The organism is Blautia sp. MCC270, from assembly GCF_018785605.1.
Classification (GTDB): domain Bacteria; phylum Bacillota; class Clostridia; order Lachnospirales; family Lachnospiraceae; genus Blautia_A; species Blautia_A fusiformis.
In genome coordinates this window covers 115,343-171,083 of record NZ_WQQD01000004.1, presented here as the reverse complement: position 1 = coordinate 171,083, position 55,741 = coordinate 115,343, and the positions used below count along the sequence as shown (strand labels likewise).

62 protein-coding genes and 2 tRNA genes are annotated in these 55,741 nt (G+C 45.7%); 52 read left to right on the top strand and 12 right to left on the bottom strand.

The window, feature by feature from the left end; translation table 11 throughout:
• The first annotated feature begins 99 nt into the window (after window positions 1-99).
• Window positions 100-172 (top strand) — tRNA-Asn (locus tag GPK58_RS02095).
• Between the two features lie 3 nt (window positions 173-175).
• Window positions 176-246: transfer RNA gene (locus GPK58_RS02090), tRNA-Cys, on the top strand.
• Window positions 247-372: 126 nt separating this feature from the next.
• On the opposite strand, the gene GPK58_RS02085 is transcribed toward GPK58_RS02090, so the two are convergent.
• Window positions 373-906, bottom strand: a complete 534-nt coding sequence (locus GPK58_RS02085; RefSeq protein WP_334300127.1) for a FadR/GntR family transcriptional regulator — start codon at window positions 904-906, stop codon at window positions 373-375.
• Between the two features lie 454 nt (window positions 907-1,360).
• On the opposite strand from GPK58_RS02085, the gene GPK58_RS02080 reads away from it, so the two are divergent.
• From GPK58_RS02080 to GPK58_RS02060, 5 genes are read left to right on the top strand one after another with little or no spacing between them, the layout of a single operon-like run.
• Window positions 1,361-2,716: a GntP family permease gene (locus tag GPK58_RS02080; RefSeq protein WP_059085313.1), complete on the top strand. Its 1,356-nt coding sequence runs from the start codon at window positions 1,361-1,363 to the stop codon at window positions 2,714-2,716.
• Between the two features lie 13 nt (window positions 2,717-2,729).
• A complete protein-coding gene (locus GPK58_RS02075; RefSeq protein WP_021650731.1) occupies window positions 2,730-2,966 on the top strand; it encodes an HPr family phosphocarrier protein in 237 nt (78 codons plus the stop codon).
• A gap of 18 nt (window positions 2,967-2,984) precedes the next feature.
• Complete coding sequence (ilvD, locus tag GPK58_RS02070; protein WP_173740443.1) at window positions 2,985-4,730, top strand: dihydroxy-acid dehydratase; 1,746 nt, start codon at window positions 2,985-2,987, stop codon at window positions 4,728-4,730.
• A gap of 2 nt (window positions 4,731-4,732) precedes the next feature.
• Window positions 4,733-5,785 carry a sugar kinase gene (locus tag GPK58_RS02065; protein ID WP_173745742.1) on the top strand — a complete coding sequence of 351 codons (1,053 nt, stop codon included), beginning with the start codon at window positions 4,733-4,735 and terminating at the stop codon, window positions 5,783-5,785.
• Window positions 5,786-5,803: 18 nt separating this feature from the next.
• Window positions 5,804-6,442, top strand: coding sequence for a bifunctional 4-hydroxy-2-oxoglutarate aldolase/2-dehydro-3-deoxy-phosphogluconate aldolase (locus GPK58_RS02060; protein ID WP_021650734.1), 639 nt, complete (start codon window positions 5,804-5,806; stop codon window positions 6,440-6,442).
• 70 nt (window positions 6,443-6,512) lie between these two features.
• Here GPK58_RS02060 and GPK58_RS02055 read toward each other — a convergent pair whose 3' ends face one another.
• Window positions 6,513-6,851: a hypothetical protein gene (locus GPK58_RS02055; protein WP_215638112.1), complete on the bottom strand. Its 339-nt coding sequence runs from the start codon at window positions 6,849-6,851 to the stop codon at window positions 6,513-6,515.
• Between the two features lie 321 nt (window positions 6,852-7,172).
• Here GPK58_RS02055 and GPK58_RS02050 point away from each other — a divergent pair, with 321 nt between their 5' ends.
• The 10 genes from GPK58_RS02050 to GPK58_RS02005 all read left to right on the top strand — a co-directional run bounded on the left by GPK58_RS02050 (window position 7,173) and on the right by GPK58_RS02005 (window position 21,587).
• The gene (locus GPK58_RS02050; protein WP_021977039.1) at window positions 7,173-7,886 is read left to right on the top strand and encodes an ABC transporter ATP-binding protein; all 714 of its coding nucleotides are present in this window, start codon (window positions 7,173-7,175) and stop codon (window positions 7,884-7,886) included.
• Window positions 7,880-11,752: an FtsX-like permease family protein gene (locus tag GPK58_RS02045; RefSeq protein ID WP_215638111.1), complete on the top strand. Its 3,873-nt coding sequence runs from the start codon at window positions 7,880-7,882 to the stop codon at window positions 11,750-11,752. The genes GPK58_RS02050 and GPK58_RS02045 overlap by 7 nt, the downstream gene beginning before the upstream one ends.
• Window positions 11,753-12,231: 479 nt before the next feature.
• Window positions 12,232-14,886, top strand: coding sequence for a valine--tRNA ligase (locus tag GPK58_RS02040; protein ID WP_173745741.1), 2,655 nt, complete (start codon window positions 12,232-12,234; stop codon window positions 14,884-14,886).
• A 15-nt stretch (window positions 14,887-14,901) separates the two neighbouring features.
• Window positions 14,902-17,013 carry an LTA synthase family protein gene (locus tag GPK58_RS02035; protein WP_215638110.1) on the top strand — a complete coding sequence of 704 codons (2,112 nt, stop codon included), beginning with the start codon at window positions 14,902-14,904 and terminating at the stop codon, window positions 17,011-17,013.
• A gap of 171 nt (window positions 17,014-17,184) precedes the next feature.
• Entirely contained in the window at window positions 17,185-18,483 is a 1,299-nt protein-coding gene (locus GPK58_RS02030; protein WP_044961009.1) for a bifunctional folylpolyglutamate synthase/dihydrofolate synthase, read from the top strand.
• Window positions 18,480-18,632, top strand: coding sequence for a hypothetical protein (locus GPK58_RS02025; RefSeq protein WP_015526890.1), 153 nt, complete (start codon window positions 18,480-18,482; stop codon window positions 18,630-18,632). Before GPK58_RS02030 ends, GPK58_RS02025 begins: the two co-directional genes overlap by 4 nt.
• Window positions 18,633-18,642: 10 nt before the next feature.
• A complete protein-coding gene (locus GPK58_RS02020; protein ID WP_215638109.1) occupies window positions 18,643-19,968 on the top strand; it encodes a hypothetical protein in 1,326 nt (441 codons plus the stop codon).
• 125 nt (window positions 19,969-20,093) lie between these two features.
• Entirely contained in the window at window positions 20,094-20,453 is a 360-nt protein-coding gene (locus GPK58_RS02015; RefSeq protein ID WP_044961012.1) for an anti-sigma factor antagonist, read from the top strand.
• Window positions 20,437-20,862: an anti-sigma F factor gene (spoIIAB, locus tag GPK58_RS02010; protein ID WP_015526893.1), complete on the top strand. Its 426-nt coding sequence runs from the start codon at window positions 20,437-20,439 to the stop codon at window positions 20,860-20,862. The genes GPK58_RS02015 and spoIIAB overlap by 17 nt, the downstream gene beginning before the upstream one ends.
• 2 nt (window positions 20,863-20,864) lie before the next feature.
• Window positions 20,865-21,587, top strand: a complete 723-nt coding sequence (locus GPK58_RS02005) for a SigF/SigG family RNA polymerase sporulation sigma factor (protein ID WP_021650746.1) — start codon at window positions 20,865-20,867, stop codon at window positions 21,585-21,587.
• Between the two features lie 62 nt (window positions 21,588-21,649).
• On the opposite strand, the gene GPK58_RS02000 is transcribed toward GPK58_RS02005, so the two are convergent.
• Window positions 21,650-22,147, bottom strand: a complete 498-nt coding sequence (locus GPK58_RS02000; RefSeq protein WP_015526895.1) for a QueT transporter family protein — start codon at window positions 22,145-22,147, stop codon at window positions 21,650-21,652.
• A 169-nt stretch (window positions 22,148-22,316) separates the two neighbouring features.
• Window positions 22,317-24,845, bottom strand: a complete 2,529-nt coding sequence (locus GPK58_RS01995; RefSeq protein WP_215638108.1) for a leucine-rich repeat domain-containing protein — start codon at window positions 24,843-24,845, stop codon at window positions 22,317-22,319.
• 332 nt (window positions 24,846-25,177) lie between these two features.
• Here GPK58_RS01995 and rfbD point away from each other — a divergent pair, with 332 nt between their 5' ends.
• Both rfbD and GPK58_RS01985 read left to right on the top strand, forming a co-directional pair.
• On the top strand, window positions 25,178-26,029 hold the full coding sequence (rfbD, locus tag GPK58_RS01990) for a dTDP-4-dehydrorhamnose reductase (protein WP_015526899.1): 852 nt from the start codon (window positions 25,178-25,180) through the stop codon (window positions 26,027-26,029).
• Between the two features lies 1 nt (window position 26,030).
• Window positions 26,031-27,329, top strand: coding sequence for a dicarboxylate/amino acid:cation symporter (locus GPK58_RS01985; RefSeq protein ID WP_015526900.1), 1,299 nt, complete (start codon window positions 26,031-26,033; stop codon window positions 27,327-27,329).
• 118 nt (window positions 27,330-27,447) lie between these two features.
• Here the strand turns inward: GPK58_RS01985 and GPK58_RS01980 are convergent, their stop codons facing one another.
• Entirely contained in the window at window positions 27,448-28,365 is a 918-nt protein-coding gene (locus GPK58_RS01980; RefSeq protein ID WP_059085331.1) for a LysR family transcriptional regulator, read from the bottom strand.
• A gap of 191 nt (window positions 28,366-28,556) precedes the next feature.
• On the opposite strand from GPK58_RS01980, the gene GPK58_RS01975 reads away from it, so the two are divergent.
• Together GPK58_RS01975 and GPK58_RS01970 are read left to right on the top strand one after the other, a co-directional pair.
• On the top strand, window positions 28,557-29,480 hold the full coding sequence (locus GPK58_RS01975; RefSeq protein WP_021977051.1) for a 4Fe-4S binding protein: 924 nt from the start codon (window positions 28,557-28,559) through the stop codon (window positions 29,478-29,480).
• 195 nt (window positions 29,481-29,675) lie between these two features.
• A complete protein-coding gene (locus GPK58_RS01970) occupies window positions 29,676-31,658 on the top strand; it encodes a sodium-translocating pyrophosphatase (RefSeq protein ID WP_044961021.1) in 1,983 nt (660 codons plus the stop codon).
• A 122-nt stretch (window positions 31,659-31,780) separates the two neighbouring features.
• Here the strand turns inward: GPK58_RS01970 and GPK58_RS01965 are convergent, their stop codons facing one another.
• Genes GPK58_RS01965 through GPK58_RS01945 form a run of 5 tightly spaced genes read right to left on the bottom strand, consistent with a single transcriptional unit; the run spans window position 31,781 to window position 34,760 of the window.
• Window positions 31,781-32,407, bottom strand: coding sequence for a stage V sporulation protein AA (locus GPK58_RS01965; RefSeq protein ID WP_114002460.1), 627 nt, complete (start codon window positions 32,405-32,407; stop codon window positions 31,781-31,783).
• 25 nt (window positions 32,408-32,432) lie between these two features.
• On the bottom strand, window positions 32,433-32,789 hold the full coding sequence (locus GPK58_RS01960) for a SpoVA/SpoVAEb family sporulation membrane protein (RefSeq protein ID WP_059085334.1): 357 nt from the start codon (window positions 32,787-32,789) through the stop codon (window positions 32,433-32,435).
• A gap of 2 nt (window positions 32,790-32,791) precedes the next feature.
• Window positions 32,792-33,847 carry a stage V sporulation protein AD gene (locus GPK58_RS01955; protein WP_215638107.1) on the bottom strand — a complete coding sequence of 352 codons (1,056 nt, stop codon included), beginning with the start codon at window positions 33,845-33,847 and terminating at the stop codon, window positions 32,792-32,794.
• Window positions 33,844-34,302, bottom strand: a complete 459-nt coding sequence (locus tag GPK58_RS01950) for a SpoVA/SpoVAEb family sporulation membrane protein (protein ID WP_059085336.1) — start codon at window positions 34,300-34,302, stop codon at window positions 33,844-33,846. Before GPK58_RS01950 ends, GPK58_RS01955 begins: the two co-directional genes overlap by 4 nt.
• A 41-nt stretch (window positions 34,303-34,343) precedes the next feature.
• The gene (locus GPK58_RS01945; RefSeq protein WP_015526908.1) at window positions 34,344-34,760 is read right to left on the bottom strand and encodes a stage V sporulation protein AB; all 417 of its coding nucleotides are present in this window, start codon (window positions 34,758-34,760) and stop codon (window positions 34,344-34,346) included.
• A gap of 191 nt (window positions 34,761-34,951) precedes the next feature.
• Between GPK58_RS01945 and GPK58_RS01940 the strand changes: the two genes are divergently transcribed.
• The 31 genes from GPK58_RS01940 (at window position 34,952) to infA (ending at window position 53,043) form a co-directional block, all read left to right on the top strand.
• Window positions 34,952-35,683, top strand: coding sequence for a tRNA threonylcarbamoyladenosine dehydratase (locus tag GPK58_RS01940; RefSeq protein ID WP_215638106.1), 732 nt, complete (start codon window positions 34,952-34,954; stop codon window positions 35,681-35,683).
• A gap of 117 nt (window positions 35,684-35,800) precedes the next feature.
• A complete protein-coding gene (gene murB, locus GPK58_RS01935) occupies window positions 35,801-36,718 on the top strand; it encodes a UDP-N-acetylmuramate dehydrogenase (RefSeq protein ID WP_021650759.1) in 918 nt (305 codons plus the stop codon).
• A gap of 187 nt (window positions 36,719-36,905) precedes the next feature.
• Window positions 36,906-37,784, top strand: coding sequence for an RNase adapter RapZ (gene rapZ / locus GPK58_RS01930; RefSeq protein WP_015526911.1), 879 nt, complete (start codon window positions 36,906-36,908; stop codon window positions 37,782-37,784).
• Between the two features lie 48 nt (window positions 37,785-37,832).
• On the top strand, window positions 37,833-38,789 hold the full coding sequence (whiA, locus tag GPK58_RS01925) for a DNA-binding protein WhiA (protein ID WP_015526912.1): 957 nt from the start codon (window positions 37,833-37,835) through the stop codon (window positions 38,787-38,789).
• Window positions 38,786-39,040 (top strand): HPr family phosphocarrier protein, encoded by a 255-nt coding sequence (locus tag GPK58_RS01920; protein WP_015526913.1) that lies wholly within the window; start codon window positions 38,786-38,788, stop codon window positions 39,038-39,040. The genes whiA and GPK58_RS01920 overlap by 4 nt, the downstream gene beginning before the upstream one ends.
• Window positions 39,041-39,185: 145 nt before the next feature.
• Window positions 39,186-40,265: a hypothetical protein gene (locus tag GPK58_RS01915; protein ID WP_022427085.1), complete on the top strand. Its 1,080-nt coding sequence runs from the start codon at window positions 39,186-39,188 to the stop codon at window positions 40,263-40,265.
• A 349-nt stretch (window positions 40,266-40,614) separates the two neighbouring features.
• Window positions 40,615-40,932 (top strand): 30S ribosomal protein S10, encoded by a 318-nt coding sequence (rpsJ, locus tag GPK58_RS01910; RefSeq protein WP_015526916.1) that lies wholly within the window; start codon window positions 40,615-40,617, stop codon window positions 40,930-40,932.
• Window positions 40,933-40,997: 65 nt separating this feature from the next.
• Window positions 40,998-41,630 carry a 50S ribosomal protein L3 gene (gene rplC / locus GPK58_RS01905; protein ID WP_015526917.1) on the top strand — a complete coding sequence of 211 codons (633 nt, stop codon included), beginning with the start codon at window positions 40,998-41,000 and terminating at the stop codon, window positions 41,628-41,630.
• A 21-nt stretch (window positions 41,631-41,651) separates the two neighbouring features.
• Window positions 41,652-42,272 carry a 50S ribosomal protein L4 gene (gene rplD, locus GPK58_RS01900; RefSeq protein ID WP_015526918.1) on the top strand — a complete coding sequence of 207 codons (621 nt, stop codon included), beginning with the start codon at window positions 41,652-41,654 and terminating at the stop codon, window positions 42,270-42,272.
• A complete protein-coding gene (gene rplW, locus GPK58_RS01895; protein ID WP_015526919.1) occupies window positions 42,272-42,571 on the top strand; it encodes a 50S ribosomal protein L23 in 300 nt (99 codons plus the stop codon). Before rplD ends, rplW begins: the two co-directional genes overlap by 1 nt.
• A gap of 62 nt (window positions 42,572-42,633) precedes the next feature.
• Window positions 42,634-43,479, top strand: coding sequence for a 50S ribosomal protein L2 (gene rplB, locus GPK58_RS01890; protein WP_015526920.1), 846 nt, complete (start codon window positions 42,634-42,636; stop codon window positions 43,477-43,479).
• 15 nt (window positions 43,480-43,494) lie between these two features.
• Complete coding sequence (gene rpsS / locus GPK58_RS01885) at window positions 43,495-43,776, top strand: 30S ribosomal protein S19 (RefSeq protein ID WP_015526921.1); 282 nt, start codon at window positions 43,495-43,497, stop codon at window positions 43,774-43,776.
• An 86-nt stretch (window positions 43,777-43,862) separates the two neighbouring features.
• Window positions 43,863-44,252 (top strand): 50S ribosomal protein L22, encoded by a 390-nt coding sequence (gene rplV / locus GPK58_RS01880; RefSeq protein WP_015526922.1) that lies wholly within the window; start codon window positions 43,863-43,865, stop codon window positions 44,250-44,252.
• Window positions 44,253-44,263: 11 nt separating this feature from the next.
• Complete coding sequence (rpsC, locus tag GPK58_RS01875; RefSeq protein WP_015526923.1) at window positions 44,264-44,920, top strand: 30S ribosomal protein S3; 657 nt, start codon at window positions 44,264-44,266, stop codon at window positions 44,918-44,920.
• A complete protein-coding gene (gene rplP / locus GPK58_RS01870) occupies window positions 44,920-45,357 on the top strand; it encodes a 50S ribosomal protein L16 (protein ID WP_015526924.1) in 438 nt (145 codons plus the stop codon). The genes rpsC and rplP overlap by 1 nt, the downstream gene beginning before the upstream one ends.
• Window positions 45,347-45,556, top strand: a complete 210-nt coding sequence (gene rpmC / locus GPK58_RS01865; protein WP_021650762.1) for a 50S ribosomal protein L29 — start codon at window positions 45,347-45,349, stop codon at window positions 45,554-45,556. The genes rplP and rpmC overlap by 11 nt, the downstream gene beginning before the upstream one ends.
• Window positions 45,557-45,574: 18 nt before the next feature.
• Window positions 45,575-45,829 (top strand): 30S ribosomal protein S17, encoded by a 255-nt coding sequence (gene rpsQ / locus GPK58_RS01860; RefSeq protein ID WP_021650763.1) that lies wholly within the window; start codon window positions 45,575-45,577, stop codon window positions 45,827-45,829.
• 13 nt (window positions 45,830-45,842) lie between these two features.
• Window positions 45,843-46,211 (top strand): 50S ribosomal protein L14, encoded by a 369-nt coding sequence (gene rplN / locus GPK58_RS01855; protein WP_019162495.1) that lies wholly within the window; start codon window positions 45,843-45,845, stop codon window positions 46,209-46,211.
• Between the two features lie 11 nt (window positions 46,212-46,222).
• On the top strand, window positions 46,223-46,534 hold the full coding sequence (rplX, locus tag GPK58_RS01850) for a 50S ribosomal protein L24 (protein ID WP_021650764.1): 312 nt from the start codon (window positions 46,223-46,225) through the stop codon (window positions 46,532-46,534).
• Between the two features lie 22 nt (window positions 46,535-46,556).
• The gene (gene rplE / locus GPK58_RS01845; RefSeq protein WP_021650765.1) at window positions 46,557-47,096 is read left to right on the top strand and encodes a 50S ribosomal protein L5; all 540 of its coding nucleotides are present in this window, start codon (window positions 46,557-46,559) and stop codon (window positions 47,094-47,096) included.
• Window positions 47,097-47,109: 13 nt separating this feature from the next.
• Entirely contained in the window at window positions 47,110-47,295 is a 186-nt protein-coding gene (locus GPK58_RS01840; protein WP_015526927.1) for a type Z 30S ribosomal protein S14, read from the top strand.
• An 81-nt stretch (window positions 47,296-47,376) separates the two neighbouring features.
• Window positions 47,377-47,778: a 30S ribosomal protein S8 gene (rpsH, locus tag GPK58_RS01835; protein WP_015526928.1), complete on the top strand. Its 402-nt coding sequence runs from the start codon at window positions 47,377-47,379 to the stop codon at window positions 47,776-47,778.
• 96 nt (window positions 47,779-47,874) lie between these two features.
• Window positions 47,875-48,414 carry a 50S ribosomal protein L6 gene (gene rplF / locus GPK58_RS01830; protein WP_215638105.1) on the top strand — a complete coding sequence of 180 codons (540 nt, stop codon included), beginning with the start codon at window positions 47,875-47,877 and terminating at the stop codon, window positions 48,412-48,414.
• Between the two features lie 17 nt (window positions 48,415-48,431).
• Window positions 48,432-48,800, top strand: a complete 369-nt coding sequence (gene rplR / locus GPK58_RS01825) for a 50S ribosomal protein L18 (RefSeq protein ID WP_015526930.1) — start codon at window positions 48,432-48,434, stop codon at window positions 48,798-48,800.
• Between the two features lie 17 nt (window positions 48,801-48,817).
• Window positions 48,818-49,327 carry a 30S ribosomal protein S5 gene (gene rpsE / locus GPK58_RS01820; protein WP_015526931.1) on the top strand — a complete coding sequence of 170 codons (510 nt, stop codon included), beginning with the start codon at window positions 48,818-48,820 and terminating at the stop codon, window positions 49,325-49,327.
• A 13-nt stretch (window positions 49,328-49,340) separates the two neighbouring features.
• The gene (gene rpmD, locus GPK58_RS01815) at window positions 49,341-49,520 is read left to right on the top strand and encodes a 50S ribosomal protein L30 (protein ID WP_015526932.1); all 180 of its coding nucleotides are present in this window, start codon (window positions 49,341-49,343) and stop codon (window positions 49,518-49,520) included.
• Window positions 49,521-49,532: 12 nt separating this feature from the next.
• Window positions 49,533-49,973, top strand: a complete 441-nt coding sequence (gene rplO / locus GPK58_RS01810) for a 50S ribosomal protein L15 (protein WP_015526933.1) — start codon at window positions 49,533-49,535, stop codon at window positions 49,971-49,973.
• Window positions 49,973-51,286, top strand: a complete 1,314-nt coding sequence (gene secY / locus GPK58_RS01805) for a preprotein translocase subunit SecY (protein WP_015526934.1) — start codon at window positions 49,973-49,975, stop codon at window positions 51,284-51,286. Before rplO ends, secY begins: the two co-directional genes overlap by 1 nt.
• 98 nt (window positions 51,287-51,384) lie before the next feature.
• The gene (locus tag GPK58_RS01800; protein WP_015526935.1) at window positions 51,385-52,029 is read left to right on the top strand and encodes an adenylate kinase; all 645 of its coding nucleotides are present in this window, start codon (window positions 51,385-51,387) and stop codon (window positions 52,027-52,029) included.
• Between the two features lie 2 nt (window positions 52,030-52,031).
• On the top strand, window positions 52,032-52,790 hold the full coding sequence (map, locus tag GPK58_RS01795; protein ID WP_015526936.1) for a type I methionyl aminopeptidase: 759 nt from the start codon (window positions 52,032-52,034) through the stop codon (window positions 52,788-52,790).
• 34 nt (window positions 52,791-52,824) lie between these two features.
• Window positions 52,825-53,043, top strand: coding sequence for a translation initiation factor IF-1 (gene infA / locus GPK58_RS01790; protein WP_005428560.1), 219 nt, complete (start codon window positions 52,825-52,827; stop codon window positions 53,041-53,043).
• Between the two features lie 387 nt (window positions 53,044-53,430).
• Here infA and GPK58_RS01785 read toward each other — a convergent pair whose 3' ends face one another.
• Both GPK58_RS01785 and GPK58_RS01780 read right to left on the bottom strand, forming a co-directional pair.
• Window positions 53,431-54,753, bottom strand: a complete 1,323-nt coding sequence (locus tag GPK58_RS01785) for a sodium-dependent transporter (RefSeq protein ID WP_215638104.1) — start codon at window positions 54,751-54,753, stop codon at window positions 53,431-53,433.
• A 192-nt stretch (window positions 54,754-54,945) separates the two neighbouring features.
• Complete coding sequence (locus tag GPK58_RS01780; protein ID WP_177290403.1) at window positions 54,946-55,671, bottom strand: UTRA domain-containing protein; 726 nt, start codon at window positions 55,669-55,671, stop codon at window positions 54,946-54,948.
• Window positions 55,672-55,741 lie beyond the last annotated feature (70 nt).

Sequence of the window (55,741 nt, the reverse complement as noted above, 5' to 3'; positions counted from 1 at the left end):
TTGACCAAGAAACGCAGGTTAAGAATTGATTCAAAGAGTTTGATTAACGATCAACAAGCATGTATGTAGTTTTTAAGGTATAATCCTTAAATTAAATATTCCTCCTTAGCTCAGTCGGTAGAGCATGCGGCTGTTAACCGCAGTGTCGTTGGTTCGAGTCCAACAGGGGGAGCATGGTGCCATAGCCAAGTGGTAAGGCAAAGGTCTGCAACACCTCTATCCCCGGTTCAAATCCGGGTGGCACCTCTTAGAAAGTCCTGGAAAGATGAATTTCCAGGGCTTATTTTTTCTATAAAAATGTACTTGCTGAAGACCGTGAAGACAGACTTCTGGAAGATCGGACAGCATCCTTTCCTGATGCTGTCCGACAGATCAGGAATTTTTTTCCGTAAGCAGGATTCGTTTACGATTATAAACCAGATGAAGATACATGGCATCCTGAGCACGCAAAGCGTCATGCTCTGCAATGGCAGCTGCGATTTCGCGATGTGTTTCAATTGTCTCTTCGTGTAGAGCACCACTGGTTGATTCGACAAATAATGGAATAGAGCTGTTAATTACGGGAATCAGCCGCGGAACAACAACATTTTTGCTGCTCAGCGCGATCGCTGTATGAAATTCAATGTCTTTTTGGGTATGATCCACATGTTTTTTTAATAATGCTTCAACATCATCACAAAGTGTGGTGATTTTTTTTATATCTTTTTTATTGGCGCGGGTGGCAGCCATTGCTGCAATAGAGGGTTCAAGCAGAAAACGGACTTCAAGAAGGTCATGGATCAGCTTCTGCTTGTTGCCGATAAAGGTTAATCCCAGCGGATCCTCCACCATTCCCGGAGATGATGCGATATAGGTTCCGGATCCCTGACGGATCGTCACGATATTTCTGGAAGCAAGAAGCTTCATTGCCTCGCGGACAGAGCTTCTTCCGGCATTCAGACGTTCGGACAGAACCGTTTCATTAGGCAGCTTGTCTCAAGGCTGCAGATTTTCCTTTAAAATAAATGCGATGATGTCTTCCGATAATTTTTGCGGAAGACTTTTTTCTTCTGATGACGAAATCATCATATGAGTTTCTCCATTTCTATTCGTTATTTCTTTTTATATTTTCCTTATATCTATAATAATTCCTTTAAACTATAATGTCAAAACGACAAAATGCACAAAAAATAAGACGATAATTTAGATAAAATTACAGTATTGCGTTTTTGCAAGAATGAATATATTATAAATACATCAGATGAATTGAAACGAAAATAAAGAAAATCAGTACAATTCAAAAGAAAAAACAACAGAAAGGTCAGATGTATTTAACGAAAAGTAAAACATCGGATGAATTAAGGAGGCAAAAGCAGAAAAAATGGAAGAAACAACATTTACAGCAGATCCAATGAGATTGATGCTTGCTGCGGCAGTGGGAATTGTGATCCTGCTGGTGCTGATCATCAAATTTAAACTGCATCCGGTTCTGTCAATGATGATTTCAGCGATCATCATCGGTGCAGGTGCCGGAATGCCACTGGAAATGATCTCAGACACAGTAGAAAAAGGTGTTGGAAAGACATTACAGGGAATCGCACTTCTGGTAGGACTGGGTTCCATGTTCGGCGGAATACTGGAAGTGAGCGGAGGCGCTCAGAGAATAGCGGAAACACTGATCGACAAATTCGGTCAGAAAAAAGCCGGTTGGGCACTGGGACTTACCGGACTGGTGATCGGTACAACCGTATTTTTTGAAGCAGGTGTTGTAGTACTGATCCCACTGGTATTCAGTGTTGCAAAGCAGACAAAAAAATCCACACTGTATTATGCAATCCCACTTCTTTCAGGTCTTGCCAGCGGATATGCTTTTGTACCGCCTTCTGCGGGATCTGTACTGGTTGCCAATGCACTTGGCGTAAACCTGGGAACTATGATCATGGTTGGAGTTCCAACTGCACTGATCTGTATGCTGGTTTCAGGAATTATCTGGGGAAATCTGGTTGGAAACAAAATTTTCACTGAACTTCCGGCCAATGTGGAAGAAATCAAAGATGATGGAAAAGAGTTGCCGCCATTTGGTCTGGTGCTGGGCGTGATACTGATCCCGCTTGTTCTGATCCTTCTCAGTACTGTATCTAAATACATGCCAATTCCGGCAGGAATACAGAGTTTTCTCGGATTTATCGGAAAACCGTTTCTGGCACTGACTATCGCAACGCTTGCAGCAATGTATTTTCTTGGAATCCGTCGTGGCTTTACCGGTGCACAGTTAAAGAAAATACTGGATCATTCACTGAGACCGGTTGGAATGATCCTTCTGGTCATCGCCAGCGGCGGAGTGATCCGATGGATGCTTCAGGATTCCGGCCTTGGAAATATTATCGGACCGGCCCTGGAAAAAAGCGGTCTTCCGCTGATCCTGATCGCGTTTCTGATCGCAATCCTGGTAAGGGCATCTGTGGGAAGCTCCATTGTGGCAATGACCATGGCATCAGGAATCATGGCGACTATGCCGGCAGTAATGGATACAAGCATGCTTTACAGAGCTGCTATGTGCTGTGCGATCTGCGGTGGTGCAACTGCACTGAGTCATGTAAATGATGCCGGATTCTGGCTGGTAAGTACTTTCCTTGAGATTGACGAAAAAACGACATTAAAATCCTGGACGATCATGGAAACACTGATCGGTGTTACAGCACTTGTTGTAGGCTTTGTTATTTCAATTTTTGCATAGGAGGAAGAGCGTAATGATAAAGATACCGGTTTATTTAAGAGACATGTATGATGCAAAGCATCTTGTACAGGCTGCATCCGGCTGCCGGAAGGATGTGGAACTGATCTGTGGAAGATATGTCGTAGATGCAAAGTCCATACTGGGAGTATTCAGCCTTCCTACATTTAATAATGTGGAAATCGGAGCAGAAGAAGAGGATGTAAAGGAACTTAGAGAAAAGCTGGAAAATCTGAATCTGATCAGAGAATAGGAAATGGAGGAAAAAATCATGAAGTTAGTAAGTCAGGAAATGAGAAAGCTTGCACCGGAGCTTGATCCGCTGCGCCTTGGAACAGGATGGAAAAAAGAAGATCTGGGAAAGGTTCAGGTCATGGTGGAAAGCACTTATGGTGACAGCCATCCGGGAAGCGGACACCTGAACATCCTTGTGGAAGAAGTTCGTAAAGGAATCGCAGAAGAAGGTGGTTTTGGTGCACGCTATAACTGTACCGATATCTGTGATGGTGAAAGCCAGGGAACAGACGGAATCAACTACAGCCTGGCAAGCCGTGAAATGATCGCAAACATGATCGAGATCCATGCAAATGCAACACCATTTGATGCCGGTGTATATCTTTCAAGCTGTGACAAGGGTGTACCTGGAAATCTGATCGGACTTGCAAGAGTAAATATCCCTTCCGTATTTGTTCCGGGCGGAACCATGAATGCGGGACCTGAGATGTTGACCCTTGAGCAGCTGGGAATGTACAGTGCAAAGTTTGAGCGTGGAGAGATCAACGAAGAGAAGCTTGACTGGGCAAAATGCAATGCTTGCCCAAGCTGTGGAGCCTGCTCCTTTATCGGAACAGCTTCAACAATGCAGATCATGGCAGAGGCACTTGGACTTACACTTCCTGGTACAGCTCTGATGCCGTCAACAAGCCCGGATCTTCTTGCTTTCGCAAGAGAGGCAGGAAGACAGGCAGTAAGGATCGCACAGATGGAAAATATGCGTCCTTCTGATATCGTAACTATGGACAGCTTTGAGAATGCGATCCTTGTACACGCTGCAATCTCCGGAAGTACAAACTGTCTGCTTCACATTCCGGCGATCGCACATGAGTTTGGCATTGAGATCACAGGTGATACCTTTGACAGACTGCACAGAAATGCAAGATATCTTCTGGATGTACGTCCTGCAGGACGCTGGCCTGCTGAGTGCTTCTATTATGCAGGTGGTGTACCGGCGATCATGGAGGAGATCAAGGAACATCTCCATCTGGATGTTATGACAGTTACAGGAAAGACTCTCGGAGAAAACCTTGAGGAGCTGAAGAACAACGGATTTTATGAGAAATGCGACAAATGGCTTCAGGAATTTAACAAACGTTACAATGTAAACCTTACAAAGGAAGATATCATCCGTCCATATGACAAGGCAATCGGAACCGACGGAAGCATCGCTGTTCTCCGTGGAAACCTTGCACCTGAGGGAGCTGTGATCAAACACACCGCATGCCCGAAGGAAATGTTCAAATCCGTTCTCCGCGCAAGACCGTTCGACAGTGAAGAGGAGTGTCTGGATGCAGTTCTGAAGCATAAGGTTCAGAAAGGTGATGCAGTATTCATCCGTTACGAGGGACCAAAGGGAAGTGGAATGCCGGAGATGTTCTACACATCTGAGGCAATCAGCAGTGATAAAGAGCTTGGAAAGAGTATCGCACTGATCACAGACGGACGTTTTTCCGGAGCATCTACAGGCCCTGTTATCGGACACTGCAGCCCTGAGGCTGTTGACGGTGGCCCAATCGCACTTGTTGAGGAAGGCGACCTTATTGAGATCGACGTTATGGAAAGAAAGCTGAACATCATCGGAATCGCAGGCGAAAGAAAGTCAATGGAAGAGATCGACCAGATCCTTGCCGAGAGACGTAAAAACTGGAAGCCAAGAGAACCAAAATACAAAAAAGGTGTGCTGAGACTTTTCAGTGAGCATGCTGCAAGCCCAATGAAGGGAGCCTATCTGGAGTATTGATCATGAAACATAAATTTATTACTCTCGGCGAGATCATGCTGCGTCTGACACCGCCGGATTATGAAAAAATCAGAACAGCAACAACCTTTGAGGCAAGATACGGGGGAAGCGAGGCGAATGTCGCCCTTTCCCTGGCAAATCTTGGAATAGATGCTTCATTTTTTACAGTAGTTCCGGATAACAGTCTTGGAAAAAGTGCTGTACGTATGATGAGAAGCAATGATGTGAACTGTGACAGTGTGGTTTATTCCACAGAGGAAGAAACTCCGACACACCGTCTTGGAACTTATTATCTGGAGACAGGTTACGGGATCCGCCCCAGCAAGGTAGTTTATGACAGAAAGCACAGCGCTTTTTCCGAGTATGACTTCAGCAAAACAGATGTGAAAAAACTGCTGGAAGGATATACATGGCTGCATCTGAGCGGGATCACCCCTGCTCTTGGAACAAAATGCAGGGATCTGATCTTAAACTGCCTGAAGGCAGCAAAAGAAATGAACATGACCGTAAGCTTTGACGGAAATTTCAGAAGTACGCTGTGGACCTGGGAAGAGGCCAGAGATTTCTGTACACTTTGTCTTCCATATGTAAATGTCCTTTTCGGGATCGAGCCGTACCATATCTGGAAAAATGAAGAAGACCACAGTGCAGGGGATGTAAAGGATGGAATCCCGTTTCAGCCGGATTTTGAACAGCAGGAAAAAGTGTTCCGGGCATTTGCGGACAGATATCCGAATATAAAATGCATTGCAAGACATGTCCGTTTTGCACATAGCTGCAGTGAAAACAGTCTTATGGCATATCTCTGGTTAAACGGAAAGACTTACGAAAGCAAGCGCCTGACCTTCCACATTCTTGATCGTGTCGGTGGCGGAGATGCATTTGTAAGTGGGATCATCTATGGCCTTATGAATGAGTATACACCGGAAGATACCGTGAATTTCGGTGTTGCTGCCAGTGCTGTGAAGCATACGATCCATGGTGATGGAAACATTACCGATGATGTATCTATGATCAGACATGTGATGGAAATGAACTTTGATATAAAAAGATAAAAAGGAAGGGAAATTCAGATGAAAGAGATAGCAGAAAAATTTCAGAAATTTGGTGTGGTTCCGGTTGTAGTGCTGGAAGATACAAAAGATGCAGTACCGCTGGCAAAGGCTCTGGTTGAGGGCGGCCTTCCATGTGCAGAGGTGACATTCCGCACAGAAGCAGCAGAAGAGTCTATCCGTCTCATGGCAGAGCAGTTCCCGGAAATGCTTGTGGGAGCAGGTACCGTACTTACAACAGAACAGGTAGACGCGGCTGTTGGCGCCGGAGCAAAATTTATCGTAAGCCCGGGCTTTGATCCTAAGATCGTAGACTATTGTCTGGAAAAAGACATTCCTGTTTTCCCGGGATGTATCACACCATCTGAGGTTGCACAGGCAGTGAAAAGAGGTCTTAAGGTAGTAAAATTCTTCCCGGCAGAACCGGCAGGCGGAATTTCAATGATCAAGGCTATGGCAGCTCCTTATACAGGAATCCGGTTTATGCCTACCGGCGGGATCAATGCGAAAAACCTTGAGGACTATCTTTCCTGTGACAAAATCCTCTGCTGCGGCGGAAGCTGGATGGTAAAAGGAGATCTTGTGAAGGCAGGAGAATTTGACAAAATAAGAGAACTGACAGCAGAAGCAAAAAAGCTTGCGGATTCCATAAGAAAGTAATCAAACTTAATACACATATTCAATAAAAAAAGCAGAACCCTGCACAACCAGGCAGAGTTCTGCTTTTTTGTCAATTATTGTGAAAATAGATCAATGAAGCAGGATCGGCAGAAGCTTTTTCCGCTTCAGCTGCCAGATCAGCTGCAGGATCGGCAGAAGGTTTCCGAAGATCCATTCGGTAAAGATAAAAGATTCCACCGAAGAAACCGGGAATCAGTCCGGCGTATCCACCGGCACATAAGATCACAGTCAGCTTCACCATCAGTTCTGTCTGAAGTTCCAGACAAACAAGTAATCCTGCAAGAATTCCGGCTGCACTCCATCCAGCTGTCAAAAGTGCAAGAAAAACAGCTGGCGCAGGGGCCTTTTTTAAATTTTGATCTAAGTGATTCCACAGTGCTTTATACATAATCCATTCCTCCTGTTTTGCTGGAATTATACTTCTGCTGTTGTCAGCAACAGTCAGCCATAATATTGATTTCCTTTATCTGTCTGTATTATAGAAAAGAAATGTAAAATACAAATGCGCAGGAATGAAAAATCTTTGTAAAATATAAGTAGAAATTGCATTTTGAATTAAGAACCGATATACTTATAAATATAGTTATTGATAATATTCGATCACAGCCGAAAACATTTTTCTACAGCTGTGATACGTGAGTGAGAGAATTAAAAGGGGGCAGATAAAAGCCCCCTGAAATCATATAGAGAGTAAAGAGGAGGGGTGGAAATGGAGCATACGGAAGAATATGTGAAGCTGGAGAATGTATCCAAAATCTATGGATCAAAAGAAGTGAAGATCATAGCTGTGGATGAGATCAGCTTCCGGATAAAAAAAGGAGAATTTGTGGTTGTGGTAGGACCAAGCGGTGCCGGAAAGACAACGGTGCTGAATATCCTGGGCGGAATGGATAAGGCCACATCCGGCAATGTCTGGATCGATGGAAAAAATATCGCAAAATATACAGACCGGCAGCTGACCGGATACCGACGGGAGGATATTGGATTTGTATTCCAGTTTTATAATCTGGTGCCAAATCTGACTGCATTGGAGAATGTGGAGCTTGCTCTTCAGATCTGTAAGGATCCTCTGGATGCTAGGACAGTTCTGGAGGAAGTAGGGCTGAGGGAGAGACTAACCAATTTTCCGGCACAGTTATCCGGCGGTGAGCAGCAGAGAGTTTCCATAGCCAGAGCGCTGGCGAAGAATCCAAAGCTTCTGCTCTGTGATGAACCTACAGGAGCGTTGGATTATCAGACCGGCAAGGCAATCCTGAAGCTCCTTCAGGATACCTGCAGGGAACGGGGCATGACGGTTATTGTCATTACTCACAACTCTGCATTGACACCTATGGCCGACCGTGTGATCAAGATCAAAAACGGCAAGGTTTCCAGGATGACTGAAAATGCACATCCCACACCAGTGGAAGAGATTGAATGGTAGGTGACGGAATGAAGGCATTACACAAAGATTTCTGGATGGAGATCCGGAAAAGTAAAGCACGTTTTATCTCGATCTTTCTGATCGTGGCACTGGGTGTTGCATTTTTTTCCGGGATCCAGGCGTCTTCTCCGGATATGAGATATTCAGGAGATGCTTATTATGAAGCAGCAAAGCTGATGGATCTGAAGATCCAGGGAACCCTGGGACTGACTCAGCGTGATGTAAAAGCGGTATCGGATATTGACGGTGTGGAACTGGCTGAGGGCAGCTACTCTACGGATGTTATGAGTGGAGAGGACGATGCCAGGAAGGTTCTTCATCTGGAATCTATCAGCAGCAATTTTAATCTACTTACAGCAGATGAAGGAAGGATACCGGAAAAAAGCGGCGAGATTTTTCTGGACAAGCCATTTGCAAAGAATCGGGGGTATAAAATCGGGGATACCATATCTGTCAGTGAGGATGGAGACAGTGAGCTTCTGAAAAAAACAACCTATACAGTTGTGGGAATCGGAAGCAGCCCTCTTTATATTTCATTTAACAGAGGAAATACGACTCTTGGATCCGGTGAGGTCAGCGGCTTCGGATACATTCTTCCTGAGGATTTTGAACAGGAAGCTTTTACCCAGATCTATATTATGGTTCATGAATCTGGGGATGTGATCAGCTATACCGATGCTTACGACAATCTTATCAGGAAAATACAGAAGCGTGTGGAAGGCATCGAAAAAGAACAGTGCAGTCTGCGCTACGATGAGATCGTCGCAGAAGCCAATGAAAAACTGAATGATGCCAGAAAAGAGCTTGAGGACGGAAAGAAGGAATCAGAGGAAAAACTTGGCGACGCGAAGAAAAAGCTGGATGATGGGCAGAAGAAGTATGAGGATGGAAAAAAAGAGTACGAAGATGGAAAACAGCAGCTCAGTGATGCAAAAAAGGAGCTGACCGATGGAAAACAGCAGCTTGCTGACGGAAGAAAACAGATTGAAGATGGATGGTCTCAGCTTAACAGCGCAAAACAGCAGGTGGAAGACGGTCTGTCCCAGTTAAATGCTGCCAGATCCCAGCTTGCTGACTCCGAAGCACAGATAAATGAGAAGCAGTCAGAGCTGACTGCCGGATATGAACAGCTGACTGCCGCAAAACAGCAGGTAAGTGACGGTGAGGCCCAGCTCCGGGAAGCGGAGAAAACACTGGAAAGCAAACAGGCTGAGCTTGACAGTGGAAGAGAACAGTTGGAAACGGGAAAGAATACGATCAAAGAAACAAAGGCTGCTCTCACCAGTCAGAAAGAACAGTGTGAGGCAGGACTTGTACAGGTTTCTGAGGGCGAATCCCAGATCAGTTCCAGTGAAGAAGCCCTTTCCGGGCAGCAGGCACAGCTGGATGAATTGACCAGCCAGAAAGAGGCATTAAGCAGTCAGGCGGCGGAGCTGCAGGCGCAGTATGACGCCGGTGCGGAAGCAGGAAAAAACCAGGAAGAGCTGGCGGAGCTTTCCACGCAGATCCAGACATTAAATGGCCAGATCAGTGCAATGGAAGAACAGATAAATGCCGGCCAGGCACAGCTCGACGGGGCACAGTCAGAGCTTACAGCGAAAAAATCAGAGCTGGCCCAGACAAGAGCTACCTTGGAGAGCAGCCTTGGTCAGATCAATGAGGGCTTCAGCCAAATCAAGGAACAGGAAGAGACACTTTCCCAGACAGAAGCACAGCTGAACGCAGGCCAGGAAGAACTGGATAAAGGGAAAAAAGAGCTGGAAACAAAGAAAGCTGAGCTTTCAGCGGCAAAAGAAGAAATTACGGCAAACCAGGCAACTCTGGATGATGGCCAGAGTCAGCTGGATTCGGCCAGAGCCCAGCTCAGCGCAGGGCGGCAGCAGCTGGAGGAAAAGCAGGCACAGTTAAATGCAGGACAGGCAGAGATCCAGACAAATACGGAAAAGCTTACCAGCAGTCAGGCAGAACTGGATGAAAATGAACAGAAGCTCCTGGATGGTGAAAAAGAGATCCGGGAAAATGAACAGAAATTAAAAGACGCCAAAAAAGACCTGGAGGACGTAAAAAAGAAGCTTTCCGATGGAAAGAAAGAATATCAGGACGGCAAAAAAGAAGCCGATGACAAAATTGCGGAAGCCCAGCAGAAGATCGAGGATGCCCAGAAAGAGGTGGATGATATTGAAACACCGGAGTGGATCGTCACGGACCGCAATGACCTTCCAGAATATTCGGATTTTGGTGATAACGCAGAGCGACTGAAAAACATCGGAAAGGTTTTCCCGATGATATTCTTCCTTGTAGCGGCTCTGATCAGTCTTACCACGATGACACGAATGGTGGAGGAACAGCGAACCCAGATCGGAACTATGAAAGCGCTGGGATACGGAAAAGCATCCATTGCATCCAAGTATCTCAGCTACGCATTTCTGGCTACAGTAGGCGGAAGTATCGCAGGAGTACTTTTCGGAGAAAAGGTTCTTCCGTATATCATTATCCAAGCCTATGGGATCATGTACTGGAATATTGGCGATCACATGCAGCTGGATTATGAGTTACAATATGCACTGATCGCTTCCGGAGCAGCAGTGATCTGTACTATGGGTGCCACACTTTTTTCCTGCGCAAAAACCCTGGCAGAAACACCGGCATCTTTGATGCGTCCGCCTGCACCGAAAGAAGGAAAACGGATCCTTATTGAACGGATCAGCTTTATCTGGAAGCATCTGAGCTTTTCCTGGAAATCATCCATGCGAAACCTTTTCCGTTATAAAAAGCGTCTTTTTATGACCATTTTCGGAATTGCAGGAAGCATGGGACTGATGCTTGTAGGATTCGGACTTTATGATTCCATTATGGATATTGCAATTCTCCAATATGACCAGATCCAGCACTATGATGCCATGGTGATCAATGATGAGGATGCCACAGACAGTCAGGAAAAGGATCTTCTGAAATTTCTGGACGGAAACAGCGAGATCGATCACTATACCCGTGTGCAGCTCACCAAGATGACGGCTCCAAAAGAAAAGGGAAGTGTCAGTATCTATGTGTATGTTCCGGAAAATACGGAAAATTTTAAAGAGGATGTAACATTGCGTGACAGAAAGTCCCACGAGCAGTATGAGCTTACCGATGATGGAGCGGTGATCTGTGAAAAAACGGCTTCTCTTATCGGTGTGAAAGCAGGAGACAAGATCATCCTGGAGAAAGACAACAGAAAGTATAAAGTAAAGATCACTGCTGTCACAGAGAACTATATGGGACATTACGTTTACATGACCCCACCCTGCTATGAAAAAACATTCGGAGAGAAACCGGAATATTCAAGTACAGTATATACTATGAAAGAGGATGCAGAGAGTGATCTGGAAACTCTTGGAAATGCGATCCTGAAATATCCGGCAGCTTTAAGTATCAGCTATACAAGCAGCACAGCAGGTCAGGTAGAGCGAATGCTGGGATCCCTCGGAGCGGTGATCTGGGTCCTGATCATTTCTGCCGGAATGCTGGCATTTGTGGTACTGTATAATCTGAACAACATCAATATCACAGAGCGGCAGAGAGAGCTTGCAACATTGAAGGTCCTGGGATTTTATGATGGCGAGGTTTCCCAGTATGTATTCCGGGAAAATATCCTGCTGTCTTTCATAGGGATCCTGGCAGGCGCAGTGTTCGGAATCCTCCTTCACCGGTATGTGATCACAACCGTTGAGGTAGATGCGGTAATGTTCGGAAGAAATATCAAGCCAATAAGCTTTGTTTACAGTGGAATCATTACCTTTGGGTTCTCCATGTTTGTAAATATGGTGATGCATTTTAAGCTGAAAAAGATCAATATGGTAGAGTCACTGAAAAGCGTGGAATAAAATAATGAAATGCCAGAAAGATCTTCGTATCCGGAAATATGTGAAATCCCAGGAAAAGCAGGCCTCTGTCTTGACAAAAAAAGAAAATTTCATTATAGTAGGAACATGGCAAAGGCGTTGAATAAGAGGAGTATGCAGATCTACGCTGACAGAGAGAAATGCACAGACGCAAGAGAAGCGCAGGCTGAAAGGCATTTTCAGATGGAGGACTGCAGAAGGTAGCTTAGGAGCCGGGAAACTGAAAGCAGAAATGCAGAACGGATGCAGATGCTGCTGTGTAGGTTTTCACGTACCCCGCGTTAAGGGACAAGAGATAGACGGGAATAACAGATGTTTTTTCCGGATAATGAAGGTGGTACCGCGAGAATGATCGCCCTTCGCACATTAGTTATTGGCTTTTGTGTGGAGGGCGTGTTTTTTCTTGCAGAAAACAGGAGCATTTTAGGGTTCCTATAATCAGAAAGATTCAGGAGGAAAACATGAGCAAAGAACTTGCAAAGACTTATGATCCCAAGGGTATTGAGGATCGTCTGTACAAAAAATGGATGGATAACGGATACTTCCATGCAAAAGTTAATCCAGACAAAAAACCTTTTACAATTGTAATGCCGCCGCCCAATGTAACCGGACAGCTGCATATGGGACATGCACTGGATGAGACCATGCAGGATATCCTGATCCGTTTCAAAAGAATGCAGGGCTATGAGGCTCTCTGGCAGCCGGGAACTGACCATGCAGCCATCGCTACAGAGGTTAAGGTAACAGAGAAACTTCGTAAGGAAGGGATTGATAAGAACGAGATCGGCCGTGACGAATTTATGAAACATGCCTGGGCATGGAAAGAGGAGTACGGCGGAAAGATCATCAACCAGCTGAAAAAGCTGGGAGCATCTGCAGACTGGGAGCGTGAGCGCTTTACCATGGATGAGGGCTGCTCCAAGGCTGTTCAGGAAGTATTTATCCGCCTTTATGAGAAAGGCTATATCTACAAAGGCTCCAGGATCATCAACTGGTGTCCGGTATGCCAGACCTCTATTTCTGATGCAGAGGTTGTACATGAGGACCAGGACGGATTTTTCTGGCACATCAATTATCCCATCGTAGGTGAGGAAGGACGTTTTGTTGAGATCGCGACCACTCGTCCGGAGACACTTCTCGGCGATACAGCAGTTGCTGTAAACCCGGAGGATGAAAGATATAAAGACCTTGTAGGAAAGATGCTGAAGCTTCCTCTTACAGACAGAGAGATCCCGGTTATTGCCGATGAGTATGTTGACAAGGAATTCGGAACAGGCTGCGTTAAGATCACACCGGCACACGACCCCAACGACTTTGAGGTTGGACGCCGTCATAACCTTGAGGAGATCAACATCTTAAATGATGATGCCACCATCAACAGTCTTGGCGGAAAATATGCAGGTATGGACCGTTACGAGGCACGTAAGGCCATGGTAGAGGACCTGAAGGAGCAGGGACTTCTTGTAAAGGTTGTTCCGCACAGCCACAGTGTTGGTACCCATGACCGCTGCGGTACAACGGTAGAGCCGATGATCAAACCACAGTGGTTTGTAAAAATGGACGAAATGGCAAAAGCTGCTATCAAAACTCTGGACGACGGAAACCTTCAGTTTGTTCCGGCACGTTTTGACAAGACTTACCTGCACTGGCTGGAGAATATCCGTGACTGGTGTATTTCCCGTCAGCTTTGGTGGGGACACAGGATCCCGGCTTATTACTGCGATGAGTGCGGTGAGATGGTGGTTGGAAGAGAGATGCCGGAGAAATGCCCGAAATGCGGATGCACACATATGCATCAGGATGAGGACACTCTGGATACCTGGTTCAGTTCCGCACTGTGGCCGTTCTCCACACTTGGATGGCCGGATAAGACACCGGAGCTTGAGTATTTCTATCCTACAGATGTTCTGGTAACCGGATATGATATCATCTTCTTCTGGGTTATCCGTATGGTATTCTCCGCACTGGAGCAGACCGGTGAGACACCGTTCCACCATGTACTGATCCACGGTCTGGTACGTGACTCACAGGGACGTAAGATGAGTAAGTCTCTTGGAAACGGTATCGATCCGCTGGAGGTTATCGACAAATACGGCGCAGATGCCCTTCGTCTGACACTGATGACAGGTAATGCACCTGGAAATGATATGCGTTTCTACTGGGAGCGTGTAGAATCCAGCCGTAACTTTGCAAATAAGATCTGGAATGCTTCCCGTTTCATTATGATGAACCTGGAGGGCAAGACAGTAACAGCGCCGGAAGACCTGAACGCACTGTGCAACGAGGATAAATGGATCCTTTCCAGACTGAACACAGTGATCCGTGATGTTACTGAGAATATGGATAAATATGAGCTTGGAATTGCCGTACAGAAGGTCTATGATTTCCTGTGGGATGAGCTCTGTGACTGGTATATCGAGATGGCAAAGGTAAGACTGTGGAAGGCAGAGGAAAACCCGGCAGCAGCAAACGATGCACTGTGGACACTCCGCACTGCGCTGACACAGGGACTGAAGCTTCTTCATCCGTTCATGCCGTTTATCACAGAAGAGATCTACTGCACACTGCTTCCGGAGGAAGAGTCCATCATGATCTCCGACTGGCCGGTATACAAAGACGAGATGGATTTTGCAGATGCTGAGAAAGCAGTTTCAAGCTTCCAGGAGGTTGTACGTGGAATCCGTAACACCAGAAACGAGATGAACGTACCGCAGAATAGAAAGACCAATATCTACATCGTAGGCAAGGATGCAGAGTGCTGTGCACGTTTTGAGTCCTGCAAGAAATCCTTTACAAACCTTGCGTTTGCAAAAGAGATCCACGTACAGCAGGATAAGAACGGAATCGGTGAGGATGCGGTATCCATCGTTGTGGCAGACGGTGTGGTTTATCTGCCGCTGGAGGATCTGATCGACCGTGAAAAAGAAATCGAACGTCTCACAAAAGAGCAGGAGCGACTTACAAAAGAAATCGCACGCTGCGAGGGAATGCTGAACAATCCGAATTTTGTGAACAAGGCACCTGCAGCCAAGGTAGAGGCAGAGAAGGAGAAACTTGAGAAATACAAAGAGATGAAAGAGAAAGTGAACCTGCAGTTAACACAGATGGTGAAATAACGAAGGAGTGTTTTAATGAAGTGGTGTAACTTTTTCAATAAGATTTCGCTGATACTTCAGGCTCTGGGCTGTGCAGTCCTGTACTTTGTGATCGAGGCCATATGCAGGCACTCGTTCACAGAGGCGTGGACCTACATGACCACAAGGCCGCTTGTATTTGCTTATAATGCAGCGTTTATCTTTACGACGATGCTGATTGTTTATCTCTTCCGAAAGAGAATTTTCTGGCGTATCTTTGTGGGCAGCTTATGGCTGTTTCTGGGAATCGTAAACGGTGTGCTTCTTCTCAACCGTGTCACACCGTTTACAGGACCGGATGTGAAGAATCTGACAGATGGTCTCAGTATTGCAAAAAAATATCTGACCCATACCCAGATGACCATAGGTGCAGTTCTTCTGGGAATTGCGGTTCTAATCCTTCTGATCATCCTGATAAGGTCGCCGAAGTACAGAGGCAAGCTGAAATATAAGGTGAATATTCCACTGGTCCTGGTTGGGGTTCTTGCATTTGGAGGAATCACACAGCTTGCTCTGGAAAAAAGAGTTCTTTCCAATTATTTTGGAAATATTGCCATAGCTTATGAGGATTACGGATATCCTTACTGTCTGGCAACGACGATCTTTAATACCGGAATCAGTGCCCCGAGAGATTATTCCAAAAGCGAGATCAAAAGGATCGAGAAGTCGGAAGAAAATCTTCCGGAAACGAAAGAAGGCAGTCATCCGAATATTCTGTTTTTGCAGCTGGAGTCCTTTTTTGATCCTACGCTGGTAAATTATCTGGAGCTGTCAGAAGATCCTATTCCGAATTTCAGAAAGCTGATGAAGGAGTATTCCTCCGGATATTATAAGGTACCTTCCGTAGGAGCTGGAACCGCAAATACTGAGTTTGAATCCATTACCGGAATGAGCCTTCATTATTTTGGACCGGGTGAATATCCGTACAAGAGTATCCTTAAGGAAACTACCTGTGAGAGCGCACCGTATGTTCTGAAGAATCTGGGCTATACTGCTCATGCAGTACATAACAATGAGGCGAATTTCTACGGAAGAAGAAGCATTTTTCCGAATCTGGGATTTGATACCTTCACTTCGGCAGAGTACATGAAGGATGAAAATCAGAAGAACCCGTTGGGCTGGACCAAGGACAGTGTCCTCACCGATGAGATCGTCAAGTGTCTGGATTCCACAGAAGGACCTGATTATGTATATACTATTTCCGTGCAGGGACATGGAGATTATCCTTCAGAACCGGTACTGGAAAATCCGGAGATCACAGTTTCCGGGGCACCTACTGACGAGCTGAATAATAAGTGGGAGTATTATGTAAATCAGATCCATGAGATGGATAATTTTGTCAAAGAGCTGACTGACAGGCTAGCAGATTATCCGGAGGATGTGGTACTGGTCATGTATGGTGATCATCTGCCGACCATGGGACTGACCGTGGAGGATGTGGAGAATAAATATCTGTTCCAGACAGAGTATGTGATGTGGGATAATTTCGGACTTAAGAAAAAGAAAGAAAATCTTGCGGCATACCAGATGGCAGCAGAGGTTATGGACCGTGCAGGTATCCATGAGGGAAATGTTTTCAAGTATCATCAGGCAAGAAGAAATACCAAAAATTATCAGGTGGATCTGGAGACCCTGCAGTACGATCTTCTCTACGGAAAGCAGTATACATATGACGGAGCGAATCCTTTTGAGCGGACAAAGATGCGTATGGGAATCTATGATACCACGCTGGATTCCATTCAGGTTGTGTCTGAGACGGATCACACCTATTATATCCAGGGAACAAACTTTACGCCGTCCAGCCAGGTGAAGATCAACGGAGAATGGTATGATACGGTTTACGTGAATCCTACCAAGCTGATCATTACCGGAAAGGAACTGGATGATTTTGACCGGCTCTCGGTAGTGCAGCGAAGCAACAGTTCCACAAGAAAGGCCATGACAAAGAGCCATGACCGGGCGGTTTATGCGCTGCTCGCTGACAGCAAGTGGAAGCTTGACAGTGAAAAGAGCAGTTCTGATACAGGGTCAATGGAGGAAACGGATACAGCGTTAGAAACGGAATCCACAGAAGATTCCGGTGAAGAAAACAGTACAGACAACCAGTAAATGGCATAGAAAAGATACTCCGATACAAAAAATGTCGGATAAAATATTACGATTAGGACTGGACATCTTCCACCACTATTATATAATGGTATCGTAACGAACAGGAGGGGAGAAGCTTTTCTCCCCAAAAGTTCTTTACGAATACATTATAGATAAGTGATGGTTTTTTTTATGAATTACGAAGAAGCAGTTGCGTATATTGAAGATATACCGAGATTTACTACTAAGAACAGCCTGGACCATACCAGAGAATGCTTAAGAAGACTTGGAGATCCGCAGAGGAAATTCCGTGTGATCCATGTGGCAGGAACCAACGGAAAGGGAAGTACCTGTGCTTTTATCACATCGGTCCTTCGGGAAGCAGGATATTCCTGCGGACTTTTTACATCTCCTCATCTGGTGGAGATCAACGAGCGTTTTCAGATCAACGAGGAAGTGATCGATGACGATACTTTCCTTCGTGCTTTTGAAAAAGTTAAAAAGCTTTCCGATGAGCTGGTTGCGGAGGGAAGCTATCATCCCACCTATTTTGAGACACTCCTTCTGATGGGAATGGTGATCTTTGCAGAAGCCGGCGTGGATTATGTAACACTGGAGACCGGTCTTGGCGGACGTCTGGATGCAACCACTGCTGTGGAGGATCCGGCAGCCTGTGTGATCACATCCATCAGCCTCGATCATATGCAGTATCTTGGAAATACAGTTTCCGAGATCGCAGGAGAGAAGGCAGGGATCATGGTGCCGGGTGTTCCGGTGATCTACGATGGAAATGATCCGGATGCGGCCGGAGTGATGCGTGAGCATGCAGAGAAGCTGGGATGTCCATATTATGAGCTGAAACGGGAAGACACAGAGATCCATAAGATCACAAAGGACGGAATCCGATTTTCTCTTAAGGACGAGACATATGGCGATACCGTATTTGATATACCGTTTATCGCCCGTTATCAGGTTATGAATGCAGCTCTTGCGGTGAAAACCATTCAGGTACTGGAAGATCAGATTCCGGTATCTCTGGAGGCTCTGAAGGCTGGTATGGCAAAAACACGCTGGCAGGGAAGGATGGAAACGGTTCTTCCGGGTGTGATCGTAGATGGCGCACATAACGAAGACGGTGTTGAGAAGTTTGTAGAGACAGCAGAACATTTCCAGAAGGAATTTCCTCTGACTCTGCTGTTTTCCGCAGTGGATGACAAGGACTATACGGATATGATCCGCACGATCTGTAGCAGGATCCGTTTTCGACATGTGATCGTCACACAGGTAGGCGGATACCGCAAAGTTCCAGTAGAAGAGCTTGCGGAGATCTTCCGTGAAGACGGAGTACCGGAAGTGGAAGCAATAGAGGATGTTCCAGCAGCTTTTGAACGGGCAGTAAAGGAAAAAGGTGAGGATGGAATGCTGTTCTGTGTAGGATCCCTTTATCTGGTCGGTGAGATCAAGGCTGTGATCAGGAGGAAAAAATTATGATCGATTACGAAGAGGAACTGAAGAAATTTGAACCATGTCTGGATGTGGCAGATGTAGAAGGTGTCATTTATGACCGGGAGATCACAGATATCATGGATGTACTCCAGGAGATGCTGCGTGAGGTCAAGAGCAACAGACGTGTAAGATAAGGAGAAGTGGATGAACTGCATAAACTGTGGAGCGTTCCTGACGGATACAGATCTGGATTATTGTCCGCACTGTGGAGCCAATGTACTGATCCAGAAGAAGGTGGATTATCTTTCCAAGCTTTATTATAATCAGGGGCTGGAAAAAGCCAGCATCCGGGATCTGTCCGGGGCGATCAGCTGTCTGAAGCAAAGTCTTGCTTATGACAAACGGAATATCCGTGCAAGAAATCTTCTTGGTCTTGTATATTTTGAGACCGGTGAGGTGGTTGCCGCACTGAGTGAGTGGGTCATCAGCAAGAATATCCAGAAGAACCGAAATCTGGCTTCAGAATATATTGCCAGGCTTCAGGCAAACCAGAACAAACTGGAAACAATCAACGAAAGCATCAAGAAATATAACAATGCCCTCGCCATGTGTAGGGAAGGCCATGAGGATATGGCGGCCATCCGCCTGAAAAAGATCCTGTCCCAGAATCCCAAGCTGATCAAGGGGTATCATCTTCTTGCTCTGATCCAGATGAAGAATCAGGAGTGGAATAAGGCGAGAAGAACCCTGAAAAAAGCAGCCAGGATCGACAAGACCAATACCACCACACTTCGTTTCCTGCGTGAAGTTGACGAGCAGACGGGTGTTACCACAAAGATGGAAAAACGGCGTAAGGGCTTGTTTGGAAATGAAAAAAATGAGAATGATAATATTTCAGGAGAAATCGTTGTAAGGCCGTCGTCTTATAAAGAAAGATCAAAGATATCACTTTTCTTTACCACGGTACTTGGATTTGCGGCAGGGGCGGCAGCATTCTGGCTCCTTGTACTGCCGGCTGTGAAACAGGATATTTACAGGCAGGCCAATCAGCAGATCATACAGTACAGTGATTCTCTTTCCAGCCAGAGCGTGGAGCTTACCAAAGCTCAGGGAGAAGCTGCCCAGTCCAGTGATACGGCAGATGCAGTTGCCAAGCAGGCAGAGGAAGAGCAGAAACGCAGTCAGAGCTATGAGGCTTTGTTTAATGCATATACTGCCATGCAGCAGGAGGATTTGGATACAGCGGCGCTGGAACTACAGAAGGTATATGTGGATACACTGTCAGATTCTGCAAAGGGGATTTACAGTACTATCAGCGGAAAGACCGGTGTAAGCGGGATCGAGAGCGGAGCTTCTGGCGGAACGTCCAGTGCTGACAGCAGCACAGATGGAACAGCTGAAGCTGGAGTGGATGCCGCAGCTTCGGCGGGAGAAGATGCACAGAGCCCTGACGGAGATTCCGGAGAAGACAGCAGCTACAGTGACGGAGGAGATGAGGATTCCTCTTACGATGGAGGTTATACAGAATAAAAAAGATCATAACTCATACAGAGGAGAAACCTCGGATAAGGGGAATGTGCGTTGGCGCATTCCTCTTTTTTTACCCTTTGGTCATGAGAAATGGAATAAAAAATCAAAAATGGGGGAATGATAGAATGACATCAGGTTTTGAAAAATCCGGAACCGTGCTGACTGTACATCTTCCGGCGGAACTGGATCATCCGGCTTCTGATGAGATTCGGAGAGATTCAGACCGAATTATTGGACATAACTATATAAAAAATATGATTTTTGATTTCTCAGAGACCGTTTTTATGGACAGTTCCGGGATCGGTCTGCTGATGGGTAGGTACCGGGCACTTGGCATGAGGGGGAAATGTGTGCAGGTTGTCAATGTGAACAGTCATATTGCAAAGCTTCTGCGGCTATCCGGAGTGGGAAAATATATTGAAATCTGTGGAATTAAAAAATCGGCAGGTGAACAGGAGGGTGTTTATGATGGAAAACACAAATGAAATGACGATCATTTTTGACAGCAGACCGGTAAATGAAGCACTGGCAAGAGTTGCTGTGGCTTCATTCTGCACACAGCTGAATCCTACGCTGGAGGAAATTTCGGATCTGAAGACCGCAGTATCGGAGGCAGTGACCAACTGCATCATACACGGGTATGAAGGGGAGATACATAAGATCCGGGTAGAATGTCGTCTCCGGGGGCAGGAGCTTCAGGTAGATGTGACAGATCACGGAGCCGGGATCCCGGATATCAAAAAAGCCATGGAGCCTCTGTTTACCACAAAGGCTGATAAAGACCGCTCCGGTATGGGGTTTACATTCATGGAGGCGTTTATGGATGAGCTTCAGGTGGAATCGGAGGTTGGCCGTGGAACTACAGTGCACATGAAAAAGATCATCAGGAGGTAACTATGGATCGTACTCTTGTCCTCATCGGGCGTGCACACCAGGGGGATAAAGCGGCAAGAGATCTTTTGTTTGAGGAAAATACAGGACTGATATACAGTGTGGCAAAGCGTTTTCTGGGACGAGGGGTGGAGATGGAGGATCTGTTCCAGATCGGCAGCATCGGACTTCTGAAAGCTGTAGATAAGTTTGACATGTCCTATGATGTGAAATTTTCCACCTATGCCGTTCCCATGATCATCGGAGAGATCAAACGTTATCTCAGGGACGACGGGATACTGAAGGTAAGCCGTTCTCTGAAGGAAAACCACTACAGGATCTATCAGGTGAGAGAAGCACTGACACGCCGGCTGGAGCGGGAACCTACGACGGGAGAAATGGCAGAGGAAATGGGAATTTCCATAGAAGAACTGGTAATGACCATGGAATCCGGTGCAGAGGTGGAATCTCTTCACAAAACGATCTATCAGGGTGAGGGAACGGAGATTTCTCTGATGGACAAGCTTCCGGAAAAAGAAAATCGGCAGGAAAAAGTACTGGACAGGATTTTTCTGGAAGAGATACTGGGGACTCTGGAGGCAAAGGAGCGGAGGTTGATCTATATGCGGTATTTTCAGAACATGACCCAGATGGAGATCGCCCATGAGCTTGGCGTATCCCAGGTACAGGTATCCAGAATGGAAAAGAGGATCCTGCGCAGTCTGCAGGAATCCGCAGAGAAAAAATAAAAGAGAGCCATGAGAAATGCTGCTGTTTTCTCATGGCTCCTTTTTGTGGGCAGCAGATTTAGTCAGACTGCTGCTTTTTTATGAAAAAGTACATTTTTGTATTTGGAAAGTGCTCCAAGAAGGATCATACCGATCACACCGGCTGAGATAAATTCGCCGGCTCCTACTGTGAGCATCATAAACGGGATAGGAAGGTTAATGCCATATCCGTAACGAAGCACAAGAGGAACGATCACAATGTTGGAAACGATCGGCGGGATCGGGGCTGTCCATTTGCCTGTATTGCGAAGCTTGTAGGTAAAGAATGCACCGATAAGTGTGGCAATGCTTCCGAAAATGATGTCAACTGGAATCGCACCGCCAAGAAGATTGGCAATGATACATCCCACGAACAGTCCCGGGATGGCAGCCGGTGTGAAGAACGGAAGCACGGTCAGCGCCTCGGAAAACCGGATCTGAACTTCACCGAAGCTAAGTGGCGCGAATACCAGTGTCAGGACAACATATACAGCTGCAATGGCAGCTCCCTGTACCAGAAAATGAGTACCTTTGTTTTTCATGTTTTTTATTCTCCTTTAGTTTTGTTTTACGAGTGGAAGGTCACGAACACTCGGCACATTTATAGGCGGTGACCGCCTTGTAAGCCCTGTACGACCTTGGTTTTTGCGGGCTTTTGCAGCGAAACTGAGTATAGCATAAGGGGCGTGGAAATGCAAGGTACGATCCTGACTATTTGATAACCCTGGCCTGTGTGGACAGACCCTGGCTCTGAAACAGCTTTTTGTAAGAGGAAAGTCTGCTTGCCGGAACCTTTACAGTCAGTTTTTTGTAATTATTCTGACCTGCTCTTGTGAAGATATATTTACCTGAGCTTTTGGAAGTAAGACGTCCTGTCTGTATGGTGACAGAGGTAAGGGCCTTACAGTCACAGAAAGCTTTTGTGCCGATCGCAGAAACTCGGGAACCGATTTTTACAGTACGAAGACTTATGCATCCCTGGAAGGCTCCGGCACCTATGCTTGTGATATTTCCTGAAATCGTTACCTGTTTCAGGTTTTTACAGTTTTTGAAGGCATTGGCTGCAATGGCTGTGACTTTGTAGGTTTTTCCGTTAGCTTTGACAGTGGCCGGAATCTTTGCAGTGACAGTATTGCGTGAACGTGGTCCCTTCAGTGCTACGGAAGTCCCGGTGGTATTGACTGTGTAGACATTATAAGCATCCCGGAATGTTTTTGCAGTCTGTGGCTTTGGTGTGGCTGCAGGAGTGATCTGGAAATTTAAGGTGATGGTTCCGTAGAAATGGTAATCACCGATGATCTTCAGGGTAGCAGTTCCTGCTTTTTTATTGTTCTGGTATGTCACATGATAATCATTGATGCCAGAAAGCTTTGCTTTTCCAAGAGTTACGGTTGGAACGGGCTTTATGTCAGAGCCTGTATAGGTATATGTTTTTTTGATCCCTGTTACAGCTGCATCGGAAATATTGCATGCATAGCTGATATTGTTTTTCTTGGCATATGTAACTGCGTAAGAGCCGTACGGAGCATGGATCTTGCAAAAATATGCATGAGAGTTGACATACCCGTAGCCGCCCCACACAGCATCCGTTCCAATGCTTTTAACAGTATCAGGTATGTTGATCCTGGATAGCTTGTCACAGTAGGCGAAAGCTTCTTTTCCGATCTTTGTGACCCCTTTCTGGATGTCCACTTCTTTCAGCTCAGGAAGACAAACAAAGGCCCTTTCGGAAATACTTGTGATCCCAGGCTTTATTATTACCTTTCTGATCTGGTTTTTGATAGCTTTCCAGGAGGAATCGTTGGAGAAGATAAACCAGCCTTTTGTTGAAGAGACCGGGTATCGGTGGTTTTCCTCTGTGGAAATAGAAAGTGGTCCGTAGCCGGAGATCGTAAGGATACCGTTTTTGAAATTCCAGGTTGCGTTGTCACCTGCGATATGGTAAGTTTTTTTGTCAGCTTTTCCGTTGTCGGAATTAATGGAATAAAAGTTCAAGGTGTTGGAGTTTGAAGCATAATAAACGACCCTGGAATCCTTTACCACAGGCTGACAGTCAGAAATCGGAGCAGCTGTTGTAAACTCTTTGCTGAGACTCTTTCCCTTTCCGTCCACAAAAAGATAATGAAGGGTGCTGGAAGAGAGCGGATCGTTAGCGGAAGAGTTTTTCTTGTTATCGTCGGAGACGTATTCTTCCCAGGAAATCATAAAACGGTTGTCATTTATTTTGGTGATCTTTACGCCCGCAAAGCTTTTTCCTCCGCCTGTAAAGTTGGTAAGCTTCCTGGTAGTGGTTGCTTTTTCGGAAAAGTCAGACATTGGTGTGACGGACAGATAAAGGTTATGAGGCGTGTTTTCAGATACCTTATCATATTTGGACTGATCGATGGAAGTGCCAACGCATAATACACTGTCAGAGGAAACAGCCATGCCATCAACGCTTGCGTAGCAGGCCAGTGCCCACACAGAAGTATGTGAGCCTCCGTATGGCAAAAGCTCTATGGTGGTGCAGGCAAGTGTAGTGCTGTCGTATCTGGAAAGAATTGTACATCGTGAACCCTCACTCTGCTCCAGTACGTAGAGATAAGAACCTTGTGATTTGATATACTGTGCAAAGGAATGCCACAGATCGCAGGAAACGATCTTTCCTTTCATGGTTGCCTGGTCGATCTCGACCATAAGGAAGCCCTGATGTCCCTGACCGACAGAGGAATCCACATATCCTTCGTGACCGGTAACAACATAGAGCTTGCCGTTGCTTTCTGTCATTTCCACACAGCCATAGTCAAAGGGCGTGCGAACCTCACCGCCAAAAAGCTCCGGGTTACTGGTAATTGCTGCTGCACCGTTCCGGTTCCAGTTTGTATCGTAGCGGATAACGCGGATGACCTCAGCGGAATCGTTTTCTTGGTTGTTTGTCTGGCCTTCTACCAGATAATATCCGTCAGATCCGGCATAAAAGCCACCCCACAGTGGAAGCTCCATGTTGATCTTGCGCTTGCTTCTGATCTTCAGATCATTATCGTAATATTCAACGCCGACAGAATTTTTCTGGTGGAAGACCCTCATGTATCCGCCGGAAACAGGAATAAGATCAGAGGTACGGCGTAACCTGACATTGAGATTGTCCTGTGCGGTTGGCGTAAGAGAGCCTGCTCGGGCTGTCTGTGGAAACAGGATCAGACAGAAGCAAAGACAGCAGAACAGAAATAGCAGAGATGTTAATTTTTTTAGCTTTTTCATAAGTTTCTCCTTTGTATGTGTTTTTAGATGATCTCCTGTTTAGATTATAATTCATGGGACAGAATTTACAATACAAAATCGGGAGTTATGGAACTCCCGATCCTCAGGATTTCTGTAAATTCTGTTCACAAAAACATCTTGAGGAAATACTGCTGGTGGGCAGTAACATCAGCAGCAGGAACCTTATGGAAACAGGGGCTTTTTTCTTGACAGTTTTTTGTGATATTGATAAAATATATTACAGTATATAGGTTAAAGGGGCATTGGTTTTGATCTAAATCAATGTCTCTTTATTTTATATATCACACATATTACACCAGGGAGGTAGAAAGATGTTAAAAGTATGGATCGCAGGTGCCAACGGACAGATCGGACGGGCACTGAATGATGTTCTGGATCCAATGCAGATCGAGACTCTGAACACAGATCTTGATGAGCTGGATATCACAGACACAGATGAAGTGATCAACTTCGGTTCCATTAACCGTCCGGATGTGATCATCAACTGCACCGGTATCACAGATACCGATGAGTGTGAGAAGAATCCGGAACATGCATACCGTGTCAACGCACTGGGAGCAAGAAACTTAAGCATCGTGGCAAGAAAATGCGGGGCAAAGATCGTCCAGCTTTCCACAGATGATGTTTTCGACGGAAAGAGCAAAAAACCGTATACAGAGTTTGACGATACCAATCCGCTGACTGTTTACGGCCGTTCCAAGAGAGCCGGAGAGAACTATGTAAAAGAGTTTACACACAAACATTTCATTATCCGAAGCAACTGGGTATACGGAAAAGGCGGAAACAATTTTGTAAACCGTGTGCTGGAGACAGCAGAAAAAGGCCAGGCGCTTTCCGTTGCTTCGGATCAGTTCGGATCACCGACCAGCGCCAAGGATCTGGCAAGAATGATCCTGTATCTTATCGATACCAACGAATATGGAACTTATCACGTAACCTGCAGCGGTGTATGCAACCGTTATGAGTTTGCAACCGAGATTCTTCGCCTTGCAGGAAAGGAGATCGAACTGAGATCCGTGCCGACAGAGCAGTCAGATCTTTCTTCTGTCAGACCGCCATATGCCGTCCTTGATAATTTTATCCTCCGTATTATTGAAGTGTATGACATGCCGGACTGGAAAGCATCGCTGAAAGAATATATGGATGAAAGAGCGGAGGACTAGAATGAAAGAGAAAAATATAAAAGAGAAAACACAGCAGAAAAAGAAAATGGGCCTTACCACGAAGATCTTTGTGGCGCTGATCGCAGGTGCGATACTGGGAATCATTCTCTGTTACCTGGTTCCTGACAGCAGCTTCAAGAAAGATGTGATCGTGGAGGGAATCCTTTATGTGATCGGACAGGGATTTATCCGTCTGATGAAAATGCTGGTTGTACCGTTGGTATTCTGTTCCCTTGTCTGCGGAAGTATGTCCATCGGTGATACCAAGAAGCTTGGAACCGTAGGTGTGAGAACACTGGTATTTTATCTGGCGACTACAGCTCTGGCTGTTTCGGTTGCTCTGACGGTAGGTAATCTGATCAATCCGGGTGTGGGACTTGATATGAGCTCTATTCAGTCCTCCGCTTCCTCTGTGGAGACTATGGAGGCGACCTCTCTTACGGATACCATCCTGAATATCATTCCGGACAATCCGATCAATTCCCTGGCAAGCGGAACCATGCTTCAGGTTATCGTATTTGCCCTGATCGTGGGTGTGATCCTTGCGAAAATGGGAGAGCGCGCAGAGACAGTAGCGAACTTTTTCAGCCAGTTCAATGACATCATGATGGAGATGACCATGATGATCATGGCACTTGCACCGATCGGTGTATTCTGCCTTATCAGCAGAACCTTTGCAAACATCGGTTTCAGCGCGTTTATCCCGCTGGCAAAATATATGATCGGTGTTCTCCTTGCACTGGCAATCCAGTGCTTCGGCGTATACCAGATCCTGCTGAAGATCTTCACAGGACTGAATCCGATAAAATTCATCAAGAAATTTTTCCCGGTTATGGCATTTGCATTCTCAACAGCTACATCCAATGCCACGATCCCGATGTCCATTGATACCCTGTCCAAAAAAGTGGGTGTTTCCAAGAAGATTTCTTCATTCACCATTCCTCTTGGAGCTACCATCAACATGGACGGTACCTCTATCATGCAGGGTGTTGCCGTAGTATTTGCGGCACAGGCTTTTGGTATCCACTTAAGTCCGATGGATTATGTGACGGTTATCGGAACTGCAACCCTTGCTTCCGTAGGAACTGCCGGTGTACCAAGTGTTGGTCTTGTTACCCTGACCATGGTATTTAACTCTGTAGGACTTCCGGTTGAGGCAATTGGTCTGATCATGGGTATTGACCGTATCCTGGATATGACCAGAACAGCGGTTAACATTACCGGTGATGCAGTCTGCACAACCATCGTTGCACACCAGAACGGTGCACTGGATAAAAACGTGTTCAACGAATCAAACTAAATATCCGGTTCAAAAAAAGATCCGACCCTGTCGGGTGAGAAAAAACGAAAAACGGCTGTACATATCGTAAGAGCGATATGTGCGGCCGTTTTTTTACTGGATCAGGTAAGTCCCCTGCTTATTCCTGTTCCAGAACACCCATGACAGAGGGTAGTTCCAGCTGCTGATAGGTGTGAAGGATCTTTTCCAGCTCAAAGATAGCAGGGGTAAGAAACTTATTCTTGTGATAGACCAGCTTGAATTTCCGGTTCCATTCCCCTGCTTCGTTGCAGAAGACCCGGACTGAACGGTGACGGATCTCATGATGCATAAGACGGATGGACATAACAGAGAGCATCTGGTTATACAGCACTGCGTTCAGCAGTGCCCGCGGACTGTTGGCTTCCCAGGCAGTTCGGATCTTCAGATCATGGCGAAGGGTGTAATCCTCAAAAAGCTGTCTGGTACCGCTTCCATATTCCCGGACTGCAAATTTCTGGTTGTTCAGCTCCTGGACATGGATGCGTCCTCTGCGGTAAAACGGATGCTTTTTTCCGGCGGCAAGGACCAGACAGTCGTCGATGATGGGAAGAACGACAAGGTCCGGGGAATGAATCTCACCTTCTACCACAGCAGCGTCCAGCTCAGAACGCAGAAGCTTCTGTTCGATATTTTGCGTGTTGGTGACAAAGGAGTAAACGTCAAGGTCTGGGATTTTTTTCTGCAGATCCAGGATAATGGATGGGGTCAGGCAGGTTCCCACAGTGAGGGTGGAGCCAAGCTTCAGGGTGGAAGACTGTCCCTGATTCTGCATCAGCTCTTCCAGCTGCTGAAACTGGCGGATCATTTCACGGGCATGGGGAAGAAGAAGCTTTCCTCGTTCTGTGAGATAAAGCTTTTTTCCAAGACGTTCGAAGAGAAGGCCGTTATAATGAGCTTCCAGCTCACGGATGGCCTGACTGACTGTTGGCTGGGAAAGATAAAGATGTTTGGCAGCAGCACTCATGGAGCCCTGTTCCGCAACGGCCGCAAAAACAGTGAGATGGCGGATGGTCATATGGAATCTCCTTTTATTGTAAATTGGTATATAGGTAAAACCTATCATTTTTATAAAATAATATCATTTCTCAAATACATCTTCAAGTGGTATAGTAGGAAGTACGTGAAAACGATTTCAACATTGCAAAATACAGGGCAACGATACCATGGGAAAGTATCGGAATGCCGGTGAGACCAGGAGGAGGAAATATGTCAGCATTAACTGTAAGCAAAGAGGAAGAGAAAAGACTGAAGGGGCAGGGTTTTTTAAATAACCGGGGAACCGATGAATTTTCTGCACGGGTGATCACTGTAAACGGAAAGGTGACAGCGGCACAGCACAGATGTATGGCGGAAGCAGCAGAGAAATTCGGCAACGGAAATCTTACCTACACGACCAGGCTTTCCGTGGAGATCCAGGGAATCCCCTACGAAAAGATCGAAGAGTTTCAGGAATTTATTGCGAAGGAAGGTCTGGAGACAGGAGGAACAGGAGCAAAGGTCCGACCGGTAGTATCCTGCAAGGGAACCACCTGTCAGTATGGACTTCTGGATTCCTATGCAATTTCAGAAGAGATTTTCCGGAGATTCTATAAAGGCTACCGTCAGGTTGCACTGCCGCATAAATTTAAGATCGCAGTAGGCGGATGCCCGAATAACTGTGTGAAACCAAATCTGAATGATGTGGGGATCATCGGACAGAGGATCCCGCACTTTGACAGCGAGGCATGCAAGGGCTGCAAAAAATGTGCCATTGAAGCTGCATGTCCAAACAAAGTGGCGAAAGTCGTTGACGGGAAACTGCACATTGATGAGGAGCTTTGCAGACACTGCGGAAGATGTGTGGGAAAATGTCCATTCCATTCCATCCCGGACGGTACCTACGGATTCAAGATCTATATCGGTGGACGCTGGGGAAAGAAAATTTCTCATGGAAAGGCCCTGAACCGGATCTTTACGTCAGAGGAAGAGGCACTGGATGTTATTGAGAAGGCAATCCTGCTTTTTAAGGACCAGGGATTAAAGGGAGAACGTTTTGCCGAGACTATAGAACGAATTGGATTCGAAAATGCAGAAAAACAATTATTGGAAAAAAATCTTCTGGAAAGAAAAATGGAAATTTTGTCCAAATAGAGATATAAAAAACTTCCTATTATATAATCTGTCTGAAACTGAAAAAATGCGAGCAATAATATAAAAAATTTTTATCCCATTTATATAAATTTTTATTATATCACAATATTAACAAAAAACTAAGTGAAAATTCTATTTGAAATATGCAAAATAATGTGATAAAGTATTAACAATACATGAACGGAGGTAAAAAGAGTGGAAAACTACATGTATTTGGTGCCGGTGGCAGCAGTACTGGCACTTCTGTTCGCAGCATACCTTGCAGCGAAGGTCAGCAAGCAGGATGCAGGAACAGACAGAATGAAGGAGATCGCAGGTGCGATCGCAGAAGGTGCCCGCGCCTTCTTAACAGCAGAGTACAAGATCCTGGTTATTTTTGTAGCCGTACTTTTTGTACTGATCGGAATCGGAGTTGGAAGCTGGGTAACAGCAATCTGCTTCGTAGTAGGTGCTCTGTTTTCAACAATCGCAGGATACTGCGGTATGACCGTTGCAACAAAGGCTAATGTAAGAACAGCAAATGCAGCAAAAGAGGGAGGAATGAACAAGGCTCTTTCCATTGCATTCTCCGGCGGTGCTGTTATGGGTATGTGTGTTGCAGGTCTTGGTGCACTGGGTGTCAGCGTTGTGTATATCATCACAAAGAACGTTGACGTACTTTCTGGATTCAGCCTTGGTGCTTCTTCCATCGCACTGTTTGCACGTGTTGGTGGTGGAATCTATACAAAGGCAGCTGACGTAGGAGCTGACCTTGTAGGTAAGGTTGAGGCAGGAATCCCGGAGGATGACCCTCGTAACCCGGCTGTTATCGCGGATAACGTAGGTGATAACGTAGGTGATGTTGCCGGTATGGGTGCAGACCTTTTTGAGTCCTATGTAGGATCTCTGGTATCTGCCCTTACACTTGGTGCGGTAGCTGGAGCAGTTTCCGGTGTTCTCTATCCGCTGGCTATTGCAGGCTGTGGACTGATCGCATCCATCATTGCAACATTCTTTGTAAAAGGTGATGATAATTCCAATCCGCAGAAAGCCCTCACAAGAGGAAGCTATGTATCTGCAGCACTTGTTATCATCGTGTCCCTGATCCTCAGCAAGACTCTCTTCGGAGACATGAAGGCAGCCATTGCTGTGATCGCAGGTCTTGTTGTCGGTGTCATTATCGGAAACATTACAGAGTATTACACATCTGCAGATTATAAACCGGTTCAGGGAATCGGCGAGCAGTCTGAGACAGGTGCAGCTACAACTATCATCAGTGGTATCGCAGTAGGTATGAAATCTACAGCATTCCCGATCCTGCTGATCTGTGTTGGTATTTTTGTAGCATACGGTGTGGATGGATTATACGGAATCGCTCTTGCAGCAGTTGGTATGCTTTCCACAACAGGAATCACAGTTGCCGTTGATGCGTATGGACCCATCGCTGACAATGCCGGTGGTATTGCAGAGATGTCAGGTCTGGATGAGTCAGTTCGTGAGATCACAGATAAGCTTGATTCTGTAGGTAACACAACAGCAGCTATGGGTAAAGGCTTCGCAATCGGTTCCGCAGCTCTTACAGCGCTTGCTCTGTTTGTATCTTATGCGAATGCAGTAAATCTGGATGCGATCAATATCCTTGCTCCTCGTGTTACGATCGGTATCTTTATCGGTGGTATGCTTACATTCCTCTTCTCGGCCTTCACAATGGAATCCGTTTCCAAGGCTGCTTACAAGATGATCGAGGAAGTAAGACGCCAGTTCCGTGAGAAACCGGGTATCATGAAGGGGACTGAGAAACCGGATTACAAATCATGCGTTGCGATCTCCACAACAGCAGCTCTTCACGAGATGATGCTTCCTGGAATCATGGCGGTCGTTGTTCCGGTTATCGTAGGTGTTGTTCTTGGCGTTGAGGCTCTTGGAGGACTTCTTTCCGGTGCTCTTGTAACAGGTGTACTGATGGCGATCTTCATGTCCAACGCAGGTGGTGCATGGGATAATGCAAAAAAATACATCGAGACAGGTCATCATGGCGGAAAAGGCAGTGAGGCGCACAAAGCAGCCGTTGTCGGCGATACAGTCGGCGATCCGTTCAAAGATACATCAGGGCCTTCCATTAACATCCTGATCAAGCTTATGACTATTGTATCACTGGTATTTGCTCCTCTGTTCTTATCCATCGGAGGACTTCTGTAAATATCATTTCAAAAAAAAGTAAACCCATATTATATAAAAAAAGCTCTTTGCAGAGAAATCTGCAGGGAGCTTTTTTTGTGCGACAGGCGGCGGAATTGTACGGATATGAGAGTGGACTCTGGTTATGAGTCAGTTTCTGGATTTTCTGTTCGTGCAGCCTGTTCAATCAGTGTCCGGTTTACATCATCCTCATAGGTCCGCATCTGCACCTGCATAGGTGTGGGATCATCGCTTAGCTTCAGATGCCCGAAATGATTAAAGAAGATCAGTACGCCGAGGCCGATCCCGATGGAGTAGGAAATCTCCAGGATGGTAAAGCCGGAGGAACTTTTTCCCGTAACAAGAGTGTAAAACTGGCTAAAAAGGCTGCCCATATCTACGTCATTATTAAAGGTCATAATGGAAAAAGCGGCGCCGAAAAAGGAAACCAGGCATACAAAAAGGATTTTTACATACCGGAAAATTTTCCCTGTGGCAGAGCTGATGCGGTAGGTGATGATAAAATCCGTTTCCCCGATGGGAGAAATATCAATGGAGGGTTCCCGCTTCTGGATCTTTTTCAGAAGATCCGAGACAGACATCACATAGCGTCCGGGCTTTTTCGCATCCAGAACGATCACAGGCATGACCCGCAGACGATTGAGAATTTTGGGGTCACTCATGGAAAGTGCAGCGATATCCTGAAGATATACATGTGGGTTGGTGACTTCAATGTTCTGATCCAGCTGCAGATAAAGAGTATCACTCATGAGAAAAAACTCCTTTCCCGGAATATTATTTTTTCATTTTTGGACGGAAGAAGAGACTGGCCAGATAAGAGAAGATCAGGGCGGAGGAAACTCCGGCAGCACAGGCAGTGAAGCCTCCTGTAAAAAGCCCAAGGATGCCGTCTTCTTCAATGGCTTTTTTCATACCCTCCCATAATACATGTCCGAAACCGATCAGCGGGACGGAGGCCCCGGCACCTGCAAAATCCACCAGCGGCCGGTAGACGCCAACGGCACTTAACAGGGCGCCGCTACATACCAGAAGTACCATCACACGGCCAGGCATCAGCTTTGTCTTGTCCAGAAGAATCTGGATCAGGGCACAGACAAGGCCGCCGAACCAGAATGCGTTAAAGTAATCCATGCTCATACCTCCATATGCTCGATGACAATTCCGTGGGCAATACCCGGAATACTGTCACCTTCATTAAAACTTACTTTGGAAAGAAGCGCTCCTGTTGGTACAAAAAGGATCCGCTTCCATTCTCCGGATACAATCTTCGGAAGGATGTAGGAGGCAAGGACTACAGCAGAACAGCCGCAGCCGCTTCCTCCTGCGTGGGTGTCCTGAGAAGGATCGTCATAGATCAGGATACCGCAGTCTTTATGAATGGGAGAAAGCCGGATATTTTGTTCCTCTAGAAGATCCAGGAGAATTTTCTGCCCGATGATCCCCAGATCCCCGGTAAAGACGGCATCATAATCCGAAGGCGTCCGCCCGAAATCCGAAAAGCTTCGTGCAATGGTATCGCAGGCTGCAGGAGCCATACAGCCTCCCATGTTCATGGAATCCCTGAGACCGTAATCCATCACACGGCCGGCAGTAAGGCCGGTGATAGCAGCACAGCCTTTGCCGGAGCGCAGAGGAGCTTTTTCTCCGGGAGGAGATGTACTTAGGATACAGGCACCGCTTCCGGTTACTGTCCAGGTAGCAGAAAACGGCCGCTGGTTTCCGTATCCCAGAGGAAAACGAAATTCTTTTTCCGCACTTGCGAAATGGCTGGAAGTGGCACATAAGACCCGTGTGCCGAATCCGGCGGTCAGAGCAAGGGAACCGAGAGAAAGTGCTTCCCCTATGGTGGAGCAGGCGCCGTAAAGACCGTAAAAGGGAATTCCAAGTCCAGCGGAGCCGAAACAGGTGGCTGATGTCTGAGCAAGAAGATCTCCGGCGAACATCAGATGGATATCTTCGGAGCTCAGCCCAGCTTTGCTTATGGCCTGAGTGGCAGTTTCTTTCTGCAGTGTGCTTTCCGCAGATTCCCAGGTGTCACAGCCAAACATGGGATCTTCACAGATCAGGTCAAAAAGATCTCCAAGAGGACCGTCCGCCTCTTTCTGACTGACGATGGATGCGGCGCTTTCGATATACAAAGGCTGTGAAAATGCAATGCTGGCTGCGCCAAGTCTGAGATTTTTGCTCATGATATCACCTCCAGGATCTTCAGGATATAATAGATCACACCCAGTCCCCAGGCGCTTAAGATGCCGTAGAGGATCACAGGACCTGCAATAGTAAAGATCTTGCACCCTATGCCGAAAACCTGTCCTTCTGCCCGGAACTCAATGGCGGATGCAGCCACTGAGTTGGCGAATCCGGTAATGGGAACAAGACTTCCTGCACCGCCGAATTTGCCGATTTTGGGATAAATACCAAAGCCCGTGAGAAGGACGCTTAAGAGAATGAGAAGGACAGAACACCAGGTTCTGGAATCGGAAGCATCTGCACCGAGAGCCTGTGCTGTGTTTAAGATAACCTGTCCAAGAAGACAGATCAGTCCGCCTGTGAGAAAAGCTTTTGCCATATTCAGTGGCAGACTGTGGGTGGGAGTAAGCTGCTTGACATATTGTTCATATTTTTTTTCGTTGATATTTTGCATATGGAAAATCCTTTCGTGAGATGGTAGAGTGACAGTAAGAATTACATCCAGCTCATGGCATAATAAAACAGGGAGCCCAGGGCTTTTCCGGCAGCAATGGAAATTATTACCGGAGAAAGCCCCTGAGAGAGCTTCAGCCGTCTGGCAAAGACGGGAAAGACTTTTGCGATCTCTGCCAGTGCAAGGATCCAGCCGCCCAGGAAAATTCCGAAAAATACTCCGCAGACAGCCAGGAAAAAAGGTCCCAGCGGAATTCTGATCGGAAACAGGGTGACGACGGTTCCGGCAACTGTTCCCAGAAGTGTCAGATCTTCATAAAGAAAAATCTGGTCAGCTGTATGCGTGATACCTGCATAGCGGGGAACAATGGAAAGGCCGATCAGCAGTCCGGAGACACCTCCTGCAACGATGATCCCGGCACAGAAACCGATAAAGCACAGAATCAGCTGTTGAAGCATGGACAGAACCTCCTTGTGGGATTGTATGGGAATAGTATGAGAAAATATAAATTTTTTATGCGAAAATCTTAAAAAACAAGAATATCTGTACATTTACGGACAGAGATAGTATAATAAAAAGGAATATAGACAGCGGCGGACAGGCGCTGTCTTTCTCAATCAAAAGAAAAAACAGTGTCAGGAGGACGGATATGCAGGATGCTTTTTCACGTATGGAATTGCTCGTTGGAAATACAGGTGTAAAAAAACTCAGCAGGGCGAAAATTGCAGTATTCGGTCTTGGCGGAGCCGGATCACAGGTGGCAGAGTCACTTGCGCGCTGCGGTGTGGGGAGTCTGACACTGATCGATCATGAAAAGATCACATTGACGAATATCGGAAGTCAGGTGCTGGCACTTCATTCTACTCTGGGAATGAGCAAGGTAGAGGCGGCCAAGAAGAGAATCCGGGATATTGATGAGAATATTTTGGTGCATACCTACGAAACCTTTTATAATGAGGAGACTGCGGGAATGTTTGAATTGAGTTCCTTTGATTATATTGTGGATACAATGGGAACACTGTCGTCAAAACTGCTTCTGATCAGCAGAGCAAGGGAGGGACGTGTGCCTGTGATCTCCTGCCTGGACATCGGGGACAAGATAGACCCGTCTAGACTTGAGGTTGCAGATATCAGCAGGACCACAGTATGCCCGGCGGCCAGAATCATAAAAAAAGAACTGCGTAAACAGGGAATACGTAAACTCAAAGTACTGTATTCCAGAGAACAACCGGCAAAAGAAAAGCTTTTCAGACGGAGAAGAACTATGGTGAAGAAGCCTGCCGAAGGAAATATTTCCTTTGTGACAGGGACTGCGGGATATCTGCTGGCGGGAGAAGTTGTGCGGGATATACTGTCAGCCGGAAACGTTTCACACAGCTGACAGCAAATGAGAAATTGAGCGCAGATCACGGACAGATCCAGTTCATGAGCATGAGTCAAGGCGGAACAGTAATGTCTGCTTTACAGAAATAAAACAGAAAGACTGAGGAAATAAAAAGTGAATTCAGAAATCATAAAAAAGTTCTGCGATCTTCTTGGAGAAGAACGTGTTTTTACAGGCGAAGCAATGAGCCGTCATACAACTTTTAAGATCGGAGGTCCGGCGGATTATTTTCTGATGCCGGATAAAGACACAGATGTGGGGCGTATCGTAAAAATCTGTAAAGAAAGTGCGATCCCTTATTTTATCCTCGGAAATGGAAGTAATCTTCTGGTAGGAGACGGCGGTTACCGTGGCGCGGTTATCCAGATCTACAAAAATATGTCTGCCGTTACCGTAGAAGGAACAGAGATCACCGTACAGGCAGGTGCGCTGCTTTCATCGGTGGCAGCAGCAGCAAAAAATGCAGCTCTTACAGGCTTTGAGTTTGCAGGCGGGATCCCGGGAACTATGGGCGGTGCGGTTGTGATGAATGCAGGTGCCTATGGCGGCGAGATGAAGGATGTTCTCACAGAGGTAACTGTGATGGATGAGGAGGGAGAGATCGTTACCCTTCCGGCAGATAAACTGGAACTGGGATATCGTACCAGCATCATCAAAACCGCAGGTTATATCGTGCTGGAAGCAAAGCTACAGCTGAAGGAGGGAAATCCGGAAGTGATCCGTGAGACCATGAAAGATCTGACGATCCGTCGTACCACCAAACAGCCGTTGGAGTATCCCAGTGCTGGAAGTACCTTTAAGAGACCGGAGGGATATTTTGCAGGTAAGCTGATCATGGACAGCGGTCTTGCTGGATATCAGGTAGGTGGTGCACAGGTTTCTGAGAAACACTGTGGCTTTGTGATCAATGCAGGCGGTGCAACTGCCAGGGATGTCCGCACGCTGATGGATAATGTCAGGGATATCGTTTATAAGAAATATGGAGTTACGCTGGAACCGGAGGTGAAGTTCCTGGGTGATTTTGAAGCCTGATGACCATTTCTGGTACATCGTTTTCAAAATAATTATACCACTTACTTGTCTGTGGATCCGATCGCACAGACCTAAAAGGCTCAGCGTAGTCCGGCTTTCAGGTACCCAGGATACGAAACAGAGGGAACAGGAATGCGTATGTACGCTTTGCAGATAACGGAAGAAGAAATGGAAAGGAAGAGAGACTATGCGTTTTGTGATCGTTACAGGAGTGTCAGGAGCAGGAAAAACAGCTGCACTTAAAATGTTGGAGGATATGGGATATTTCTGCGTGGATAATCTTCCAATCCAGCTTCTGGAAAAATTTGCTTCCCTTCTTCCTGAGATGCAGAGCGAAAATGTTAGAAATGTGGCTCTGGGGATCGATGCCAGAAGCGGAAGTGCCCTTGATGAACTGGAAGTAGTTCTGGACCGTATGAAACAGACCGGGTATGATTACGAGATCCTGTTTATGGATGCAGAGGATTCTGTCCTTGTAAAACGCTATAAAGAATCCAGAAGAAGCCACCCGCTGGCAAGAGCAGGGAGAGTGGATGAGGGAATCCGCCTGGAACGTGAGAAAACAAAATTTCTCCGGAAACGTGCGGATTATATCATTGATACCAGCCATCTGCTTACCAGGGAGCTTCGCCAGGAAATCGAAAAGATCTTTGTGGATGACAGAGAGTTCAGCAATATCATGATCTCTGTGCTTTCCTTCGGCTTTAAGTATGGAATCCCGGCAGATGCAGATCTTGTGTTTGATGTGCGATTTCTTCCCAATCCCTATTATGTGGATGAACTGCGTCCTCTGACAGGCCTTGACGATGAAGTGTTCAATTATGTGATGGCCAGTGATACGGCGAAAGCCTTCGCGGACAAACTGGAGGATATGATCCGTTTTCTGATCCCTAACTACATTAAAGAAGGGAAAACAAGCCTTGTGATCGGTATCGGATGTACAGGGGGAAAACATCGTTCTGTTACTATTGCCAGAGAACTTTTTTCCAGGCTTTCCAAATCGGATGAATACGGCATCCGCCTGGAGCACAGGGATGCGGAGAAGGACAGACTTCTGAAAAAATAACTGCCGCGATGAAAAGGGTGGCAGGGAAACAGTAAAAGAGGGTTCGGGATGTCATTTTCAGGAAAAGTCAAAGAAGAACTTGCAGGACAGCTTAGTCTGGCCAGGCATTGTCAGGTGGCAGAACTGGCGGCACTGCTCTGCGGCTGCGGCCGTGTGGAAAAAATGTCGGATGGAAACAGAAAACTATGGATCCAGACAGAAAATGAAGCAGTTGCAAGAAAAAGCTTTACATTATTGCGAAAAACCTTTAATATAGAGACAGCGATTGTTATCCGGGAAGGGTCTCATCTCAAACGGGGTAAGGTATATCTTGTTGAGGTTACGGATCCTGCCAGAACAGAGGAAGTACTGCAGGGGACAAAGCTTTCTGTGGATAACGAAACCGGTTTACTTGAAATGGATAATTCGCTTGTGGTTCAGATGAACTGTTGCAAGCGGGCATTTATTCGCGGTACTTTTTTGTCGTCCGGTTCGATCAGTGATCCAGAGAAAGGGTATCATTTTGAGATCGTGTGTCCGGACAGCAGGAAAGCGGAACAATTACAGGGGATTATCCGCAGTTTTCACGTAGAAGCTAAAATCGTGGTGCGCAAGAAATCATATGTGGTCTATGTGAAGGAAGGCGCACAGATCGTTGACATGCTGGCAGTCATGGAAGCGAACGTAGCCCTTATGGATCTGGAGAACATCCGGATACTTAAGGAAATGCGTAACACGGTAAACCGTAAGGTGAACTGTGAGGCTGCGAATATCAATAAAACGGTAAATGCGGCAGTGAGACAGGTGGAAGATATACAGCTGATCAGCAGAACTATCGGCTTTGAGAGCTTAAGTGATGGATTGGCACAGATAGCCAGGCTGAGACTGCAGTATCCGGATGCCACACTGAAAGAATTAGGTATGATGTTGAATCCGCAGGTGGGCAAATCAGGTGTGAATCACCGGCTTCGCAAGCTGAGTGAGATCGCAGATGAGCTGCGGGAGAACAAGGAGGAGCTATTATGATTAAAAAACCAATCACTATCAACTTATCCACTGGACTGGAGGCAAGACCTGTAGCACAGCTTGTTCAGGTGGCAAGCCAGTTTAACAGTGAAATTTATGTTGAGATTGGCAAAAAAAGAGTCAATGCAAAGAGCATTATGGGAATGATGACCCTGGGACTTGACGCTGGAGAAGAGATTACACTGTCTGCCAACGGTGATGATGAGAATGCAGCGATGGAGAGCATTGAACAGTATTTAAGCAACCAGTAATCAGTTGGAACAGAGCAGTCCGCGGAAAATGGTAGATTCCTGCGGATGTGGAATATAAAGGGATACAGACGGAAAGGAAGACCGATTCCCGCTGTATCCCTTTCCGCTTCAAAGTACCTACAAATATGAAAGAGGAAGATTACCTATGTCAAAAGTATTGAAATTTATCGTACATTTTGTTGTGATATGCACACTGATCTGTGTACTGGGACTTGTTCTTCCGCCGTTCTTCGGGGTGAGAACAGTGATCGTGGATAAATCCGATAAGGCAACGAACCTCCCAGTCGGATCTGTTACATATGCGATCCCGGAGAAGAGTTCTGCGATCAGCGCAGGTACTCCGATCCTTGTACAGAAAGATTCCGAGACATATAAATATACGATCACCAATCTCGATGCCTCCAAGGGAACCGGAACAGTAACAGATCAGTCCGTTTCCGGAGGAAAGACTTTTACCATTAAGGTTGGAGATTATGTTCCGAAAGTTGTAGTTACCATTGGCTATGTGGGATATCTTATGGTGGCTACAGAAAGTATTGAAGGCCTGATCATTCTTGGTCTGGTCGTATTGTTCCTGATCATCCTGTATGTGATCGCAGAGCTCTGGAAGAAAGAGCCGGATGATATTGAGGAAGATGTGAACGATCCGGAACCGGGTTATGTGAAGTCTAGGAAAGAACTGAAGCAGGAAGAAAAAGCACGTGCCAGAAGAATGAAGGAAGAAGAAAAAGAGATCATTCAGGAAGAAAAGGCACGAAAACACAAAAATAAAAAAGCAGATAAGCGTAAGGTCCGTACGGGCGGTTTCGTAGATGAGATTGACGAAGAGGATGTTACAGGCTATTCGGAGAATAAAAAGAAGGCTGCCATACAGCAGACTGCACAGACTGCCGCAAGTGAAGCTCATGCGGAACTTAAGAAAGAGATTGCAGCAGCCACTTCAGAAGAAGCAGATATGCTTTCCAGACTGGAAATGGCAGAACGTACGGTTGAAGAAAACAGAAAGCCGCATCCGGCCGGAAAGGTCGAAGAGGTTCCGGAAGAGGAAGAGGAGCCGGTTACCATTGGAAGCCTTGCGATGCCGTCTTATTCCGCAGCGCAGCTTGCAAGCCGCGTAAAGAAGGCCGGTGATGCACCGGATATCGTTAAGGATGACATCACGAAGGTTACACTGTTTGATTACTCGGATATCATCAGTGGTGATGTAGACGATATGGAAGAATAAAATAAGTACCTATTATATAAGAAGAAAATGGTTCAGAAATGAGCCATTTTCTTCTTTTTTAAAAAAAATCAAAAAAATTAAAAAAAAGGCTTGCATTCTGAAGAATCATCGTATATACTAATCCTTGCTGTGACATTGATAGCTGTGAAGCGCGAGGTTGCTGCCACACTGGCGGGTTTTCCGTGGAGCGAATGTCAAGTTAGGAAACTGACGACAAGTCACTGTACAAAGTTCAATAACCATCTTGGGATGGGACGTGTGTGCAAATATACCATGACACACACGGAGATGTGTACAGTCGCCGCTTGTCGTACTGCTATATAAGTACGAATAGGAGGAGACTTTTTTTATGGCAAATCAGGTAATGAGAATCACATTAAAGGCATATGATCATCAGCTCGTTGATGCATCTGCAGCAAAGATCATCGAGACAGTAAAGAAGAACGGAGCAATGGTAAGTGGACCGGTTCCGCTTCCTACTAAGAAAGAGGTTGTTACAATCTTAAGAGCTGTTCATAAATACAAAGATTCCAGAGAGCAGTTTGAGCAGAGAACACATAAGAGACTTATCGATATCCTGACACCAACTCAGAAAACAGTAGATGCACTTTCCAGACTGGAAATGCCGGCTGGTGTTCACATCGATATCAAGATGAAAAACCGCTAATAATGTCATTTGACATTAACTATATGATTACCGAATGGTAATCCGCTATAAGGAGGAAGAAAGAAATGAAGAAAGCTATTTTAGCTACTAAAGTCGGAATGACTCAGATCTTCAATGAAGATGGAATGTTAATTCCGGTAACTGTTTTACAGGCAGGTCCTTGCGTTGTAACTCAGGTTAAAACTGAGGAGAACGATGGATACACATCAGTTCAGGTTGGCTTCGGCGAGATCAGAGAGAAACTGGTCAACAAACCGGAGAAAGGCCACTTTGACAAAGCTGGTGTAGCTGTAAAGAGATTTGTAAAAGAGTTCAGATTTGACAATGCCGGCGAGTATGAGGTTGGACAGGAGATCAAGGCTGATATCTTTGCAGCAGGAGATCATATCGATGCTACTGCAGTTTCCAAAGGTAAAGGCTTCCAGGGCGCCATCAAGAGACATGGCCAGTCCAGAGGACCTATGGCTCACGGTTCTAAATATCATCGTCATGCAGGTTCCAACGGCGCTTGCTCCGATCCGAGCAAGGTTTTCAAAGGAAAACATATGCCAGGTCACATGGGACATGTTCAGGTAACTGTTCAGAATCTTGAGATCGTACGTGTAGATACAGAAAATAACTTACTGTTAGTTAAGGGTGCTGTTCCAGGACCTAAGAAATCTTTGGTTACAATCAAAGAGACAGTAAAGTCCTTATAATAGGAAAGGAGGAGCATCAGAATGGCTAATGTAACTGTTTATAATATGGAAGGCAATGAAGTTGGCACAATGGAGCTGAATGACGCAGTATTCGGCGTTGAGATCAACGAGCATCTCGTTCATCTTGCAGTTGTTCGTCAGCTTGCAAATAACCGTCAGGGAACTCAGAAAGCGAAAACTCGTTCTGAGGTAAGAGGCGGCGGAAGAAAACCGTGGAGACAGAAAGGAACAGGTCATGCAAGACAGGGTTCCATCCGTGCACCACAGTGGACAGGCGGCGGTGTTGTATTCGCTCCGGTTCCGAGAGATTATGAAGTGAAAATGAACAAGAAGGAAAGAAGAGCAGCTCTTAAATCCGCTCTGACATCCAAGGTTCAGGATAATAAACTTGTTGTTGTTGACAGCCTTGCACTTGCTGAGGTTAAGACAAAAGAGATGCAGAAGGTTCTTACAAACCTGAAAGCAGAGAAAGCTCTTGTAATCACAGCTGACAACGATCAGAACGTAGTTCTTTCCGCAAGAAACATCGCTGACGTGGAAACTGCAACACCGGCTACAATCAACACATACGATGTTATGAAACACAACACCGTAGTTGTTACAAAGGATGCCGTTGCATCTATCGAGGAGGTATACGCATAATGGCAAGTATTCAGTACTATGACGTAATCATCCGTCCGGTTATCACAGAGAAATCCATGGCAGACATGGGTGAGAAGAAATATACATTCCTTGTACATCCGGAAGCTAACAAGACTCAGATCAAAGAGGCTGTTGAGAAGATGTTCGAGGGAACAAAAGTTAAGAGCGTAAACACCATCAACAGTGATGGAAAGAAAAAACGCCGTGGAATGGTAGTTGGAAAAACTGCTAAGACTAAAAAAGCTATCGTAGCTCTTACAGAAGAGAGCAAAGATATCGAGATTTTTGAGGGACTTTAATTAACAGATAAGTCCGAATATGTGCACGAAAGCACGAGAACAAATTCGAAAGGAGAAACATCATGGGAATCAAAAGCTATAACCCATATACACCGTCAAGAAGACATATGACTGGTTCCGACTTCTCTGAGATTACAGCTGCAAAACCAGAGAAATCCCTCGTTACTTCCCTTAAGAAGAACGCTGGACGTAACAATCAGGGTAAGATCACTGTAAGACATCAGGGTGGCGGAAGCAGAAGAAAATACAGAATCATCGACTTCAAGAGAAGAAAAGATGGAATCCCTGCAACAGTTAAAACAATCGAGTACGATCCGAACAGAACAGCTAACATCGCTCTGATCTGCTACGCAGATGGCGAGAAAGCTTACATCCTCGCTCCAGAGGGACTTAAAGTAGGCCAGAAGGTTTACAATGGTCCGGAAGCTGAGGTTCGTGTTGGAAACTGCCTCCCACTGGAGCTTATCCCGGTTGGTACTATGGTTCACAACATTGAGCTTCATCCTGGAAAAGGCGGACAGATGGTTCGTTCTGCAGGAAACGGCGCACAGCTCATGGCTAAAGAAGGAAAGTACGCAACACTTCGTCTTCCTTCCGGTGAGATGAGAATGGTTCCGATCGTATGCCGCGCAACTGTTGGTGTAATCGGAAACGGAGATCACAACCTTATTAACATCGGTAAAGCCGGACGTAAACGTAACATGGGTATCAGACCTACAGTTCGTGGTTCCGTAATGAACCCGAATGACCATCCACATGGTGGTGGTGAAGGTAAGACCGGTATCGGACGCCCAGGTCCTTGCACACCGTGGGGCAAACCTGCTCTCGGCCTGAAGACCAGAAAGAAAAACAAACAGTCCAACAAGTACATCGTAAGAAGACGCGATGGAAAAGCATTATCGAAATAATAAGGAGGAGAAAGCATGTCTCGTTCACTGAAAAAAGGACCTTTTGCAGACCAGAGCTTACTTAAAAAAGTAGACGCTCTTAACGCTGCAAATGATAAATCCGTAATCAAAACTTGGTCTCGCCGTTCCACAATCTTCCCGTCTTTCGTAGGACACACAATCGCTGTTCATGACGGAAGAAAACATGTGCCGGTATATATCACAGAGGATATGGTAGGACACAAACTTGGTGAGTTCGTTGCAACAAGAACTTACAGAGGACACGGAAAAGACGAGAAGAAGTCCGGAGTACGCTAGTCATCAGATTTATAACTGCCCGCTGTCAATTTAAGACAGCTGGCAGATAACTTAGATATCGAATTTAAGAAAGGAGGCACTTTAAGATGGCAAAAGGACATAGAAGCCAGATAAAGAGAGCCAGAAATGAGAATAATAGAGAGACAAGGCCGTCTGCAAAGTTATCTTATGCAAGAATTTCTGTTCAGAAAGCCTGCTACGTATTAGATGCGATCCGTGGCAAAGATGTACAGACAGCACTTGGTATCCTGACATACAATCCGAGATACGCTTCCAGCGTGATCAAAAAACTGCTTGAGTCAGCAGTAGCAAACGCTGAAAACAACAACGGAATGAACGCAGACAACCTTTATGTTGCAGCATGCTATGCAGATAAGGGACCTACAATGAAGAGAATTCAGCCGAGAGCACAGGGTAGAGCTTACAGAATCGAGAAGAGAACTAGCCATATCACAGTTGTGCTTGATGAAAGGTAAGGAGGAAAAGCATGGGACAGAAAGTTAATCCGCATGGCCTTAGAGTCGGAGTTATCAAGGATTGGGATTCCAGATGGTATGCAGAAGACAAGTTTGCTGACTACCTGGTAGAAGACTACAACATCAGAACATTCCTTAAAAAGAAATTATACAGCGCAGGTGTTTCCAAAATCGAGATCGAGAGAGCATCTGACAGAGTTAAGATCATCATCTACACAGCAAAACCTGGTATCGTAATCGGTAAGGGCGGCGCAGAGATCGAGAAAGTTAAAGCTGAGCTTCAGAAATACACAGACAAGAAGCTTATCGTTGACATCAAAGAAGTTAAGAGACCGGACAAAGATGCACAGCTGGTTGCTGAGAACATTGCTCTTCAGCTTGAGAATCGTATTTCCTTCAGACGTGCTATGAAGTCCACAATGCAGAGAACAATGAAGGCTGGCGCTAAGGGAATCAAGACTTCCGTATCCGGACGTCTCGGCGGAGCTGATATGGCTCGTACAGAGTTCTACAGCGAGGGAACAATCCCGCTTCAGACACTTCGTGCAGATATCGACTATGGCTTTGCGGAAGCAGACACCACATATGGTAAAGTTGGTGTTAAGGCATGGATCTACAATGGTGAGATTCTTCCGACAAAAGGAACTAAGGAAGGGAGCGATAAATAATGTTAATGCCAAAAAGAGTAAAACGTCGTAAACAATTCCGTGGCTCCATGAGAGGAAAAGCCCTTAGAGGCAATGTTATCAACTATGGTGATTTCGGTCTTGTTGCTACTGAGCCATGTTGGATCAGATCTAATCAGATCGAGGCAGCCCGTGTTGCTATGACCCGTTACATCAAACGTGGCGGTAAAGTTTGGATTAAGATTTTCCCGGATAAACCGGTAACAGCTAAACCAGCTGAGACTCGAATGGGTTCCGGAAAAGGCGCTCTGGAGTACTGGGTAGCAGTAGTAAAACCAGGTCGTGTTATGTTTGAGATTGCAGGCGTGTCCGAAGAGGTTGCCCGTGAAGCATTACGTCTTGCAATGCACAAGTTACCATGTAAATGTAAAATCGTTTCTCGTGCAGACTTAGAAGGCGGTGATAACAGTGAAAATTAATAAGTTCGTGGAAGATTTAAAAGCAAAGTCAGTTGCAGAACTGAATGAAGAATTAGTAGCTGCTAAAAAAGAGCTTTTCAATCTGAGATTTCAGAATGCAACAAACCAGTTAGACAATACAGGACGAATCAAAGAGGTTCGTAAAAATATTGCCAGAATCCAGACAGTAATCACTGAGCAGGCAAACGCTTCCAAATAGGACAGGAGGACATAAATCGTGGAAAGAAATCTGAGAAAAACCCGCGTGGGTAAGGTTATCAGCGACAAAATGGATAAGACCATCGTAGTTGCAATTGAAGACCATGTAAAACATCCTCTTTACAAAAAAATCGTGAAGAGAACATATAAATTAAAAGCTCATGACGAGAACAATGAGTGCAACATCGGAGATACCGTTAAGGTAATGGAGACCAGACCGCTGTCCAAGGACAAGAGATGGAGACTGGTTGAGATCGTAGAGAAAGCTAAATAAGGAGGAAACCAGTATGATTCAGCAGGAAACTAGACTGAAAGTTGCCGACAACACTGGTGCAAAAGAAATCCTTTGTATTCGTGTTATGGGCGGCTCTACAAGAAGATATGCAAACATCGGTGACACAATCGTTGCTACGGTTAAAGATGCAACACCAGGCGGCGTTGTTAAAAAAGGTGACGTTGTTAAAGCTGTAGTTGTTAGAACTAAAAAAGGCGCTCGTCGTAAAGACGGATCTTACATCCGTTTCGATGAAAATGCTGCCGTAATTATCAAGGATGACTTAACTCCGAGAGGAACACGTATCTTTGGACCAGTTGCCAGAGAGCTTCGTGAGAAGAAATTCATGAAGATCGTTTCCTTAGCTCCGGAAGTATTATAGGAGGGTGCCGAATGTCAGCTATGAAAATTAAAAAAGGTGATACTGTAAAGGTAATCGCTGGAAAAGATAAAGGTAAGGACGGAAAGGTCCTTGCAGTTAACGTAAAAGACAACACAGTAGTTGTTGAGAACGTAAACATGGTTACAAAGCACGCTAAACCGTCCGCAGCTAATCAGAACGGTGGAATCGTGACAAAAGAAGCTCCGCTTCATATCTCCAACGTAATGCTCGTTGTAGACGGAAAAGCTACAAGAGTTGGATTCAAGATGGATGGAGACAAAAAAGTTCGTGTTGCCAAAGCAACAGGAAAGACAATCGATTAATTAAGAGAGGAGGCATATAAAGGTGAGTAGATTAAAAGATCTTTACAAGAACGAGATCATGGATGCCATGACCAAGAAATTCGGATACAAAAACGTAATGGAAGTGCCAAAACTCGAGAAAATCGTTGTTAACATGGGTGTTGGCGAGGCAAAAGAGAACGCTAAACTTCTTGACGCTGCAATCGCAGATATGGAACTTGTTACAGGACAGAAAGCAATCGCTACAAAAGCTAAAAAATCTGTCGCTAACTTCAAAATCAGAGAGGGTATGCCGATCGGATGTAAAGTTACTCTGAGAGGCGAGAAGATGTATGAGTTCGCTGATCGTCTTATCAACCTTGCTCTTCCACGTGTACGTGACTTCCGTGGTGTTAACCCGAACGCATTCGACGGTAGAGGAAACTATGCTCTTGGTATCAAAGAGCAGCTGATCTTCCCAGAGGTTGAGTACGATAAGGTTGATAAAGTAAGAGGAATGGACGTTATCTTCGTTACAACTGCTAAAACAGATGAAGAGGCACGCGAATTACTGACATTATTCAACATGCCATTTGCTAAATAGGAGGAAAAGATTCATGGCTAAGACAGCAATGAAAATTAAACAGCAGCGTAAAGCTAAATTCTCCACAAGAGAGTATACTCGCTGCAGAATCTGTGGCCGTCCACATGCATACCTGAGAAAATACGGAATTTGCAGAATCTGCTTCCGTGAGCTGGCATACAAAGGTCAGATCCCGGGTGTTAAGAAAGCTTCCTGGTAGGCCGAGGCGAAAGCAACTTTTTAATCATTTAAATAATATTCACACGACATGTAAAGTCTGAAGAAAGAGGAGGAAACTTACATGACAATGAGCGATCCGATCGCAGATATGCTTACAAGAATCCGTAACGCAAATACTGCAAAACATGACACTGTAGACGTACCGGCATCCAAGATGAAAATTGCTATCGCAAACATCCTTGTAGATGAGGGATACATCGCAAAATATGATCTGGTTGAGGATGGAGTTGTTAAAACTCTTCACATCACACTGAAATATGGTGAGGACAAAAACCAGAAGATCATCACAGGACTTAAGAGAATCTCCAAACCAGGTCTTCGTGTATACGCAGGCAAGGATGAGCTTCCGAAGGTTCTTGGTGGACTTGGTATCGCAATCCTTTCCACAAACAAAGGCGTTATCACTGACAAAGAGGCTCGTAAGCTTCAGGTTGGTGGCGAGGTACTTGCATTCGTTTGGTAGGCCAAAGCCGCTTAACGAAGCAGTCATATAGCTTTTAAACTGAAAACAGAGAGGGCATGGGCCCTCTCCGACAATCTAAGTAAGGAGGACAAATTTATGTCACGAATCGGAAGACTTCCGGTTGCAATTCCAGCTGGCGTTGAGGTTACAGTCGCAGATGGAAACGTTGTAACAGTAAAAGGACCTAAGGGAACACTTGAGAGAGCACTCCCGACAGAGTTAGAGATCAAAGTTGAAAACGGTCATGTAGTTGTAACAAGACCGAACGACTTAAAGAGAATCAAAGCCCTTCACGGCTTAACAAGAAGCCTTATCCACAACATGGTTGTTGGTGTAAGCGAAGGATACAAAAAAGAGCTTGAGGTTAACGGTGTTGGTTACAGAGCTGCTAAGCAGGGCAAGAAACTTGTACTTAACCTCGGATATTCTCACCCGGTAGAGATGGAAGATCCAGAAGGTCTTGAGTCCACAGTTGACGGAAACAAGATCATCGTATCTGGTATCAGCAAAGAAAAAGTTGGCCAGTACGCAGCTGAGATCAGAGACAAGAGAAGACCTGAGCCATACAAGGGCAAGGGAATCAAGTACGTTGACGAAGTTATCAGACGTAAAGTCGGTAAGACCGGTAAGAAATAATTAAGGAGAGTGAGAATATGATTAACAAAGCATCCAGAAGCGAAATTCGCGAAAAGAAGCATAGAAGATTACGTCATCATTTAAACGGAACTGCAACTACTCCTCGTCTGGCAGTATTTCGTTCCAACAAGCACATCTATGCACAGATTATTGATGACACAGTTGGTAAAACTTTAGTATCCGCTTCTACTCTCCAGAAGGACGTAAAAGCAGAGCTTGAGAACACTGATGATGTACAGGCTGCAGCAAAAGTTGGAACAGTGATCGGTAAAAAAGCTGTTGAGGCTGGTATCGAGAGCGTTGTTTTCGACAGAGGTGGATATATCTACCACGGAAAAGTTAAAGCACTGGCAGATGCAGCAAGAGAAGCTGGACTGAAATTCTAAGAGGAGGAAAAGAACACATGAAACGTAATCTTATTGATGCTAGTCAGTTAGAGTTAGAAGATAAAGTAGTATCAATCAAGCGTGTTACCAAGGTTGTTAAAGGTGGTCGTAACTTCCGTTTCACAGCTTTAGTTGTTGTAGGTGACGGCAATGGACACGTTGGTGCAGGTTTAGGAAAAGCAGCAGAAATTCCGGAGGCGATCCGCAAAGGTAAAGAGGACGCTATGAAGAAGCTTGTTACTGTTGCAAGAGACGAGAACAATTCCATTACACATGACTTCATCGGAAAATTCGGAAGCGCTGAGATGCTTCTGAAGAGAGCTCCGGAAGGTACTGGAGTTATCGCCGGTGGCCCGGCACGTGCCGTAATCGAGCTTGCAGGTATCAAAAACATCCGTACAAAATGTATGGGTTCCAGAAATAAACAGAACGTAGTTCTGGCAACAATCGCAGGCCTGAGCCAGTTAAAGACTCCGGAAGAGGTTGCAAAGCTCCGCGGAAAATCTGTAGATGAGATTCTGGGTTAAGGAGGATATGGAAATGGCAGATACAATCAAGGTTACACTGGTAAAATCTCCAATCGGTGCAGTACCGAAACACAAAAAAACTGTAAAAGCTATGGGTCTTACAAAGATGCATAAAACAGTTGAGATGCCAGACAACGCTGCAACCAGAGGAATGATTCAGCAGGTGCAGCACCTGGTAAAAGTAGAAGATTAAGGAGGTGCCAGAATGGAATTATCAAACTTAAGACCCGCAGAGGGTTCCAAGCATAGCGATAACTTCAGAAGAGGCCGTGGACATGGTTCAGGAAACGGCAAAACTGCTGGTAAAGGACATAAAGGACAGCTTGCTCGTTCCGGACACAAGAAACCGGGATTCGAGGGAGGTCAGATGCCTTTATACAGACGTCTTCCTAAGAGAGGTTTCACTAACAGAAACTCTAAAGAAATTATCGCAATCAATGTAGACGTTCTCAATCGTTTTGAGGATGGCGCAGAGGTTACAGTTGACAGCTTACTTGCAAGCGGTGCAATCTCCAAGATCGGTGATGGTGTTAAGATCCTTGGAAACGGCGAGCTTACAAAAAAACTTAATGTTAAAGTAAACGCTGTCAGCGAGACTGCAAAAACAAAAATTGAAGCTGCTGGTGGTACAGTAGAGGTGATCTAATGTTTGAGACTCTTAAGAGTGTTTTCAAAGTAAAGGAAATGAGAAGAAAGCTTCTCTATCTGATCTGGATGATATTCGTGATCAGAATCGGATCCCAGCTTCCTGTACCGGGAGTCGACAGTGACTTCTTTAAGCAGTGGTTTGAATCTAATACCGGTGACGCATTCAATTTCTTTGATGCGTTCACCGGCGGTTCCTTTACTCAGATGTCAATTTTCGCATTGAACATCACACCTTACATTACTTCTTCCATTATCATTCAGCTTCTTACCATTGCCATTCCGGCACTGGAAGAGATGCAACGTGACGGAGAAGAAGGAAGAAAAAAGCTTACAGCAATCACACGTTATGTAACGGTTGGTCTTGCTCTGTTTGAGTCTGTTGCCATGGCAATCGGATTTGGACGTCAGGGTATGATCCCGAACATGAGCTTCCTTAAAGGAATCGTAGTTGTTGCAAGTTTAACAGCGGGTTCCGCAATGCTTATGTGGCTGGGCGAGCGTATTACAGAGAAGGGCATTGGAAATGGTATTTCCATCGTCCTGACTATCAATATCGTGTCCAGGATCCCGAGTGATATGTCCCTTCTTTATGAGAACTTCGTCAAGGGCAAAACAATTGCAAAAGGAATGCTTGCAGCCTGCATCATTGCTGTGATTATTCTGTTTGTTGTAGTGCTCGTACTTATCCTCAACGGAGCAGAGAGAAGAATTCCGGTTCAGTATTCCAGAAAGATGGTTGGACGTAAAATGATGGGCGGTCAGTCCACAAACATCCCGCTCAAGGTAAATACTGCCGGCGTTATCCCGGTTATTTTTGCTTCCTCTATCATGTCTTTCCCGTCGATCATTGCTCAGTTCGCTGGCAAAGGAAACGGAACGGGCATCGGAAGTGAGATCTTAAGAGGACTTTCCTCCAATAACTGGTGTAATCCAAGTCAGATCCAGTACAGCTGGGGTCTGATCGTGTATGTGGTACTTTGCGTATTCTTCGCATACTTCTATACATCAATTACCTTTAATCCGTTGGAAGTAGCCGATAATATCAAAAAGCAGGGCGGTTTTATCCCAGGCATCCGTCCGGGAAAACCGACTTCAGATTATTTGACTAAAATCCTGAATTATATTATATTTATAGGTGCAGTAGGTCTTGTTATCGTGGCCGTTATACCGTTCTTCTTCAACGGTGTGTTCGGTGCGGATGTTTCCTTCGGCGGTACATCTATCATCATCATCGTAGGTGTTATCCTGGAGACCGTTAAGCAGGTGGAATCTCAGCTGCTTGTACGTAATTACAAAGGCTTCCTGAACTAATTGAAAATGAAGGTTGCGGTGCGAAAGTGTCGCAGCCTTGATTTGTAAACAGGACTGTCTGAAAATCAGGCAGAAAACAGGAAAATGGAGGGTATGCTATGAGAATTATTATGTTGGGTGCACCGGGGGCAGGTAAAGGTACTCAGGCTAAGAAAATTGCGGCGAAATATGGGATTCCGCACATCTCCACAGGAGATATTTTCCGTGCTAACATCAAAAACGGTACCGAGCTTGGAAACAAAGCAAAAACTTACATGGATCAGGGACTTCTTGTTCCGGATGAACTGACCTGCGACCTTGTTGTTGACAGAATCCAGCAGGATGACGCAAGGGAAGGGTATGTTCTGGATGGTTTCCCGAGAACAATTCCGCAGGCAGAATGTCTGACAGAGGCTCTGAACAAACTTGGAAGCAAAATTGACTATGCGATCGATGTGGATGTGCCGGATGATAACATCGTGAAACGTATGGGCGGACGCCGTGCATGTGTGAAATGCGGTGCAACTTATCACGTTGTATTTGCAGCACCGAAGACAGAGGGGGTCTGCGATACCTGTGGTGACAAGCTTGTACTCCGTGATGATGACAAGCCGGAAACAGTTCAGAAGCGTCTGAATGTTTATCATGAGCAGACACAGCCATTGATTGACTATTACACCACACAGGGTGTTTTGAAGACGGTAGACGGAACCAGGGATCTGAATGAGGTATTCCAGGAGATCGTTGACATCTTAGGAGAATAAGAATGTCCGTAACAATTAAGACACAGCATGAAATCGAACTTATGAGAGAAGCAGGCCATCTTCTTGAGAAGGTGCATGACGGTTTGATCCCTTACATCAAACCGGGTGTCAGCACCAAAGAGATTGATAAGATCGGAGAAGAAATGATCCGGTCTATGGGCTGTATTCCGAACTTTCTGAACTACGGAGGTTTTCCGGCTTCTTTCTGCATCAGCCTGAATGATGAGGTTGTGCATGGAATTCCATCCGAGGAGAAGATCATCCAGGACGGGGATCTGGTTAAGATCGACGCCGGCCTGATTTATAAGGGCTACCATTCTGACGCAGCACGTACCTATGCGGTAGGTGAAGTATCCAAAGAAGCACAGCAGCTCATTAAGGTTACAAGAGAGTGCTTTTTTGAAGGACTGAAAATGGCAAAAGCCGGAAATCATTTAAATGATATTTCCAAAGCCATCGGAGCCCACGCAGCGAAATACCGTTATGGTATTGTACGTGACCTTGTAGGACATGGAATCGGAACTCATCTTCATGAGGATCCGCAGATTCCAAACTTCCCGCAGAAGCGCAGGGGCATCAAGCTCCTTCCGGGAATGACCCTGGCCGTCGAGCCCATGATCAACCTTGGTCGTGCGGACGTGGCATGGCTGGACGATGAGTGGACAGTGGTAACCATGGATGGTTCACTTTCCGCCCATTATGAAAATACGATCCTCATCACCGATGGGGAACCAGAGATTCTGACGCTTACGAATCTGTAAGTAGCAATTGTTGTCATGACATAGGAGGTAAAAAATGTCAAAAGCAGATGTGATCGAAGTAGAAGGCACTGTTCTGGAGAAACTGCCTAATGCGATGTTTAAAGTGGAACTGGAAAACAAACATGTGGTACTTGCACATATCAGTGGCAAGCTCCGTATGAATTTTATCCGTATTCTCCCGGGAGATAAAGTAACGATCGAACTTTCTCCGTATGATCTTTCCAAAGGAAGAATCATCTGGAGAGATAAATAAGAAATATTGTAAAAGACGACCTGGTGGCGTTAAGCTGCCGGGTCTTTTTTTGCCTTTTCTGCAGAAAAAGAATTTGAAGTGGAGTTTATCACTCACATTTTTTTACGTTTCTCAGGCAGCGATACAATTGCTTCCTGGTCTGATTACGAAGTGGAGAAACCGGATACACTCTAAGAATGTAGAATAATTGGAAATCAGTGTAAAACTTAAACTTGTTGACAAACTGTGAAGTGAGTGTATTCAGGATATGCAGCAAATCGAAAATCCTGGCTTTACGAATATTATAAGATAAAACATAAAAATCCCTCGGAAATGATTAAAAAATCATTTTTCGGGGGATTTGTTTATGCAGATAATTTTTTATTTTACTTATGTTATATCACCTTATCATCCAATCCCGCCCAGCACAACACCAAGGATTAGCACCAGAAAGCATACCGGAATATAAAGATATTTACACACCGGATAAAAATATTTCGTGAATGGTTTCTCGCGGCCTTTGTTGACCTGGCTTTCCACATAGCTCCGGCCGAAGATCCAGAAGAACATGATCCCTGCAAGTCCTGCGCCGAGAGGACAGATATAGATGGAAAGTACATCCATCCAGTCAGAAACAATGCCCTGGATCAGCAGAGAAGCTACAACGCCGATCACTGAGATCACCATGCAGGAAGGAATCCGGCCAAGACCTGTTTTTTCCTGAACTGTGGCAATAGGAGCTTCATAAAGGTTCATAAGCGAGGTCATGCCTGCAAGGAACACAGCTACGAAAAAGATGATGGCAATGATCTGTCCGCCAGGCATGGTTTTGATCAGGTGCGGCAGGTAGATGAACAGAAGTCCGGGACCGCCCTGGTCAAGCTTGGCACCTGTGGTAGCCATGGCCGGAATGATAACAAGTGCTGCCAGCATAGCAGCCAGAGTATCAAAAAGTGCTACCCTTGCAGCAGATGCAGGGATATCTTCGCTGTCCGGAAGATAAGATCCGTAGATCAGTGTACCGTTGCCTGCAACAGATAGGGAGAAAAATGCCTGTCCAAGTGCGAAGATCCAGGTGGAAGGCTTTGCCAGAATTTCCGGCTCCACGCGGAAGATATAGCGGTATCCGGCAGCAGCTCCCGGCTGAAAGGCAACATAGATGCCAAGGATCACAAACAGTATAAAGAAGATAGGCATCATCACTTTATTGGCCTTTTCGATGCCGCTTCCAACGCCGTACATCAGGATAAACATGCAGATCACAAGAGCAGCCAGCTGCCAGAGATTATTTCCCCAGGCAGAGGCCATGCCTCCGAATTTGGCGCCAAAGGACTCAATATCTGCCGGTGCCAGGGTAGATCCTGTAAAGGTTCCGAGCATATATCGGAAGATCCATCCCATAACAACCGTATAACCGATAGCCATGGCCAGTGCACCGATCACCGGTATCCAGCCCAGTGTTTCACCCAGCTTTCGTCTGCATTTGGTTTCACAGGCCATGCCGAAGGCGTCAATGGGCCCGGAACGTGTCCCGCGGCCAAAGCTCATCTCACCGATCACCCCGGTAAAGCCGATCAGTGCCACAAAAATAAAATACGGGATCAGGAACGATCCCCCGCCATACAGGGAAACTCTGGTGGGAAACATCCAGATATTTCCCATTCCAACCGCAGACCCGATGCAGGCCAGAATGAACCCCCAGCGGCTGTTAAAAGATTCTCGTTTTTTCATAAAAATAAAATTTCCTCTCTCCGTTGATCGTTTCAGTATAACATAATTTTGGAAAATAGGAAACTGCAGCATCTATACAGATCCAGGTATCTATACAGATCCAGGTATCTATACAGATCTAGGCGGATATTTGTGAGCCACATTTGTCACCTGCTCATAACCGTATAGCTGCGAAGCAGTTATGAGCCGGGCTCATCGGCGCAGGGCATTAGCATAAAATCGAAAATGATCCGGTCTGTGCCGTGACTGGGTATACTCAAACATCACACCGTCACTGTTATAAGTCTGGCTGGACACCACAGCCACGCAGTTATAATCCTTTACATTCAGATGAAGATATTTTTCATCAATTTCTGTAACCTTTTCCACAGTCATGATACGTTTGCTGTTGACAATGGTCATATGAAGCACCTGTTCCAGATATTCATAGATAGAATGACTGGCAATCTCGGCAGTAAGGCCGGGAACGGATTCCTTCAGAAAATAATTATGGTTGATGATCAGCGGGATATCTTCAAGATAATGGATACGCTGAATATAATATACTTCTGCACCAGCGGGAAATCCTGTGTAAGCTGACTGATTTTTGCTGATACAAAGCTCTGTAAAAAGAGCCACCTCCGTATGGGCATTCTGACCGTTCCTTGCAGCAGATTCCTTGAAGGTTTCAATCTCTCCGATGGTGAAAGCAGTCTTCTCGTTTGGACGGTAGATATTGCGGACACCTTTTCCCTGCATGGTCTGTACATAGCCGTCACTGACAAGAAGACTGACCGCACGTCGCAGGGTATTGCGGGAGCAGCCGTAAGTCTGGATCAGAGTGTTTTCGGAAGGCAGAAGCTCCTGATAGGCAAAGGTGTTGTCCTCTATTTTCATTTTCAGATCTTTATAGATATCTTCGTAAATACTTTTGGGCATTTCAATTCTCCATTCATGTTCGGTCAAAAATATATAGCAGGATTTATGATTTCTGAAATAATTATAAAAG

Bases quoted from the DNA above. Each gene is read 5' to 3' on its own strand.
- whiA (WP_015526912.1), top strand. From the start codon at position 37,833: ATGTCATTTTCAGGAAAAGTCAAAGAAGAACTTGCAGGACAGCTTAGT.
- GPK58_RS01800 (WP_015526935.1), top strand. From the start codon at position 51,385: ATGAGAATTATTATGTTGGGTGCACCGGGGGCAGGTAAAGGTACTCAG.
- GPK58_RS01840 (WP_015526927.1), top strand. From the start codon at position 47,110: ATGGCTAAGACAGCAATGAAAATTAAACAGCAGCGTAAAGCTAAATTC.
- GPK58_RS02000 (WP_015526895.1), bottom strand. From the start codon at position 22,147: ATGAAAAACAAAGGTACTCATTTTCTGGTACAGGGAGCTGCCATTGCA.
- rplD (WP_015526918.1), top strand. From the start codon at position 41,652: ATGGCTAATGTAACTGTTTATAATATGGAAGGCAATGAAGTTGGCACA.
- rpsH (WP_015526928.1), top strand. From the start codon at position 47,377: ATGACAATGAGCGATCCGATCGCAGATATGCTTACAAGAATCCGTAAC.
- rpsS (WP_015526921.1), top strand. From the start codon at position 43,495: ATGTCTCGTTCACTGAAAAAAGGACCTTTTGCAGACCAGAGCTTACTT.
- GPK58_RS01985 (WP_015526900.1), top strand. From the start codon at position 26,031: ATGAAAGAGAAAAATATAAAAGAGAAAACACAGCAGAAAAAGAAAATG.
- GPK58_RS01995 (WP_215638108.1), bottom strand. From the start codon at position 24,845: ATGAAAAAGCTAAAAAAATTAACATCTCTGCTATTTCTGTTCTGCTGT.
- spoIIAB (WP_015526893.1), top strand. From the start codon at position 20,437: ATGGAAAACACAAATGAAATGACGATCATTTTTGACAGCAGACCGGTA.
- GPK58_RS01960 (WP_059085334.1), bottom strand. From the start codon at position 32,789: ATGGATTACTTTAACGCATTCTGGTTCGGCGGCCTTGTCTGTGCCCTG.
- rplV (WP_015526922.1), top strand. From the start codon at position 43,863: ATGGCAAAAGGACATAGAAGCCAGATAAAGAGAGCCAGAAATGAGAAT.
- rplB (WP_015526920.1), top strand. From the start codon at position 42,634: ATGGGAATCAAAAGCTATAACCCATATACACCGTCAAGAAGACATATG.
- ilvD (WP_173740443.1), top strand. From the start codon at position 2,985: ATGAAGTTAGTAAGTCAGGAAATGAGAAAGCTTGCACCGGAGCTTGAT.
- GPK58_RS01785 (WP_215638104.1), bottom strand. From the start codon at position 54,753: ATGAAAAAACGAGAATCTTTTAACAGCCGCTGGGGGTTCATTCTGGCC.
- GPK58_RS02065 (WP_173745742.1), top strand. From the start codon at position 4,733: ATGAAACATAAATTTATTACTCTCGGCGAGATCATGCTGCGTCTGACA.
- GPK58_RS02080 (WP_059085313.1), top strand. From the start codon at position 1,361: ATGGAAGAAACAACATTTACAGCAGATCCAATGAGATTGATGCTTGCT.
- rplW (WP_015526919.1), top strand. From the start codon at position 42,272: ATGGCAAGTATTCAGTACTATGACGTAATCATCCGTCCGGTTATCACA.
- GPK58_RS02050 (WP_021977039.1), top strand. From the start codon at position 7,173: ATGGAGCATACGGAAGAATATGTGAAGCTGGAGAATGTATCCAAAATC.
- GPK58_RS01950 (WP_059085336.1), bottom strand. From the start codon at position 34,302: ATGCAAAATATCAACGAAAAAAAATATGAACAATATGTCAAGCAGCTT.
- rplR (WP_015526930.1), top strand. From the start codon at position 48,432: ATGATTAACAAAGCATCCAGAAGCGAAATTCGCGAAAAGAAGCATAGA.
- rplF (WP_215638105.1), top strand. From the start codon at position 47,875: ATGTCACGAATCGGAAGACTTCCGGTTGCAATTCCAGCTGGCGTTGAG.
- GPK58_RS02085 (WP_334300127.1), bottom strand. From the start codon at position 906: ATGAAGCTTCTTGCTTCCAGAAATATCGTGACGATCCGTCAGGGATCC.
- rapZ (WP_015526911.1), top strand. From the start codon at position 36,906: ATGCGTTTTGTGATCGTTACAGGAGTGTCAGGAGCAGGAAAAACAGCT.
- rplC (WP_015526917.1), top strand. From the start codon at position 40,998: ATGAAGAAAGCTATTTTAGCTACTAAAGTCGGAATGACTCAGATCTTC.
- rplN (WP_019162495.1), top strand. From the start codon at position 45,843: ATGATTCAGCAGGAAACTAGACTGAAAGTTGCCGACAACACTGGTGCA.
- GPK58_RS02055 (WP_215638112.1), bottom strand. From the start codon at position 6,851: ATGTATAAAGCACTGTGGAATCACTTAGATCAAAATTTAAAAAAGGCC.
- GPK58_RS02005 (WP_021650746.1), top strand. From the start codon at position 20,865: ATGGATCGTACTCTTGTCCTCATCGGGCGTGCACACCAGGGGGATAAA.
- GPK58_RS01780 (WP_177290403.1), bottom strand. From the start codon at position 55,671: ATGCCCAAAAGTATTTACGAAGATATCTATAAAGATCTGAAAATGAAA.
- GPK58_RS01975 (WP_021977051.1), top strand. From the start codon at position 28,557: ATGTCAGCATTAACTGTAAGCAAAGAGGAAGAGAAAAGACTGAAGGGG.
- rplP (WP_015526924.1), top strand. From the start codon at position 44,920: ATGTTAATGCCAAAAAGAGTAAAACGTCGTAAACAATTCCGTGGCTCC.
- GPK58_RS02025 (WP_015526890.1), top strand. From the start codon at position 18,480: ATGATCGATTACGAAGAGGAACTGAAGAAATTTGAACCATGTCTGGAT.
- GPK58_RS02045 (WP_215638111.1), top strand. From the start codon at position 7,880: ATGGTAGGTGACGGAATGAAGGCATTACACAAAGATTTCTGGATGGAG.
- GPK58_RS02060 (WP_021650734.1), top strand. From the start codon at position 5,804: ATGAAAGAGATAGCAGAAAAATTTCAGAAATTTGGTGTGGTTCCGGTT.
- rpmD (WP_015526932.1), top strand. From the start codon at position 49,341: ATGGCAGATACAATCAAGGTTACACTGGTAAAATCTCCAATCGGTGCA.
- GPK58_RS02040 (WP_173745741.1), top strand. From the start codon at position 12,232: ATGAGCAAAGAACTTGCAAAGACTTATGATCCCAAGGGTATTGAGGAT.
- rpsC (WP_015526923.1), top strand. From the start codon at position 44,264: ATGGGACAGAAAGTTAATCCGCATGGCCTTAGAGTCGGAGTTATCAAG.
- secY (WP_015526934.1), top strand. From the start codon at position 49,973: ATGTTTGAGACTCTTAAGAGTGTTTTCAAAGTAAAGGAAATGAGAAGA.
- rfbD (WP_015526899.1), top strand. From the start codon at position 25,178: ATGTTAAAAGTATGGATCGCAGGTGCCAACGGACAGATCGGACGGGCA.
- GPK58_RS02015 (WP_044961012.1), top strand. From the start codon at position 20,094: ATGACATCAGGTTTTGAAAAATCCGGAACCGTGCTGACTGTACATCTT.
- GPK58_RS01980 (WP_059085331.1), bottom strand. From the start codon at position 28,365: ATGACCATCCGCCATCTCACTGTTTTTGCGGCCGTTGCGGAACAGGGC.
- rplX (WP_021650764.1), top strand. From the start codon at position 46,223: ATGTCAGCTATGAAAATTAAAAAAGGTGATACTGTAAAGGTAATCGCT.
- GPK58_RS01940 (WP_215638106.1), top strand. From the start codon at position 34,952: ATGCAGGATGCTTTTTCACGTATGGAATTGCTCGTTGGAAATACAGGT.
- rpsE (WP_015526931.1), top strand. From the start codon at position 48,818: ATGAAACGTAATCTTATTGATGCTAGTCAGTTAGAGTTAGAAGATAAA.
- infA (WP_005428560.1), top strand. From the start codon at position 52,825: ATGTCAAAAGCAGATGTGATCGAAGTAGAAGGCACTGTTCTGGAGAAA.
- rplO (WP_015526933.1), top strand. From the start codon at position 49,533: ATGGAATTATCAAACTTAAGACCCGCAGAGGGTTCCAAGCATAGCGAT.
- GPK58_RS01920 (WP_015526913.1), top strand. From the start codon at position 38,786: ATGATTAAAAAACCAATCACTATCAACTTATCCACTGGACTGGAGGCA.
- GPK58_RS02030 (WP_044961009.1), top strand. From the start codon at position 17,185: ATGAATTACGAAGAAGCAGTTGCGTATATTGAAGATATACCGAGATTT.
- GPK58_RS02075 (WP_021650731.1), top strand. From the start codon at position 2,730: ATGATAAAGATACCGGTTTATTTAAGAGACATGTATGATGCAAAGCAT.
- GPK58_RS01965 (WP_114002460.1), bottom strand. From the start codon at position 32,407: ATGAGTGATACTCTTTATCTGCAGCTGGATCAGAACATTGAAGTCACC.
- rpsJ (WP_015526916.1), top strand. From the start codon at position 40,615: ATGGCAAATCAGGTAATGAGAATCACATTAAAGGCATATGATCATCAG.
- GPK58_RS02020 (WP_215638109.1), top strand. From the start codon at position 18,643: ATGAACTGCATAAACTGTGGAGCGTTCCTGACGGATACAGATCTGGAT.
- GPK58_RS02035 (WP_215638110.1), top strand. From the start codon at position 14,902: ATGAAGTGGTGTAACTTTTTCAATAAGATTTCGCTGATACTTCAGGCT.
- GPK58_RS01945 (WP_015526908.1), bottom strand. From the start codon at position 34,760: ATGCTTCAACAGCTGATTCTGTGCTTTATCGGTTTCTGTGCCGGGATC.
- GPK58_RS01955 (WP_215638107.1), bottom strand. From the start codon at position 33,847: ATGAGCAAAAATCTCAGACTTGGCGCAGCCAGCATTGCATTTTCACAG.
- map (WP_015526936.1), top strand. From the start codon at position 52,032: ATGTCCGTAACAATTAAGACACAGCATGAAATCGAACTTATGAGAGAA.
- GPK58_RS01915 (WP_022427085.1), top strand. From the start codon at position 39,186: ATGTCAAAAGTATTGAAATTTATCGTACATTTTGTTGTGATATGCACA.